Annotated in this window: 57 protein-coding genes and 2 pseudogenes; 25 read left to right on the top strand and 34 right to left on the bottom strand. The window is 68.5% G+C overall.

All coding sequences use genetic code 11. The features are described from left to right. The 5 genes and pseudogenes from N415_RS11765 to N415_RS11785 form a co-directional block, all read right to left on the bottom strand. Positions 1-468 (bottom strand): annotated as a pseudogene (locus N415_RS11765) (heavy-metal-associated domain-containing protein); the annotation flags it as partial. Positions 469-486: 18 nt separating this feature from the next. Then, positions 487-927 carry a hypothetical protein gene (locus tag N415_RS11770; protein ID WP_068181663.1) on the bottom strand — a complete coding sequence of 147 codons (441 nt, stop codon included), beginning with the start codon at positions 925-927 and terminating at the stop codon, positions 487-489. 176 nt (positions 928-1,103) lie between these two features. Further along, on the bottom strand, positions 1,104-1,910 hold the full coding sequence (locus tag N415_RS11775) for an exodeoxyribonuclease III (RefSeq protein ID WP_193376440.1): 807 nt from the start codon (positions 1,908-1,910) through the stop codon (positions 1,104-1,106). 17 nt (positions 1,911-1,927) lie between these two features. Beyond that, complete coding sequence (locus N415_RS11780; RefSeq protein ID WP_068181372.1) at positions 1,928-2,680, bottom strand: GCN5 family acetyltransferase; 753 nt, start codon at positions 2,678-2,680, stop codon at positions 1,928-1,930. Then, entirely contained in the window at positions 2,680-3,273 is a 594-nt protein-coding gene (locus N415_RS11785; protein WP_068181375.1) for a peptide deformylase, read from the bottom strand. Before N415_RS11785 ends, N415_RS11780 begins: the two co-directional genes overlap by 1 nt. Before the next feature lie 204 nt (positions 3,274-3,477). On the opposite strand from N415_RS11785, the gene N415_RS11790 reads away from it, so the two are divergent. From N415_RS11790 to N415_RS11815, 6 genes are read left to right on the top strand one after another with little or no spacing between them, the layout of a single operon-like run. Next, complete coding sequence (locus tag N415_RS11790; protein WP_066931013.1) at positions 3,478-3,786, top strand: DUF3263 domain-containing protein; 309 nt, start codon at positions 3,478-3,480, stop codon at positions 3,784-3,786. 19 nt (positions 3,787-3,805) lie between these two features. Beyond that, positions 3,806-4,279 (top strand): LytR C-terminal domain-containing protein, encoded by a 474-nt coding sequence (locus tag N415_RS11795; protein WP_068111424.1) that lies wholly within the window; start codon positions 3,806-3,808, stop codon positions 4,277-4,279. A gap of 46 nt (positions 4,280-4,325) precedes the next feature. After that, entirely contained in the window at positions 4,326-5,033 is a 708-nt protein-coding gene (locus N415_RS11800; RefSeq protein ID WP_068181378.1) for a superoxide dismutase family protein, read from the top strand. Beyond that, positions 5,023-6,153, top strand: coding sequence for a glutamate--cysteine ligase (locus tag N415_RS11805; RefSeq protein ID WP_081665202.1), 1,131 nt, complete (start codon positions 5,023-5,025; stop codon positions 6,151-6,153). Before N415_RS11800 ends, N415_RS11805 begins: the two co-directional genes overlap by 11 nt. Positions 6,154-6,157: 4 nt before the next feature. Further along, entirely contained in the window at positions 6,158-6,808 is a 651-nt protein-coding gene (locus tag N415_RS11810; RefSeq protein WP_068181383.1) for an LON peptidase substrate-binding domain-containing protein, read from the top strand. An 11-nt stretch (positions 6,809-6,819) separates the two neighbouring features. Next, positions 6,820-7,638 carry an enoyl-CoA hydratase-related protein gene (locus N415_RS11815; protein ID WP_068181387.1) on the top strand — a complete coding sequence of 273 codons (819 nt, stop codon included), beginning with the start codon at positions 6,820-6,822 and terminating at the stop codon, positions 7,636-7,638. A gap of 5 nt (positions 7,639-7,643) precedes the next feature. On the opposite strand, the gene N415_RS11820 is transcribed toward N415_RS11815, so the two are convergent. The 6 genes from N415_RS11820 to N415_RS11845 form a co-directional block, all read right to left on the bottom strand. Beyond that, positions 7,644-8,216 carry a TetR/AcrR family transcriptional regulator gene (locus N415_RS11820; RefSeq protein ID WP_068181390.1) on the bottom strand — a complete coding sequence of 191 codons (573 nt, stop codon included), beginning with the start codon at positions 8,214-8,216 and terminating at the stop codon, positions 7,644-7,646. After that, the gene (locus N415_RS11825) at positions 8,213-9,145 is read right to left on the bottom strand and encodes an SDR family NAD(P)-dependent oxidoreductase (protein WP_068181668.1); all 933 of its coding nucleotides are present in this window, start codon (positions 9,143-9,145) and stop codon (positions 8,213-8,215) included. The genes N415_RS11820 and N415_RS11825 overlap by 4 nt, the downstream gene beginning before the upstream one ends. Next, on the bottom strand, positions 9,142-10,593 hold the full coding sequence (locus N415_RS11830) for an acyl-CoA reductase (RefSeq protein ID WP_081665203.1): 1,452 nt from the start codon (positions 10,591-10,593) through the stop codon (positions 9,142-9,144). Before N415_RS11830 ends, N415_RS11825 begins: the two co-directional genes overlap by 4 nt. After that, positions 10,590-12,026 (bottom strand): hypothetical protein, encoded by a 1,437-nt coding sequence (locus tag N415_RS11835; RefSeq protein WP_081665204.1) that lies wholly within the window; start codon positions 12,024-12,026, stop codon positions 10,590-10,592. The genes N415_RS11830 and N415_RS11835 overlap by 4 nt, the downstream gene beginning before the upstream one ends. A 57-nt stretch (positions 12,027-12,083) precedes the next feature. Beyond that, complete coding sequence (locus tag N415_RS11840; RefSeq protein WP_239645509.1) at positions 12,084-13,496, bottom strand: MFS transporter; 1,413 nt, start codon at positions 13,494-13,496, stop codon at positions 12,084-12,086. A gap of 94 nt (positions 13,497-13,590) precedes the next feature. Further along, positions 13,591-14,370, bottom strand: a complete 780-nt coding sequence (locus tag N415_RS11845) for a DUF2867 domain-containing protein (RefSeq protein WP_068181397.1) — start codon at positions 14,368-14,370, stop codon at positions 13,591-13,593. A 21-nt stretch (positions 14,371-14,391) separates the two neighbouring features. Between N415_RS11845 and N415_RS11850 the strand changes: the two genes are divergently transcribed. Continuing rightward, complete coding sequence (locus tag N415_RS11850) at positions 14,392-14,988, top strand: TetR/AcrR family transcriptional regulator (RefSeq protein ID WP_068181399.1); 597 nt, start codon at positions 14,392-14,394, stop codon at positions 14,986-14,988. Here N415_RS11850 and N415_RS11855 read toward each other — a convergent pair. From N415_RS11855 to glp, 4 genes are read right to left on the bottom strand one after another with little or no spacing between them, the layout of a single operon-like run. After that, positions 14,962-17,127, bottom strand: a complete 2,166-nt coding sequence (locus N415_RS11855) for an AAA family ATPase (protein ID WP_068181403.1) — start codon at positions 17,125-17,127, stop codon at positions 14,962-14,964. The genes N415_RS11850 and N415_RS11855 overlap by 27 nt on opposite strands. Then, the gene (pssA, locus tag N415_RS11860) at positions 17,124-17,987 is read right to left on the bottom strand and encodes a CDP-diacylglycerol--serine O-phosphatidyltransferase (protein ID WP_068181407.1); all 864 of its coding nucleotides are present in this window, start codon (positions 17,985-17,987) and stop codon (positions 17,124-17,126) included. Before pssA ends, N415_RS11855 begins: the two co-directional genes overlap by 4 nt. Next, positions 17,984-18,706, bottom strand: a complete 723-nt coding sequence (locus tag N415_RS11865; protein WP_239645511.1) for a phosphatidylserine decarboxylase — start codon at positions 18,704-18,706, stop codon at positions 17,984-17,986. Before N415_RS11865 ends, pssA begins: the two co-directional genes overlap by 4 nt. 17 nt (positions 18,707-18,723) lie before the next feature. Further along, a complete protein-coding gene (gene glp, locus N415_RS11870) occupies positions 18,724-19,929 on the bottom strand; it encodes a gephyrin-like molybdotransferase Glp (protein WP_068181410.1) in 1,206 nt (401 codons plus the stop codon). A 54-nt stretch (positions 19,930-19,983) separates the two neighbouring features. Here glp and N415_RS11875 point away from each other — a divergent pair, with 54 nt between their 5' ends. Together N415_RS11875 and N415_RS11880 are read left to right on the top strand one after the other, a co-directional pair. Beyond that, positions 19,984-20,460 carry a VOC family protein gene (locus N415_RS11875; protein ID WP_068181413.1) on the top strand — a complete coding sequence of 159 codons (477 nt, stop codon included), beginning with the start codon at positions 19,984-19,986 and terminating at the stop codon, positions 20,458-20,460. Continuing rightward, on the top strand, positions 20,460-21,902 hold the full coding sequence (locus N415_RS11880) for an NAD(P)/FAD-dependent oxidoreductase (protein ID WP_068181415.1): 1,443 nt from the start codon (positions 20,460-20,462) through the stop codon (positions 21,900-21,902). The genes N415_RS11875 and N415_RS11880 overlap by 1 nt, the downstream gene beginning before the upstream one ends. A gap of 307 nt (positions 21,903-22,209) precedes the next feature. Here N415_RS11880 and N415_RS11885 read toward each other — a convergent pair whose 3' ends face one another. After that, the gene (locus N415_RS11885; RefSeq protein WP_068139149.1) at positions 22,210-22,704 is read right to left on the bottom strand and encodes a cupin domain-containing protein; all 495 of its coding nucleotides are present in this window, start codon (positions 22,702-22,704) and stop codon (positions 22,210-22,212) included. A 31-nt stretch (positions 22,705-22,735) separates the two neighbouring features. Between N415_RS11885 and N415_RS11890 the strand changes: the two genes are divergently transcribed. Beyond that, entirely contained in the window at positions 22,736-23,437 is a 702-nt protein-coding gene (locus N415_RS11890) for a M24 family metallopeptidase (protein WP_068181417.1), read from the top strand. A gap of 18 nt (positions 23,438-23,455) precedes the next feature. Here N415_RS11890 and N415_RS11895 read toward each other — a convergent pair whose 3' ends face one another. Continuing rightward, the gene (locus N415_RS11895; protein ID WP_068181419.1) at positions 23,456-24,370 is read right to left on the bottom strand and encodes an SDR family NAD(P)-dependent oxidoreductase; all 915 of its coding nucleotides are present in this window, start codon (positions 24,368-24,370) and stop codon (positions 23,456-23,458) included. Between the two features lie 103 nt (positions 24,371-24,473). Here N415_RS11895 and N415_RS11900 point away from each other — a divergent pair, with 103 nt between their 5' ends. The 3 genes from N415_RS11900 to N415_RS11910 all read left to right on the top strand — a co-directional run bounded on the left by N415_RS11900 (position 24,474) and on the right by N415_RS11910 (position 27,814). Beyond that, a complete protein-coding gene (locus tag N415_RS11900; protein WP_068181421.1) occupies positions 24,474-25,040 on the top strand; it encodes a TetR/AcrR family transcriptional regulator in 567 nt (188 codons plus the stop codon). Between the two features lie 164 nt (positions 25,041-25,204). After that, a complete protein-coding gene (groL, locus tag N415_RS11905) occupies positions 25,205-26,830 on the top strand; it encodes a chaperonin GroEL (protein ID WP_068181423.1) in 1,626 nt (541 codons plus the stop codon). A 150-nt stretch (positions 26,831-26,980) separates the two neighbouring features. Further along, positions 26,981-27,814 (top strand): DUF559 domain-containing protein, encoded by an 834-nt coding sequence (locus N415_RS11910; RefSeq protein ID WP_068181425.1) that lies wholly within the window; start codon positions 26,981-26,983, stop codon positions 27,812-27,814. 48 nt (positions 27,815-27,862) lie between these two features. On the opposite strand, the gene N415_RS11915 is transcribed toward N415_RS11910, so the two are convergent. From N415_RS11915 to N415_RS11925, 3 genes are read right to left on the bottom strand one after another with little or no spacing between them, the layout of a single operon-like run. Continuing rightward, positions 27,863-28,261, bottom strand: coding sequence for a hypothetical protein (locus N415_RS11915; RefSeq protein WP_068181427.1), 399 nt, complete (start codon positions 28,259-28,261; stop codon positions 27,863-27,865). 18 nt (positions 28,262-28,279) lie between these two features. Then, entirely contained in the window at positions 28,280-29,671 is a 1,392-nt protein-coding gene (locus tag N415_RS11920) for a PPE family protein (RefSeq protein WP_068181430.1), read from the bottom strand. 38 nt (positions 29,672-29,709) lie between these two features. Beyond that, entirely contained in the window at positions 29,710-31,461 is a 1,752-nt protein-coding gene (locus tag N415_RS11925; protein ID WP_068181434.1) for an amidohydrolase family protein, read from the bottom strand. Between the two features lie 47 nt (positions 31,462-31,508). Here N415_RS11925 and N415_RS11930 point away from each other — a divergent pair, with 47 nt between their 5' ends. Genes N415_RS11930 through N415_RS11940 form a run of 3 tightly spaced genes read left to right on the top strand, consistent with a single transcriptional unit; the run spans position 31,509 to position 33,259 of the window. Continuing rightward, positions 31,509-31,877, top strand: a complete 369-nt coding sequence (locus N415_RS11930) for a VOC family protein (protein ID WP_068181437.1) — start codon at positions 31,509-31,511, stop codon at positions 31,875-31,877. Positions 31,878-31,887: 10 nt separating this feature from the next. Next, positions 31,888-32,403 carry a mycothiol transferase gene (locus tag N415_RS11935; RefSeq protein WP_068181440.1) on the top strand — a complete coding sequence of 172 codons (516 nt, stop codon included), beginning with the start codon at positions 31,888-31,890 and terminating at the stop codon, positions 32,401-32,403. A gap of 10 nt (positions 32,404-32,413) precedes the next feature. Then, complete coding sequence (locus N415_RS11940; RefSeq protein WP_068181443.1) at positions 32,414-33,259, top strand: hypothetical protein; 846 nt, start codon at positions 32,414-32,416, stop codon at positions 33,257-33,259. Here the strand turns inward: N415_RS11940 and N415_RS11945 are convergent. From N415_RS11945 to N415_RS11985, 9 genes are all read right to left on the bottom strand, one after another. Then, positions 33,252-33,950 (bottom strand): anti-sigma factor, encoded by a 699-nt coding sequence (locus N415_RS11945; RefSeq protein WP_068111343.1) that lies wholly within the window; start codon positions 33,948-33,950, stop codon positions 33,252-33,254. The two genes, N415_RS11940 and N415_RS11945, sit on opposite strands and share 8 nt — an antisense overlap. Continuing rightward, positions 33,950-34,507: an ECF RNA polymerase sigma factor SigK gene (gene sigK / locus N415_RS11950; RefSeq protein WP_068181446.1), complete on the bottom strand. Its 558-nt coding sequence runs from the start codon at positions 34,505-34,507 to the stop codon at positions 33,950-33,952. Before sigK ends, N415_RS11945 begins: the two co-directional genes overlap by 1 nt. Positions 34,508-34,651: 144 nt before the next feature. Continuing rightward, positions 34,652-36,334 carry a cytochrome c biogenesis protein DipZ gene (locus N415_RS11955; protein ID WP_068181449.1) on the bottom strand — a complete coding sequence of 561 codons (1,683 nt, stop codon included), beginning with the start codon at positions 36,332-36,334 and terminating at the stop codon, positions 34,652-34,654. A 31-nt stretch (positions 36,335-36,365) separates the two neighbouring features. After that, on the bottom strand, positions 36,366-39,191 hold the full coding sequence (locus N415_RS11960; protein WP_193376441.1) for an RND family transporter: 2,826 nt from the start codon (positions 39,189-39,191) through the stop codon (positions 36,366-36,368). Positions 39,192-39,250: 59 nt separating this feature from the next. Further along, entirely contained in the window at positions 39,251-39,673 is a 423-nt protein-coding gene (locus N415_RS11965; RefSeq protein WP_068111334.1) for an MmpS family protein, read from the bottom strand. Between the two features lie 320 nt (positions 39,674-39,993). Continuing rightward, positions 39,994-40,323, bottom strand: coding sequence for a hypothetical protein (locus N415_RS11970; protein WP_068103170.1), 330 nt, complete (start codon positions 40,321-40,323; stop codon positions 39,994-39,996). Positions 40,324-40,518: 195 nt separating this feature from the next. After that, a complete protein-coding gene (locus tag N415_RS11975) occupies positions 40,519-40,977 on the bottom strand; it encodes a DUF5078 domain-containing protein (RefSeq protein WP_068181455.1) in 459 nt (152 codons plus the stop codon). 66 nt (positions 40,978-41,043) lie between these two features. Next, entirely contained in the window at positions 41,044-41,952 is a 909-nt protein-coding gene (locus N415_RS11980; protein ID WP_068181459.1) for a crotonase/enoyl-CoA hydratase family protein, read from the bottom strand. 8 nt (positions 41,953-41,960) lie between these two features. Further along, on the bottom strand, positions 41,961-42,272 hold the full coding sequence (locus tag N415_RS11985) for a hypothetical protein (protein WP_068103140.1): 312 nt from the start codon (positions 42,270-42,272) through the stop codon (positions 41,961-41,963). A 79-nt stretch (positions 42,273-42,351) separates the two neighbouring features. Between N415_RS11985 and N415_RS11990 the strand changes: the two genes are divergently transcribed. Then, positions 42,352-43,608, top strand: a complete 1,257-nt coding sequence (locus tag N415_RS11990; protein ID WP_068181462.1) for a hypothetical protein — start codon at positions 42,352-42,354, stop codon at positions 43,606-43,608. Here N415_RS11990 and N415_RS11995 read toward each other — a convergent pair. Together N415_RS11995 and N415_RS12000 are read right to left on the bottom strand one after the other, a co-directional pair. Next, positions 43,595-43,837: a hypothetical protein gene (locus N415_RS11995; protein WP_068181465.1), complete on the bottom strand. Its 243-nt coding sequence runs from the start codon at positions 43,835-43,837 to the stop codon at positions 43,595-43,597. The two genes, N415_RS11990 and N415_RS11995, sit on opposite strands and share 14 nt — an antisense overlap. 44 nt (positions 43,838-43,881) lie before the next feature. Next, positions 43,882-45,918: a prolyl oligopeptidase family protein gene (locus N415_RS12000; protein WP_068181469.1), complete on the bottom strand. Its 2,037-nt coding sequence runs from the start codon at positions 45,916-45,918 to the stop codon at positions 43,882-43,884. A 66-nt stretch (positions 45,919-45,984) separates the two neighbouring features. On the opposite strand from N415_RS12000, the gene adh reads away from it, so the two are divergent. The 4 genes and pseudogenes from adh (at position 45,985) to N415_RS12015 (ending at position 48,861) form a co-directional block, all read left to right on the top strand. Then, positions 45,985-47,508: an aldehyde dehydrogenase gene (gene adh / locus N415_RS12005; RefSeq protein ID WP_068181473.1), complete on the top strand. Its 1,524-nt coding sequence runs from the start codon at positions 45,985-45,987 to the stop codon at positions 47,506-47,508. Next, positions 47,508-47,987, top strand: a pseudogene (locus tag N415_RS32665) (DUF779 domain-containing protein); the annotation flags it as partial. The gene adh and the pseudogene N415_RS32665, both read left to right, overlap by 1 nt. 108 nt (positions 47,988-48,095) lie before the next feature. After that, positions 48,096-48,335: a putative holin gene (locus N415_RS32670; protein WP_239645519.1), complete on the top strand. Its 240-nt coding sequence runs from the start codon at positions 48,096-48,098 to the stop codon at positions 48,333-48,335. Continuing rightward, positions 48,328-48,861 (top strand): hypothetical protein, encoded by a 534-nt coding sequence (locus N415_RS12015; protein WP_068181476.1) that lies wholly within the window; start codon positions 48,328-48,330, stop codon positions 48,859-48,861. Before N415_RS32670 ends, N415_RS12015 begins: the two co-directional genes overlap by 8 nt. 18 nt (positions 48,862-48,879) lie before the next feature. Here the strand turns inward: N415_RS12015 and N415_RS12020 are convergent, their stop codons facing one another. Next, the gene (locus N415_RS12020) at positions 48,880-50,886 is read right to left on the bottom strand and encodes a transposase (protein ID WP_239645512.1); all 2,007 of its coding nucleotides are present in this window, start codon (positions 50,884-50,886) and stop codon (positions 48,880-48,882) included. Positions 50,887-50,968: 82 nt separating this feature from the next. Between N415_RS12020 and N415_RS30610 the strand changes: the two genes are divergently transcribed. The 3 genes from N415_RS30610 to N415_RS12035 all read left to right on the top strand — a co-directional run bounded on the left by N415_RS30610 (position 50,969) and on the right by N415_RS12035 (position 53,438). Beyond that, positions 50,969-51,352: a transposase family protein gene (locus tag N415_RS30610; RefSeq protein ID WP_081665207.1), complete on the top strand. Its 384-nt coding sequence runs from the start codon at positions 50,969-50,971 to the stop codon at positions 51,350-51,352. Positions 51,353-51,751: 399 nt separating this feature from the next. Beyond that, positions 51,752-53,146: a dihydrolipoyl dehydrogenase gene (gene lpdA / locus N415_RS12030; RefSeq protein ID WP_068181479.1), complete on the top strand. Its 1,395-nt coding sequence runs from the start codon at positions 51,752-51,754 to the stop codon at positions 53,144-53,146. 31 nt (positions 53,147-53,177) lie between these two features. Then, complete coding sequence (locus N415_RS12035) at positions 53,178-53,438, top strand: hypothetical protein (protein ID WP_068181688.1); 261 nt, start codon at positions 53,178-53,180, stop codon at positions 53,436-53,438. Here N415_RS12035 and N415_RS12040 read toward each other — a convergent pair. Both N415_RS12040 and ramB read right to left on the bottom strand, forming a co-directional pair. Continuing rightward, entirely contained in the window at positions 53,435-53,992 is a 558-nt protein-coding gene (locus tag N415_RS12040) for a carboxymuconolactone decarboxylase family protein (RefSeq protein ID WP_068181482.1), read from the bottom strand. The two genes, N415_RS12035 and N415_RS12040, sit on opposite strands and share 4 nt — an antisense overlap. Further along, on the bottom strand, positions 53,989-55,413 hold the full coding sequence (gene ramB, locus N415_RS12045) for an acetate metabolism transcriptional regulator RamB (RefSeq protein ID WP_068181488.1): 1,425 nt from the start codon (positions 55,411-55,413) through the stop codon (positions 53,989-53,991). The genes N415_RS12040 and ramB overlap by 4 nt, the downstream gene beginning before the upstream one ends. A 162-nt stretch (positions 55,414-55,575) precedes the next feature. Here ramB and N415_RS12050 point away from each other — a divergent pair, with 162 nt between their 5' ends. Next, complete coding sequence (locus N415_RS12050) at positions 55,576-56,370, top strand: acyl-[acyl-carrier-protein] thioesterase (protein WP_068181491.1); 795 nt, start codon at positions 55,576-55,578, stop codon at positions 56,368-56,370. Positions 56,371-56,531 lie beyond the last annotated feature (161 nt).

The following is a 56,531-nucleotide window of genomic DNA, read 5'->3' on the forward strand; positions in this document are numbered from 1 at the left end:
CAGCCCGGCCGCGTTGGCGGCCACGGTCACGGCCCGGGTCGCCGCCACCACGCCGTCGCCCGGCAACGCCGTCGCGGGCGCCTTGTTGGTTGAGCGGCAACGTTTTTCGGCGTCCTCGACAACGCGGCACAGGTCACGCAGCGAAATGTCCGGATCGCCGAGGGTGACGACGACGCGGGACAGGGGGTGGTTCAGGCTGGCCGACGTGACCCCGGGGTGATCGCCCAGGCCGCCGAGCACGGCGCGGCCCAATTCGTCGTCATTCGCGTCTTCGAGGCCGCGCACCTCGATCCAGGCGCGCTGCTCGCCGCGCCAACAGCGCCGGCTCAGCGTTTCGGCGGGAAGGTCACCGGTGAGCGCCCTGGCGCCTTCGCGCAGCGGAATCGCCGCGATGTGAAGGGCCTCTTGTGCCAGTCCCGTGAGAGCCCGCAGCGGCGTCGATTTTGGTAGCGACGTGACAATGCTCAAGGGCTCCCCGGACGATTCTTAGTTGGTGCTGCGCAGCTCGGCGGCACCGGCGCGGCGCCCGGCCGCCTTCTTGGCGGCCGGCTTGGCGGCGGCCTTCTGTGGCGCCGCCTTCTTCGACGGCTCGGAGGGTACCGGCTTGAGGTTGGCCTTCGGCGCGGCGCCGTTCTGGGGCTTGCGATTCATCCTGTGCAACAGGAGCGCCCCGCCCCCGACGGCCAGCAGCACCGGCCACTCGACCAGGCCGGCCAACCCGATCGCGCCGAGCGCCAGCGCGGCCGCGGGCGTCGAGTGACTGCCGCTGTTGAGCCCGCGCTTGATGCCCTCGGCGGCTCCCGTGACACCGCCGACGACTCCGTTGACGGCGGCCCCGCCCACGGCTCCGGCGGCCGCCGTAGTCGCGTCCGCGGCGCGTCCCACCGTCTTGCCCACGTTGCGTACTGCCCCGCCGACGACACCCATGATCACTCCCTGGTAGCTCATCGCTCTCACTGGGAACCGCGTGGCAACCCGTATACCCGTTGAACGCGAGGTTAACAGCAACAACGAAATAGTTCTCTGCATCTATAGGGCGAAAGCCTGCCACGTTACAAACGCGCGTACAACGAGCAACTTCTTAAACCGGGCTCACATGGAGCTTAAAGCCGGCTCACATCGACCAGCACCGGCGCGTGATCGCTCGGGGCCTTGCCCTTGCGCTCGTCACGGGCGATCTGGGCGCCGGTGACGCGGCCGGCCAACGCCGGTGACGCGAGGATGAAATCGATGCGCATGCCCCGGTTCTTCGGGAACCGCAGCTGGGTGTAGTCCCAGTAGGTGTAGACGCCGGGGCCGGGGGTGAAAGGCCTTACCACGTCGGTGAATTGCGCGTCGACGATGGCGTCGAACGCGCGGCGCTCGGGCTCGGAGACGTGGGTCGCGCCGGCATAGTATTCGGTGCTCCACACGTCCTCGTCCGTCGGGGCGATGTTCCAGTCGCCGACCAGCGCGATCGGTGCCGCGGGATCGTCGCGCAGCCAGCCCGCCGCCGTATCCCGCAGCGCGGCAAGCCAATTCAGCTTGTAGGTGTAGTGCGGGTCGCCGACGGCGCGGCCGTTGGGCACGTACAGGCTCCACACCCGCACCCCGGCGCAGGTGGCGCCCAGCGCGCGGGCCTCCGCCGTGGCGGCCACCTCCGGCTTGGACGTCCAGGTGGGCTGGCCCTCGAAGCCGATCGTGACGTCGTCGAGGCCGACGCGTGAGGCGATGGCCACGCCGTTCCATTGGTTGAAGCCGACGTGTGCGACCTCGTAGCCCAGTTCGAAGAACGGCAGGGTGGGGAACTGGCCGTCGGCGCACTTGGTTTCCTGCATGGCGAGCACGTCGACGTCGGCGCGGGCCAGCCAGTCGAGGACGCGGTCGAGGCGCGTGCGAATCGAATTCACGTTCCAGGTGGCCAAGCGAATCGCGCCGTCGGGCATGGCTAGACGGTATCGATCGCCCGGATGTAGCGGCGGCGGTGGTGTAGCCGGAAGCCGAGTGCCGCGGCCAGGGCGAGGTTGGCGGCGTCGTCGTCGCCGACTTGCAGGCAGCCGCGGGCCGCCCCTTGGCCGGCGCCCCAGGCCAACAGCGTCTCGCACTCGGGAGGCGCCGGGCCGTCGGCGGCCAGGCACAGCCACCGGGTGCCGTCGGGCGCTTCGGTGACCGCGGCGCGCCAGCCCCCGTTGCGCCGTTGTCCCGGCGTGACGCCCGAGAGGTCGCGCACCAGGATCTGTTCGGTGCGTTCGCTCGCCACCCCGGTTGGGATCGGGAGCAAGCGGTCGGGGATGGCCAGCCGCGGTGTCAGGTGTCGCCGCCGATACCAGTCGACGATCGCCGGGACGGCGGTCATTTGGGCCGAGATATCAAGTGGTAAAGCCGAATTGGCGAAGGACCCGGGGCCGGTGCGCAGCAGCCAGCCGTCGACCCAGGCCTGTTCGGCGCCGGGCCACGCCGCGGCGGCCGCGTGCTCGACCGCCCGGATGTCGGAGGTGCGCACCGGCGCGTCGGTCAGCGCGCGGAGTGCGACGACGTCGGTGGGCGCGAACTGCACCACCGCGCCGGTTTTCGTCCGCACCCGCACCAGCGGATCGACGGCCAGCAGGTGTCCGACCGCGTCGGTCAGCGGCGGGACGGATCCGGCGGGGAGCCGATAGCGAACCGTCACCCGCGTTCCCAGGTCCGGCCACGAGACCATCAGTGACCGAACGGGTCCGGCCCCTCGCCGGGCAGCCACGACAGTCCCGGAACGCCCCAACCGTGCGACTTCACGGCGCGTTTCGCGGCGCGCGCGTGCCGGCCGATGAGGCGGTCCAGGTACAGGAAGCCGTCCAGGTGCCCGGTTTCGTGTTGCAGCATCCGCGCGAACAGGCCGGTGCCCTCGATGGCGATCGGGCTGCCGTCGGCGTCGAGCCCGGTCACCCGCGCCCACTTCGCCCGGCCGGTGGGGAACGACTCGCCCGGAACCGACAGGCAGCCCTCGTCGTCGTCGCCCGGGTCGGGCATGGTCTCGGGAATCTCGGAGGTCTCCAGGACCGGGTTGATGACGACGCCGCGCCGGCGGTCGGTCAGCCCGCGGTCCTCGGAGCAGTCGTAGACGAAGAGCCGCAGACCGTATCCGATCTGGTTGGCGGCGAGCCCGACGCCGTGCGCGGCGTCCATGGTGTCGTACATGGTGGCGATCAGCTCGGGCAGCTCGGGCGGCAGCGAACCGTCGGCGGCGACGGCCACCGGCGTCGTCGGGGCGTGCAGGACCGGGTCTCCGACGATGCGTATGGGTACGACTGCCATGATCGGTCAGCTTATTCGTGGGCCACTGCCGCGATGAGTGGAGCCGGGCAATCACAGCGAATCGGCCGACTCGCGGGTCTGGATTACGGCTTGAGGGTTCGCGGCGTGGTTCAATATTCGCGCGAAACATGCCCTTGAAACGCCTACGTAAGTCAAGTCATTCGAGCACGTTGAGAATCGCCGGAAGGTCCAGGGGAAGCGGATATGGACAGCGCCATGGCGCGGGCAAATCGATCGGGGGACGACGCTGAAATCGCCGATGGCCTCACCCGTCGCGAGCACGACATCCTGGCGTTCGAGCGCCAATGGTGGAAGTACGCCGGGGTGAAAGAGGACGCCATCAAGGAGCTGTTCTCGATGTCGGCGACGCGTTACTACCAGGTGCTCAACGCGCTGGTCGATCGGCCCGAGGCGCTCGCCGCCGACCCGATGCTGGTGAAGCGGCTGCGGCGGCTACGCGCCAGCCGGCAGAAGGCGCGGGCCGCGCGCCGCCTCGGCTTCGAGGTGACCTAACTCGCTACAGTGGGGCACGATGAAAGAGCGCGTGCCCGACTCCACGGGCCTTCCCCTTCGGGCCATGGTGATGGTGCTGTTGTTCCTGGGCGTCATCTTCCTGCTGCTCGGGTGGCAGGCGCTCAGTTCCTCCGGCAAGTCCGATGACGAGTCGGCCTCGGCGGCGTCCAGCGTCACCAGCACCACCACCTCGTCGGCCGCCACCAGCAGCGCCCCCGCGAACCAGGCCGAGGTGCACGTCTACAACATCTCGTCCAAAGAGGGTGTCGCCGCAAAGACCAAGGATCAGCTCACGTCCGCCGGGTTCAAGGTGACCGACGTCGGAAACCTGACGATCCCCGACGTCACGGCGACGACGGTGTATTACACCGACGCCGAGGGCGAGCACGCCACCGCGGACGCGGTGGGCCAGAAGCTGGGAGCGCCCGTCCAGCCGCGGATTCCGGCGCTCAAGGACCAGCCGCCCGGCGTCATCGTCCTGGTGACGGGCTGAGGGACGCTGCTCGGAGATTCGGGGGTGCTCGGGATAGGCTCTCGCTATGCCTAAGCACCGCAACGCCGCCGCCATGCCCGCCCTATTCGCGGTGGGTTGCGTCGCCTTGGTGGGCGCGTGCGCATCGCCCCAGCACGCCTCGTCGGTCCCCGGCACCACTCCGGCGGTGTGGACCGGGTCGAGCGCGTCGACGGCCAGCGCGGGCGCCGAGGGCGATCAGCAACAGCAGCCCGCGGGGCGCAGCATCATCACCCGGCTGAAGGGACCCGACGGGGTCGAGGTGGCGACCGCGAAGTTCGATTTCAGCAACGGCTACGCCACCATCACGATCGCGACGAGCGGCGCCGGCCACCTCGCGCCGGGGTTCCACGGCGTACACATCCACAAGGTCGGCAAGTGCGAGGCCAATTCGACGGCCCCGACCGGCGGCGCGCCCGGCGACTTCCTGTCCGCCGGCGGGCATTTCCAGGCGCCGGGGCATTCCGGGTCACCGGAGAGCGGCGACCTGACCTCGCTGCAGGTCCGCAAGGACGGGGTCGGGATGTTGGTGACGACCACCGACGCCTTCGCCATGGAGGATCTGCTGACCGGCGAGAAGACCGCGATCGTGATCCACGCGGGCGCCGACAATTTCGCCAACATCCCATCCGATCGCTACAACCAGACCAACGGAACGCCGGGCCCCGACCAGATGACGATGACGACCGGTGACGCCGGCAAGCGGGTGGCGTGCGGTGTCATCGGTGCCGGCTAGCAGGTCCCGCGCTCACATCGATTTCGCCCGCTCACCGCGGCCGACCATCGGCGTGGAATGGGAGTTCGCGCTCATCGACGCGCAGACCCGCGACCTGAGCAACGAAGCCCCCGCCGTGATCGCCGAGATCGGCCAAAACCCGCGCGTGCACAAGGAATTGCTGCGCAACACCGTCGAGGTGGTCAGCGGCATCTGTGAATGTGCCGCGGAGGCGATGCAGGACCTGCGCGACACCTTGGGCCCGGCCCGCAAGATCGTCCGCGACCGCGGCATGGAGCTGTTCTGCGCGGGTACCCACCCGTTCGCCAAGTGGTCCGCGCAGAAGCTCACCGACGCGCCGCGCTACGCCGAGCTGATCAAGCGCACCCAGTGGTGGGGCCGGCAGATGCTGATCTGGGGAGTGCATGTGCACGTGGGGATCTCGTCGGCCAACAAGGTGATGCCGATCATGACGTCGCTGCTCAACTACTACCCGCACCTGCTGGCGCTGTCGGCGTCGTCGCCGTGGTGGGCCGGGGAGGACACCGGGTACGCAAGCAATCGCGCGATGATGTTCCAGCAGCTGCCGACGGCCGGTTTGCCGTTCCACTTTCAGACCTGGGCCGAGTTCGAAGGCTTCGTCTACGACCAGAAGAAGACCGGCATCATCGACCACATGGACGAAATCCGTTGGGACATCAGGCCTTCGCCGCACCTGGGCACGCTCGAGGTGCGGGTGTGCGACGGCGTGCCCAACCTGCGCGAGCTCGGCGCGCTGGTCGCGTTGACGCACTGTCTGGTGGTGGACCTGGACCGCCGGCTGGACGCCGGCGACTCGTTGCCGATCATGCCGCCGTGGCACGTCCAGGAGAACAAGTGGCGCGCGGCGCGATACGGCCTGGACGCGGTGATCATCCTGGACGCCGAGAGCAACGAGCGGCTGGTGACCGAGGACCTCGACGACGTGCTGACCCGGCTGGAACCGATCGCGAAGTCGCTGCATTGCGCCGACGAACTGGCCGCGGTCTCCGACATTTGCCAAGGCGGGGCTTCATACCAGCGGCAGCGGCGGGTGGCCGAGGAGCACGACGGCGACCTGCGCGCGGTCGTCGACGCGCTGGTGGCCGAGCTGGACATTTAGCATCATGGCGGATCCCGAAACCCTTGAGCTGGCGATGTTTCCGCTGGAGTCGGCGCTGCTGCCCGACCAGGAGCTGCCGTTGCGCATCTTCGAGCCCCGGTACGGCGCGTTGGTGCGGCACTGCCTCGACCGCGACGAACCGTTCGGCGTCGTGCTGATCGCGCAGGGCCGCGAGGTGGGCGGCGGCGACGCGCGCTGTGACGTCGGGGTCCTGTCGCGCATCGACGAGCACGCCGACCTCGGCGCCGGCCGGTACGCGCTGCGCTGCCGGACCGGTGAGCGGATCCGGGTGCGCCAGTGGCTGCCCGACGACCCGTATCCGCGCGCGATCGTGACGCGCTGGCCCGACGAACCGGGCGACCCGGTGTCCGGCGCGCAGCTGCGCGACCTCGAGGATCGGGTGATCGCCCTGTTCGAACGGATCGCGGAGGCCCGCGACGCCCGGCTGCCGGGCCGCGAGGTGCTGCTGGGCTACCGGGAGGGCGACGCCGCCGACGCCGGACAACGCCTGCTCGCGTTGGCATCTCGCATCCCGATCGGCGCCGCCGACCGCTATGCCGTGCTGTCGGCGCCGTCGGCCGCCGATCGCTTCACCGCGCTCAGCGAGGCCGTGGACGCGCTTGCCGACATGGTGGAGTTCCAGCTGTCCGAGTAGGGGGCAAGGCGATGAGCGCCGACATGACGATCGACATCGACCAGGGCGTGGCGGTGCTGACGCTGAACCGCCCCGAACATCTCAACGCCTACACCGCCGAAATGGGCGCCCTGCTGAGCCGGGCCTATCGCGACTGCGACGCCGACGACGACGTCCGCGCCATCGTGTTGACCGGTGCGGGCAGGGCGTTTTGCGTCGGCGCGGATTTTTCGGGCAACATCTCGCCGTTCGACGCCCCGTCGGACCGCGACGCGTTCTCGGCGTCACCGATCGACCCGGCCGCCTTCGAGTTGCGCAAGCCGGTGATCGCCGCGCTCAACGGTCACGCGATCGGGATCGGCCTGACGATCGCGCTGCAGGCTGACATCCGCCTGGTCGCCGAGGACGCCAAATACGGTGTGGTGCAGGTGCGCCGGGGCGTGATACCCGACTGCATGTCGCACTGGACGCTGGCGCACCTGGCCACCCTGGGGGTGGCCGCCGAGGTGCTGCTCACCGGGCGCACCTTCACGGGCGCCGAGGCGGTGGCGCTGGGCGTCGCGAACCGGGCGCTGCCGTCCGAGCGGGTGCTCGAGTCCGCGGTGGAGATGGCCCGCGACATCGCGGCACACGTGGCGCCGATGTCCGCGGCGTTGTGCAAGCGGCTGCTGTGGGACAGCGCCGTCCACAACTACAGCCCGCGGCAGGTCGCGTCGCTGGAAACCCAGCTGCACCACCGCGTGATGGGCACCGCCGACGCCCGCGAGGGGGTCACCGCGTTCCTGGATCGGCGGCCGCCGCGGTTCAGCTCGCGGCTGTCGGCCGACTGGGCGCCGTTGCCGGAGCCGTGAGCGCGTCAGACGCTCAGCAATTCGGCTAGCGCGACACCGAGGTTGTGCAGGTTGGTCTCCAACGAATACGTCCGGTCAACCGTCCAGTTGAGGATGCCCCCGCACAGCGCGCCAACGAGTATGTCGGCCAACGTTTCTGCGTCGTGTCGCGGATTGACCTCTCCGCGTGCGACGCCCTCCTTGATCAGCTCGACGAAGGTGTCGTGCAGATTGAAACCACGCTGGATGCCGTAGCCGCTGGTGGCCATCATCTCCCCGATCAGCTCGCGGTACGTGTCGCCCGATCCGACCAGCGTGGTGGCGATGTCGTCGAACACGCCGGCCAGGCGCGCCGGGATGGGTTGATCGCCGCGGTCGAACACAACGTCGTGCAGGTTGAGCAGCCGCCGCTCCGCCAGCGCCCGGATCATGTCCTGACGGGTCGCGAAGTGGTTGAAGAACGTTCGATTGGCGACGTCGGCGCTCTCGCAGATTTCCTCGATGGTCGTGGCCGCACCGCCCTTCCGCAGGAACAGCTCGAAGGCGGCCGAGAGGATTTTGTCCCGCACCTCGAGCTTTCGCCGCTGGTGTCTGTTCACGTTCTGTCACACAACTTCTCGGAGAGGATCCACCAGTCCGCCGCGCGCTGTTCGTCGCGCGCGTGGGGCGCGACCGCGTCGCTGACCCCGCAGTCTTCCAGGTACAGCGCCCCCTTGTCCGCCAGGTCCGGGCTGACCGCGGCCCACACCTGGGTCGCCGCGCCCTGTCCGGGCGTGGCGAGCTCCAGCGAGCCGTCGCTCGGTTCGCCGCGGGCGGCGGCGCGCGCGGCGACCATCGTTCGCAGCTCGGAAAAGTCTGCGCGGGACATGTACCGCGCCAGGGAGGTGGCCACGGTGCCGGGGTGGACGGCGTAGGCGCGGATGCCAGACTCGCGGAGGCGTCGGTCCGCTTCGATCGCATGAAGGATGTTCGCCGTCTTGGACGCGCCGTAGGCGACGAACTTGTCGTACTGCCTGCTCTCCCAGTGGGGGTCGTCGAAGTCGACGTCGCCCATGACGTGGCCGCCGGAGGACAGGATGACGATTCGCGCGCCCTCGGCGGCGGCCAGTTGCGGCACCAGCAGCCGGGTGAGTTCGAAATGCCCGAAATGGTTTGTGCCGATCTGCGTTTCGAATCCGTCGCGGGTCCGGCCGAACGGCGTGAACATGACCCCGGCGTTGTTCATCAAGACGTCTATGACCGGCGCGATATCGCGGATGGCGCGCGCCGCCGCGCGGACACTGGCCACCGACGTGAGGTCGAGCTCCACCGCCGGGGTCCGGGCGTCGGGCACCTGGTTCGCTATCCACTGGGAAGTCTGCGCCAAGGCATCGCGGTTGCGGGCGGCCAGGACGACGTGCGCGCCGGCGGCGGCGAGCGCGCGCGCCGACTCGCGGCCCAACCCCGAGGACGCGCCGGTGACGACGCACGTCTTGCCCGACAGGTCGATTCCGTCGACGACCTGCATGGCCGTCGGGCGTTCCGTCATGCCGGTGCCAACCGCCACAGCGGAATGACCACGTCCGGGTCGCATTCCTCGTCGACGATCCATTTGCACATCCGCCGGATCGGCTCGAGGGCGTCCTGCGGCGCGGCGACCGCGACGCTGCAGGCGTAGCCCAGGCTGGTCAGCCGCTGCGCGCCGAACAGCGGCAACGTGTTTCGCAGCCGACGCTTGAGGGACTCCGGGTAGATGCCGATCGTCTGCGTATAGGAGTTCACCGCCGCCGTGACCTGGTCGATGTTGTCCACCGGGACGATGTTAGCCACCCGCCCGGACAGCATCGGCGAGTAGTCCACGGGCTGATCGAACTGCGAGACGACGATGGCGCCCTCGCGCCGCTCGCCGCCGATGACGCGGTAGAAATCGTCGGCCATGCGCGAGGACTCCAAGTGATCCAGCAGCTCGCGGCTCGGATACCGCGGCGGGGTGCTGACAACCGCGGGCAACGCCACCAGCTCGCGGTAGACCAATTCGCCGAACCGGTTGGCGTTGGCCAGCCCCTCGGCATCCGTCCCGCTGAGCACGTAGATGACCCGGGCGTTGGCGCAGCCTTCCTGGTTGGCGACGCCGATGTCTGTCGCGGCGCGGCGGGCCACCTCGCGCATGGTGTGTTCGTCGGTGAACGCCTCGCGTCCGATGATGGTGGCGCTGCGCTTCGGGTCGAGAGCGATGAGCTCCAAACCGGGCTGAATGTAACGGGTTACGTGCTTGACCGACGCCAATCCTCCCCACGCCACGATCTTTTCGATGTGATGCGGTTGGTAGAGGGCCTCTTCGACGGCCACGTCGCCGCCCTTCCAATACCCCACCGCCAGGTGCCGGGTGATCGGGTGATTCGGCGCGACGTCGGCCAGGGTGATCGCGATCGCGGTCAGCGGATCGTTGGACGGCGCCTTGACGATCACGTCGGACCGGGTGATCACCGAACGCAGGATCGTCACGGCCGAGACCAGCCCGCCGTTGCCCGCCGGGATGTGCAGGACGCGGGAGCCGAAGGCCCGCACGCGCAGTTCGCGGCCGTCGCGCAGTTTGTGCGGGACCCATCCGTTGAGGTAGTCCAGCCCGACCTGGCTGTCGGCGATTTCGGCGACGTTATCGCGGGAAAAGAGTGGCCGCAGAACGCGATAGCTGTTCTGCAGCATGTCCGCCGGCAACACGTTGGCCACCAGCGATGCTTCGTACGCCTCCTGCAGGTGGGCATTGGACTCGAAGTCAAGGGCGTCGCCCAGCGCCTGGAGCACGTCGAGGATCTCGTCGAAGCCGACCTCGTAGAGGTCGGTCATTTCCGCGGGGCTTTTGAGCGGGAGCTGCTCGACGTACTTGCGCATGTCAGGTGCCTGAAACTGCGCGGCACCGAGGCGGGTGTCGAAGCCAACGAGGTCGTCGGTGATGACCCGTCCGCGCAAGAACAGCGGGACGGTGTAGGCGATCACAGGTCCACGCCCTTCATGAAGTTGACCGCCTCGTCGTGCACCTCTTGTGTTGCGGCGCAGGTGATCCGGTCGTCTTCGATCTCATTCTTTTCGCTGTAGCGCATGATGTCCTTCTCGAACGCGACGCTCGCCTGCCCGCAGGGGCATCGCAGGTCCCAGTCGATCGTCACCTCGTCGCCGGAGATGACGCCGCCCCAGTGCGCGCGCAGCAGGATGTCGTAAACGGCCGCGCGGCCGGTCTGCACCCCGGTGCGGGGGAGCGGCTCGCTGGTGTCTGGATCGAGGACGAACGGGATGACCCAGGGTGCGACGTGATAGCGGCCCTCGCCGCAGCCCCAGTGAAACGTGCTCGACTCGGAGAAGCCGTAACCCACCTGGATCCGGTCGACCCCGAGGAAGTCCTTGATGACTTCCATGAAATCGTCAGGCAGCGCAACGCCTTTCATGCCGCCGCCCGTGAGAATCGCCGAGTCGGGCGCGAAAACATTGCGTACCCCGCGCTCCAGACCGGCCCTGGCGATGTCGTACATCAGGTGGAAGGTACTGGTCATGAACACCCGTTTGCCGTGCAGCTGTTCGGTAATGCGGGCGAAGAACGCCTCCATGTCCTGGGCCTGGCGCGCCTGCAAGGCGATGAACTCGTCCTTGCGGGCGGCAAGTGCGGGGTCGATCTCGAGCCGGTCGAGCTCGCCGCGGGACGCGGCCGCCCGCATCTTGGACGCCAGGAACATCAGGTCGGTGTCCACCGCGAAGGGATACAGGGCGTGGAATCTGCTTTCGTCGCCGCCGGTGAAGCCACGCTTGATCATGTTGGCGATGCGCAGATGACCGAGCTTGCCGTTGGCGAAGTTGGGCCACACCACGTCCACCACCGGGTTGAGTTCTGTTTCGGTGGGTTCTCGGCCGAAGGTTTGGAAAAGGCAGATCTTCCACAGCGCCATGCCCTCCCGGGCGCCGCGCTTGTCCTTGGGCAGGATCGAGATGGTGCCGGTGGTGCCGCTGGAGGTGATGACCTCAAGCGGGGTCTGCGCGTCGAGTCGGTCGATCCAGTCGTCGATCCCGGCGCAGCCCGCGGTGTCCACGCCGGACAGGTCGTAGCTGGTCAGCTTGTCCAGCCACTTGGTCATCAGGTCGAAGCGCTTCTTGTCGACAAGCGCGGCCGGGTAGGACTTGAAGGCTGTGTGCGAAAAGAACAGCGGCACAACGTCATTGAATTCGTCAAGCGCCGTGATGCCGAGCCGGTCGGCCAGTTTGCGCAGCATCTCGATGGAGTCGTAGTGCTCCCGGAAGCGGACGCCCATCGCCTGGCGTTGCAACTCTTCCAGCTCGGGGCGCCCGATGCTGTGCATTCGGGTGTAGGACTGGCCGAAGAACCCGATCGGGTCGTTCATGAATTGGTCGACCGCTTGGGCGGTGGTTCCGGTGGCTGTCACCCGATCACGTTAACGCGAAGATGCAGTTATAAGCAAGATTGCAGATTACTGCAAAATCTAGCTCGATGCCAGCTGCGGCTGACCGGCGGGGGCGGCCTCCCGCGGCTCGGCCGCTGCGTGCCCGTTTCGGATGGCGAGGCCGCCGACGGCGGCGCCGACGAAGAACAGCGCCGCGCTGACGACCATGAGCCGGGCGAAGCTGGCGTCGGTGAGCCTGTTGGCCGTGATCACTCCCACGCAGGCCACCGCGATCAGCGCGGAGGTACGCCCCGTCGCGTTCTGGATCGCGGCGGCGATTCCGCTGTGCGCGGACTTGACGGCGGACAAATTGACCACGGTCAGCGGGGTGACGGCAAGGACCATGCCGACGGCCAGCACGATCCGGCCCGGCAACACGTCGGTGAGGGCGTGCAATCCGTGGGCGGTGGGGCGAATGAGCAGCAGCCCGAGCCCGGCCAGCGCGGGACCCGCCATCAGGAAGATGCGCGGTCCGATCCAGGCGGCCATGCCGCCGACGCCGCGGGCGAACAGCAACGACATGATCGGGCTGGGCAGCGTGATCAGGCCCGAGGCGGTGGCCGAATACCCCGCGACCTCCTGCAGGTACAGCGCGATCGCCAACGAACCCATCGTGATGCCGCCGTAGACGAACGCGGTGACCAGGTTGGCCCCGGCGAAGTTGCGGGCGGCGAACAGGCTCAGCGGCACCATCGGGTGGGGCGTGCGGCGCTGCCACGCCACGAACGCCAGCAGTGCCGCGATGCCCACCGCCAGCGCCGCCCTGACCAGTGCGTCGGCCCAGCCCCGCCGGCCCTGTTCGATCAGCGCGTACACCGTGGCGGCCAGCCCGACCGCTGACAGTGCGGCGCCGACGAGGTCGAGGGGCGCGCGTCCGGACGGTCCGGGAATCCCGCGCAGCCAGTACGTCAACGCAAAACCGACGGCCACGGGGACCGCGGACAAGACGTAGATCCAGCGCCAGCCCAGAAAGTCCACGGCCAGCCCGCCGAGCAGCGGCCCCACCGCGAAGGCGGTTCCGGTCCAGGCCGTCCACGATCCGATCGCGGCGGGCCGGTCGGCGGGCTCGAACGTCGAGTTGATCAGGGCCAGCGAGCCCGGCACCAGAAACGCGCCGCCCAATCCCTGGACGAGGCGCCCGGCGATCAGCATCGACGGGGTGCCCGCGGTCGCCGCCATCACCGAGCCGACCCCGAAAGCCGCCAGCGCGAAGCGCATCACCCGGATCCGCCCGAACAGGTCGGAGATGGCACCGCCGGGCAGGACCATGGCCGCCACGGCCAGCAGGTAGCCGTCCACCACCCACTGTTGGGTGCACATGCCCCCGCCGACGTCGCGTCCCATGGCCGGCAGGGCCAGGTTCACGACGGTGCCATCGAGGAACACGACCGCCGAGACCATGATCGCCACCGTCATGACCCGCGCCGTCGGGGCGACATCAGGGAACTTCACGAAACCGGTCCTGCTCTTCTCGGTGAGGTTGTCGGATGCCTGTTTGTAGGCATCCGGGTTACACCAAGTCGGACGAACGAACGCGCCAAACGGTTCAGGTGTGTGCCGCAACGCGTTTCACTAGCCCCGGCGCCACGGCCCGGTGCAGCGGGCCGACCGCGGCCCACACCGCTCGTGCGGCGAGGCGGTTGTAATGCACGCCGGTGATGAGCATCACCCGGCCGTCCCGGCGCCGCAGCGTCAACCGGCCGCGGATGAGCGGCCCGCCCGACGTCAGCACGATCTCCTCGCGATCCGAACGCGTGATCGGCCAGCCGATGATGTGGTCCGGCGAAGAGTACGGGCCCAGGCGAAGTCTCAGCACGTGGCGGTGGATCCACAGCACGAGGTTCCCGCCAGCTCCCGGCCTGCGGCCCACCGCGTCGCGGAGCGTCTCTTCGGCGGTGCGTGAATCGCCTTGCGGGATAGGGGCCTCGAACACGTCGGCATAGTCGGCCTCGGTCCCGCCGAGCGCCGCCGCCGCAACGCGTTTCAGCACGCTGCGCACCACGATTCGGTGTGCGCCCGTTCCGATGACGAGCGCGCGATAGGCCTTGCCGTGGATGCCGGGGAAGGCCGCCCAGGTCGCGGAGCGCACCCGGGTGCCGGGTGCCACGTCGTCCAACTCGAACACCCACCGGTAGATCGCGAACGGGTGGCGGCCCTTGAGCGCGAACAGCTCCGGGCGCCGCGCCTCGTCCAAAACGAAGCCCGTCGGCACGGTCGACGGGTCGAGCGGGTCGCGGCACATCACCCGCAGCAGCGCCGACCACGTGTCGGCGCGATTCGCGGGCACGGTTATGGCATGCTCATCAATATAGGGTAATCGTTCCATATAGAAGGAATGTACTAGATCATGGCGCCTCCGCGGAAGCATGAAACCGATGTGATCCTCGACGCAGCCCGGGCGCTGGTGCTCGACGGGGGACCGAGGGCGGCGAGCGTCGCGGCGATCTCCGAGGCGAGCGGCGCGCCCGCCGGCACGCTGTATCACCGGTTCGGCAATCGCGACGGCATCCTGACGGCGGCGTGGCTGCGGGCGCTCGAACGTTTCCAGGCGCGGGCGCTGGCCGCCGAGGGCGAGACGGCCATCGACACGGCGGTGGCGATGGCCGTGACCGCCGTCGGCTTCGCCCGCGAGCTCCCCGAGGACGCCCGGCTGTTGTTGACGATCCGGCCCACCGACCTGCTCGACGACGAGCCCGACGCGGCGTTTCGGGAGACGCTCGCCGCGATGAATGCGCCCTTGACCGAACGGCTTTCGGCCCTGGCGAAGCAACTGTACGGAAGACGCGACCGGCGATCGGTCGACGCCGTGGCGCGCGCGGTGGCCGACCTGCCGTACGCCGTCGTGCGCCGCCACGCACACGACGAGCCGATGCCGCCCTGGCTGGAGGCCGACGTCGCGGCGTCGGCCCGCGCGGTGTTAGAGCGTTTTGCCGAACGCGCGTAGGGACTCCACCTGCGCGGGGTCCAGCGACGGGCGGACGGTCTTGCGGGCGGCGTCGAGGTCGGCGGCCGTCACGTCGGAGGCGTCCAGGGAGCGTCGCATGGCGGTCAGCGCGGCCTCCCGCAGCAGCGCGACGCAGTCGGCGGCGCTGTAGCCGTCGAGCGAGGCGGCCACCGCGTCGAGGTCGACGTCGTCGCTCAGCGGGATGGATTTGCCTGCGGTGCGCAGGATTTCGCCGCGGGCGGCGGCGTCGGGCGGTTCGACGAATACCAGCCGCTCCAGCCGGCCCGGGCGCAGTAGCGCCGGATCGATGAGGTCGGGCCGGTTGGTGGCGCCCAGCACGACGACGTCGCGCAGCGGGTCGATGCCGTCGAGTTCGGTCAGCAGCGCGGCCACCACCCGGTCGGTGACGCCGGAGTCGAAGCTCTGCCCGCGCCGCGGCGCCAGCGCGTCCACCTCGTCGAGGAACACCAGTGACGGCGCCGAATCGCGGGCCCTCCGAAAGAGTTCCCGCACCGCCTTTTCCGAGCTGCCCACCCACTTGTCCATCAGCTCGGAGCCCTTGACCGCGTGCACGGACAGCTGTCCCGTGCTGGCCAGGGCGCGGACGATGAACGTCTTGCCGCAGCCGGGCGGGCCGTACAGCAGCACGCCGCGCGGGGGATCGACGCCGAGGCGGGCGAAGGTGTCGGGATGCTGCAGCGGCCACAACACCGCTTCGGTCAGGGCTTGGCGGGCCTCGGCCATGTCGCCGACGTCGTCGAGCGTGACGTTACCGACGGTCAATTCCTCAGTGGCCGAGCGGGACAGCGGCCGGATGACGGTCAGCGCCCCGACGAGGTCGTCCTGATTCAGCTTCGGTGGCTGCCCGTCGGCGCTGGCCCGCGACGCCGCCCGCAGTGCGGCCTCACGCACCAGCGCGGCGAGGTCGGCGACGACGAAACCCGGTGTCCGCCCGGCGATCTCGTCGAGATCGAGATCGCCGGTGGGCACCGGTTTGAGCAGCGCCTCCAGCAGCGCCTTGCGGGTCGCGGCGTCGGGCAGCGGCAGGCCCAGCTCCCGGTCGCACAGGTCGGGGGCGCGCAGCCGGGCGTCGAGCTGGTCCGGGTGGGCGGAGGTGGCGATCAGCGCGACGCCCCCGGTGGCGACGGCGGCGCGCAGCTCGCCGAGGATGAGGGCGGCCACCGGCTCGGCGGTGGCCGGCAGCAGCGCGTCGACGTCGGCGATCAGCAGCACGCCGCCGCCGTCGCGAACCTTCTTCACCGCCGCGGCAACGGTTTTCAGCCGGTCGTCGGCGGCCAGCGCGCCCACCTCCGGGCCGTCGAGCTCGACCAGTCGGCGGCCGTCGCACACCGCGCGCACCAGCGTCACCTTGCCCACGCCGGCCGGGCCCGAAACCAGCACACCGAGGTTGGTGCCCGCGCCCAGGCTCTTGAGCAGGTGTGGCTCGTCGAGCGAGAGCTTGAGCCACTCGGCGAGTTTGGCGGCCTGCGGCTGCGAACCCTTGAGCTCCTCGACGAGGATCTCCGGGGTGCCGGTGGGAAGCTGCTCGTGCGGGCCCCCGGCGGCCGGGACCCCGGTTCCCCAGCTGACCAACGAGTTCGGCTGCACGCTGACCGGCCCCTCCGGGTCGACCTCGGTGACCGTCAACAGCTCCGAGGTCCAGCTGATCCCGACGGCCGAGGCCAGCGCCCGGGTGGCGGCCGACGTCGACGTCCCGGGACCCAGGTCGCGCGGCAGCAGTGACACGGCGTCGCCGACGGTCATCACCTTGCCCAGCAACGCCTGTCGCAGCGTGACCGGCGTGATCGAGGTGGTGGCCATCGACGAGCCGGACAGCGTCACCGACCGCGCGCCGTAGACGGTGACCGCGCTGACGATCACCGCGGTGCCCTCGCGCAGCCCGGCGTTGGACAGCGTCACGTCGTCGAGCAGCACGATGCCGACCGGGGTGTCCGGGCCCGCCAGCCCGACGACGGCCGCCGTCGTCCGTGATCCGGTCAGCGACACCGCATCCCACTCCCGGATGCCAAGGGCGGCAACGGCATTGGGGTGGATGCGGACGACGCCGCGGCGGGAGTCGACGGCGGAGGTGTTCAGCCTGGCGGTGAGCGTGAGCTGACTGCCGGAGGCCGGGATCATCGCAGGCGCCCGCCCGGCTTGCGCAGCCCCAGCCGCGTCATCGACCGGCGGCTCGGCTGCGCCCGGCGGTCCGCGCGCCGCACCGCGCGGCGTTCCTTGGGCTTGTCGTCCCACACCTCGGGGTGTTTGGCCAGCCAGCTCTTGGTGCGCACCGCGAACGGCACGTGGCACAGGTAGGCGATGATGATCACCCAGATCAGGATGTAGGGCTGCAGCACCGCGGCCGCCGCGACGGCCGCGAGCACCGCCAGCAGGGGAACCGCCCAGTTCGGTGGAATCGCCACGGTGTGCAGCTTCTTCATCGGGATCGCGCTGACCATCAGCATCGATGTCCCGGTGATCCAGACCGCGAGGAACCACACCGACGTCCACCAGCCCTCGCCGAACTGCAACTTGAGGGCGATGGTGCCGATCATGGAGACCGCGCCCGCCGGCGCGGGCATCCCGACGAAGAATTCATGCTGGTAGGCGTGCTGGGTTTCGTCGTCCTGCTGCGCGTTGTACCGGGCCAGTCGTAGCACCACGCACACCGCGTACAGCAGCACCACCGCCCAGCCGACCGGCCACTTCGACAGCAACATCACGTAGACCACCAGGGCGGGTGTCACCCCGAAGTTCACCGCGTCGGCCAGGGAGTCGATCTCGGCGCCGAGCCGCGACTGGGCGCCCAGGATGCGGGCGACCCGTCCGTCCAGCGCGTCCAGGATCGCCGCCGCGGCGATCAGCGCCATCGCGGGAATCGGCTTGCCGTCGAGGGCGAACTTGATCGACGTCATGCCCGCGCAGATGGACAGCACCGTCATCGCGCTGGGCAACAGTTGCAGGCTCGCGGTTCGCCGATCCCGGCGCTTGTCCGTCATCGCAGTTCGGCCAGGACGGTCTCGCCGGCCACCGCGCGCTGGCCCACCTTCACCAGCGGCTCCGTCCCGGGCGGGAGGTAGGTGTCCAGCCGGGAGCCGAATCGGATCAGGCCGTAGGTGTCGCCCATCGACAGCTTGTCCCCGGCGCGGGCCTTGCAGATGATGCGGCGCGCGAGCAGTCCCGCGACCTGGACGGCCACCACGTCGGCGCCGGTGTCGGTGCGGATGCGCAGGCTGGTGCGCTCGTTTTCGGTGCTCGCCGCGGGCAGGTCGGCCGACCCGAACCGGCCCGGCCGGTGCTGCACGTCGATCACCTCGCCGCTCACCGGGGCCCGCTGCACGTGGGCGTCCAGCAGCGACAGGAAGATGCTGACCCGCGGCAGCGGCGCGTCGCCCATGCCGAGCTCGGCCGGCGGGGCCGCCGCGTCGATCACGCAGATCTCGCCGTCGGCGGGGGCGACGACGGCGCCGGGCCGCGAGGGCGGCACCCGCGGGGGGTGGCGGAAGAATCCGGCGCAGGCGCCGGCGGCCAGCAGGCCCGCCCGGCGCAGCCAGCGGTGGTTGCGCCCGACCAGCGCCACGCCCAGGCCGGCGGCGATGAACGGCCGCCCGGCCGGGTGCACCGGCGGAATGGCGGAACGCACCAACTCGAGGGCGTGCTGGGGGCTGAAGGCCGGATCCTCGGCGGTCGGGCCGACGGTGTGGGGGCGTCTTGCCACGGCGGCCATCTTACGGACTACGTCAGGTCCCAGACCGCCAGCTCGGTCCCCTCGGACACCTCGACGACATCCTCCGGGATGTCCAGCAGCCCGTTCGCCGATGCCAGCCACCGCAAGTGGTGGGAGGCCGGCGGCCCGTAGCTGATGACGGTCCCCGCTTCGCTGTCGAGGATCGCCCGCCGGAACTGACGTTTGCCCCGCGGCGAGGTCAGCGATTCGGCGAGGACCGCGGGCCGGTGCGGCCGCTCGGGGTCGGGCAGGCCCATCGCGCGGCGCAGCGCGGGGCGGATGAACACCTCGAAAGACACCAGCGCGCTGACCGGGTTGCCCGGCAGCGTGACGATCGTCGTGCCGGCCACCCGCCCGATGCCCTGCGGCATGCCCGGCTGCATCGCCACCTTGACGAACTCCACCCCCTGGTCGCCGTCGCGCCCGAACGCGTCCTTGACCACCTCGTAGGCGCCGGCGCTGACGCCGCCGCTGGTGATGATCAGGTCACAGTCGCCCGCGTAGCGATCGAGGATCGAACTGAACTGTGCGACATCGTCTTCGGCGGTCGCGACGGCGATCACCTCGGCGCCGGCCTCGCGCACGGCCCCGGCCAGCATGATCGAATTGGACTCGTAGATCTGTCCCGGCCGCAGCGGCGCCCCCGGCGCCACCAGCTCGGAACCCGTCGACATCACCAGAACACGTTGGCGCGGAACCACTTTGAGATCCGCCATGCCCAGCGCCGACGCCAGGCCGAGCACCGCCGGCGTGACGACCTGTCCCCGGCGCAGCACGGTGGTGCCGGGCGCGACGTCCTCACCGGCCCGCCGGATGTGCGCCCCCTCCGGACGCGGCGCCCGGATCGCCACCGCCTGCACGCCGCCGTCGGTGTCCTCGACCGGCACCACGGCCGTCGCCCCGGCCGGCACCGGCGCGCCCGTCATGATGCGGTGCGCCGTTTTGGGTTGCAGCACCAGCTCGTCGATGCGCCCGGCCGGAATGTCCTCGGCGACTTCCAACACCACCGGGTGCTCGGGCGTGGCGCCCGCGACGTCCTCGGCGCGCACCGCGTATCCGTCCATCGCGGAGTTGTCGAAGACCGGCAGCGCCAGCGACGCGACCACGTCGTCGGCCAGCACCAGCCCCTGGGCCTCGGCCAGCCCGACCGCGACCGCTGGGCGGGCGCGGATCATCTCCGCTACGACTCGCTGATGCTCCTCGACAGACCGCACCCGGCCATTATCCAAGGCGCCAAAAAAGCGGCTTCCGGACGTAAGGTTGAGAACGTGATTACCGGGTTGGCCCACACCGGGGTGTGCGTGCCCGACTGCGAGGCCGCGGTGGCGTTCTACCGCGACGTATTGGGCCTGCGTGTGCTCTCGCCGCCGTACGTCATGAGCGGTAACGCCATTCGCGAGGACATGGGCGAGCTGGTCGGTGACCCGAGCATGAAGGCGGCCATCGTCGGGTTTCCCGGCGACGGCGACCGGGTGCTCGAGGTCATCGAATACCTCAACGTCGACGGCCTGCATGCCGAGCGGGCCCTGACCGATCACGGCCTTTCGCACGTGGGCCTGATCTGCGAGGACCTCGACGCCACCCGCGCCGAGCTGGAGGGCAAGGGGGTGCGCTTCCTGGTCAGCGGGATCGCCGACGTCGCCCGGGTGCGCACCACCTGGTTCGTCGACCCCTGGGGCGTGGTGTTCATCCTGGTGGAAAAAAGCCGGCCCGAGCGACCGTACTTCGCGCAATACGGGGCGTGATGCCCCGAAAAATCACAGTCGGGATCATCGGCGCGGGTGCCGGCGGCATCGCGATGGGCATCCAGCTGGCCGACGGCGGCTACGACTTCACCATCTTCGACCGCGCTGACGGGTTCGGCGGGACCTGGCGGCACAACACGTTTCCGGGCGCGGCCTGCGACGTGCCCTCGCACCTGTACTCGTATTCGTTCGCGCCCAACCCGCGGTGGAGCAAGACCTACGCCAACCAGCCCGAGATCCTGGCCTACCTGGAGAAGGTCGCCGCCGACCACGGGCTGGCCTCGCATTTGCGCCCCCGCACCGAGATCACCACGGTGCGCTGGTCCGACCGGGAGCGGCGCTGGACGCTCGGCACCGAGGACGGCGCCGAACACCACTTCGACGTCGTGGTCAGTGCCGTCGGGATGCTCGACGTGCCCAACATCCCCGACATCCCCGGCGCGCGACGCTTCCGCGGGCGCCAATTCCATTCGGCGCGTTGGGATCACAGCAAGCCGACGGCCGGGGAGCGGGTCGCGTCCATCGGAACGGGCGCCAGCGCCATCCAATATGTGCCCGCGATCGCGCGAGACACCGCGCACCTCACCGTGTTTCAGCGGACACCGATCTGGATCGCGCCGCGGTTCGACTTCCCGTTCACCCCCGAGCAGCACGCGGAGTTCGAGCGCCACCCGGAGACGGCGCGAAAGCTGCGCGACGAGGCCTTCGACGCCTACGAGTCATCCGACTTCGACGTCGACGCCGCGCAGACGCGCGAGGCGACCGAGCTGGCCCGCAGCTATCTGATGCGCAAGGTCGCCGACCCTGAGCTGCGCGCGAAGCTGACGCCCGACTACCCCGTCGGCTGCAAGCGGCCGTTGATGTCGCGCGATTGGTACCCGACGTTCGCCCTACCCAACGTCAGCCTGGAGACGACGGCCATCGCCGAGCTGACCGAGCGCGGGGTACGCACCGTCGACGGCGTCGAGCACCGCGTCGACACGGTCATCTACGGCACCGGGTTCAAGGCGGCCGACTACCTGGCGAGCATCGACGTGTACGGGTCGGGCGGTCGCCACCTGCGCGACGAGTGGAGCGGGGGCGCGGAGGCCTACCTCGGCACGCTGATCGCCGGGTATCCGAACTTCTTCACGCTGTACGGCCCGAATACCAACGGCGTCAACTCGATCCTGTACATCCACGAGGCGCAGACGACGTTCGTCCGCCACATCCTCGACGTCATGGGTGATCGCGGCGCGCGCACGATCGAGGTCACGCCCGCGGCGCAGCGGCGCTACAACGACGAGATCCAGGCCGCCATGGTCGGCAAGGTCTGGCTTGCCTGCACCAACTACTTCCGGCACCCCAGCGGCAAGGTCGTCACCCAGTTGCCCTACAGCGGCCGGACGTTCTTCGAGCGGACCCGCGAGCTGGTCGACGGCGATTACCGATTCGCCTGTTAGCGGCCGGCGCGTCCCGGTGGCGGTGGATCCTGCGCACCCCGCGCTCGCCCCGGTGCCGGGCCGGCGCTCCAATTCCGGGCTGCCGCAAGGTATTTGGCGCCGGCGATGCCGGCCGGCTGCCCTGCCTTAGCCGTTTGACCCGCTCCGCTGCCCTGATCGGGGCGCTGCGCGCCATCTCGATCTTGGTCCGCGCCCACGCCGCTTCCCGCTTCGACTGCGGCTTCTTAGCCTGCACGGCCAAACCCTACGTCGCAGCCGGGGCCCGCATCGCGGCCCGGCACCGAATGTTCGCCCACCATTAACCCGGCTACTGCACCCAGTAGTTGTCGTGGCGGATGAACCACTCCCGGCGTTCGTCGTCGGTCATGTCGGCCAACGCCGCGAAGCCCTCGAAATAGGCCTCGCGCGGCGCGCCGGGCGCGAACAACATCAGGACCGAGGCCGGCGCGTCGGCCTCGTTGCGGAAACCGTGGACGCCGCCGGGCGGGACGTAGAGGAAGTCGCCCTGGTGACCGTCGACCCACTCGTTGCCGTCGAAGAGCTTCATCGTCCCGGACAGGACGAAGAACGCCTCGGACATCGCGCGGTGATAGTGCGCCGGGGGCCCACCGCCGGCCGGCGCGATGTCGACCCGGTACAGGCCGTAGTCGCCGTCGGTGGCCTGCTGGTTGGCCAGGTAGTGGTACTTGGTCCCGAAGGTCTCGTAGTCCGGCGGCGAGTCGGCTCGCCTGAGCCAGGCACTGATCTCCGGTTCGTCCTTGGTGTAGCGCGGCGGCGGGTACGGGGGCACGACGAGGGACACGTTTTCCAGCTTGCCAGTTAGCATCGCCGGTGTGGAGGGGCGGACCGACGACGAACAACGGCGCGTGGAACGGCTTCTCGACGCCCAGACGAAGGCATCGCAACTGTTCGACGAGATCGAACGCCGCACGATGATCCGCCCGGGCGTCGGCGAACGCGAGTTGTCCGACGACATCGCCCGCCTCGCCGAGGACATGCTCGGCGTGACCCGGCACTGGCATCGCCGGATCGTGCGGGCCGGCGTGAACACGTTGCAGCCCTTCAAGGAACACCCGCCGGACCGCGCGATCGCCGAGGACGACATCGTCTTCCTCGACCTGGGACCGATCTTCGAGGAGTGGGAGGCCGACTTCGGGCGCACGTTCGTGTTGGGCGACGATCCGCACAAGACGGCCGTCCGCGATGCGCTGCCCCGGGTGTGGGACGCCGGGCGTCGCTATTTCGACGACCACCCGGACGTCACCGGCGCCCAGTTGTTCGACTACGTCGTCGGGGCGGCCCACGCGGAGGGCTTCGAGTGGGGCAGCCACATCGCGGGCCATCTGCTGGGGGAGTTCCCGCACAAGAAGATCGCCGGCGACGCGGTCGAGTGGTACATCAAGCCCGGCTCGGACAAGCCGATGCGGCGCACGGACCCGACCGGTCGCCGTTGCCACTGGATCCTCGAAATCCATCTGGTCGATCGGGTCCGCGGCTTCGGCGGTTTCTACGAGCAGCTGCTCGATCTGCCCTGAACCGGCCGGGCCGGCCCGTCAGTCGAACGGATAGACCACCCCGGTGAGCTCCTCGGAGACGGCCCACAGCCGCCGCTGGGTGTCGACGTCGTGCGACTTCGCGCTGGAGCCCACCAGCTTGGGGTAGCCGCGCGTCTCGCCGAAACCGTCGGGCCCGTAGTACTGGCCGCCGAGCACGCCGGGGTCGGTAGCGGCGCGCAGCGTCGGGAGCGCGCCCATGGCCGCGTCCTGCGCAATCACGTTGAAGAACACGTTGACGAGCGGCCGGAGCACCGGGGGCGTGTAGCGGCCCAGCTCGGTGTTGGACCCTCCGGGGTGGGCGGCGGCGGCGATCGTCGTGCCATGTGGGGCGAGCCGGCGCTGCAACTCGTAGGTGAACAGCAGGTTTGCCAGCTTGGCCTGTCCGTACGCCGCCACGCGGTTGTACCGGCGCTCCCACTGCAGGTCGTCGAAGTGGATGTCGGCGAGGATGCGATGGCCCACGCTGCTGACGGTCACGACCCGGGAGCCGGCGACGGGCAGCAGCCGGTCCAGCAGCAGGCCGGTGAGCGCAAAGTGGCCGAGGTGGTTGGTGCCGAACTGCATCTCGAAGCCGTCTTTGGTGGTTTCCTTCGGCGTGTACATGACGCCGGCGTTGTTGATCAGCAGGTCGATGCGGTCGTGGGCGGAACGCAGCTGCTCGGCCGCGGCGCGGACCGATTCCAGGGACGTCAGGTCGAGTTCCTGCAGCGCGACGTCGGCGTGCGGGCTCTTGGCGGTGATCCGGGCCGCGGCGTCCTTGCCCTTGTCCAGGTTGCGCACCGCCAGCACCACGTGGGCGCCGTGGTCGGCGAGGGCCAGGGCGGTCTCGTAGCCCAGCCCGGTGTTCGCTCCCGTGATGACGGCGACGCGGCCGGTCTGGTCTGGAATGTCCGCGGCGGTCCACTTGGCCATGGGAATGCTCCTAAACTAGTAAGGTAAACGGGGCGAGCGCTCCGGTTGTTCTTCACTATACGGAACGCGCGCCCCGCTTTGTCAACCGTTGTGAGGTGAACTTATGGCACAACCCGTCCGGCCGCTGCGCGCCGACGCGGCGCGTAACCGGGCGCGCGTGCTTGAGGTCGCCTACGACACCTTCGCGGCCGAGGGGCTGTCGGTGCCGATCGACGAGATCGCCCGGCGTGCCGGGGTCGGGGCCGGCACGGTCTACCGGCACTTCCCGACCAAGGAGTCGCTGTTTCTGGCCGTGATCGAAGACCGGATGCAGCGCCTCGTCGACGACGGGCGCGCCCTGCTGGAGTCCGAGGGGCCGGGGGAAGCGCTCTTCACCTTCCTGCGCTCCATGGTGCTGCAGTGGGGCGCGGCGGACCGCGGCCTGGCCGACGCGCTGGCCGGCTATGGAATCGACATCGCCTGCGCCGCCCCCGAGGCCGAGGACGCGTTCAAGGCGATGCTCGGCGAGCTGCTGCGTGCCGCGCAGCAAGCGGGCACCGCGCGGCGCGACGTCGACATGCGGGATCTGAAGGCGATCCTGGTCGGCTGCCAGGCGATGGAGGCGTACGACTCGGCGCTGGCCGGGCGGGTGACCGACGTCGTCGTCGACGGTTTACGCGCGCAGCGATAACGCCGGGGCGTTCTTGCACTCGGCATAGGCGAGTGCTAAGAATGACGTTGGCACTCGCGACCGGTGAGTGCTAGGTCGGGACGGTGAGACCAGCTTGGTCGTCCGTCGCGGGCACTGCACCCGGCCAGGACGTGTCATCCCCTATCCGGAGGAATCACTTCGCAATGGCCAAGACAATTGCGTACGACGAAGAGGCCCGTCGCGGCCTCGAGCGAGGCCTGAACAGCCTTGCCGACGCGGTAAAGGTGACGCTGGGGCCCAAGGGTCGCAACGTCGTCCTGGAGAAGAAGTGGGGTGCCCCCACGATCACCAACGATGGTGTGTCCATCGCCAAGGAGATCGAGCTGGAGGACCCGTACGAGAAGATCGGCGCCGAGCTGGTCAAGGAAGTTGCCAAGAAGACCGACGACGTCGCCGGTGACGGCACGACGACGGCCACGGTGCTGGCCCAGGCCCTGGTGAAAGAGGGCCTGCGCAACGTCGCGGCGGGCGCCAACCCGCTCGGCCTCAAGCGCGGCATCGAGAAGGCCGTCGAGAAGATCACCGAGACGCTGCTGAAGTCGGCCAAGGACGTCGAGACCAAGGAGCAGATCGCGGCCACCGCGGCCATCTCCGCGGGCGACCAGTCGATCGGCGACCTGATCGCCGAGGCGATGGACAAGGTCGGCAACGAGGGCGTCATCACCGTCGAGGAGTCCAACACCTTCGGCCTGCAGCTCGAGCTCACCGAGGGCATGCGGTTCGACAAGGGCTACATCTCGGGCTACTTCGTCACCGACGCCGAGCGTCAGGAAGCGGTCCTGGAGGACCCCTACATCCTGCTGGTCAGCTCCAAGGTGTCGACCGTCAAGGACCTGCTGCCGCTGCTGGAGAAGGTCATCCAGGGCGGTAAGCCGCTGCTGATCATCGCCGAGGACGTCGAGGGCGAGGCTCTCTCCACCCTCGTCGTCAACAAGATCCGCGGCACCTTCAAGTCGGTGGCCGTCAAGGCTCCCGGCTTCGGTGACCGGCGCAAGGCGATGCTGCAGGACATGGCCATCCTCACCGGTGGTCAGGTCATCAGCGAAGAGGTCGGCCTGTCCCTCGAGACCGCCGACATCTCGCTGCTGGGCAAGGCCCGCAAGGTGGTCATCACCAAGGACGAGACCACCATCGTCGAGGGCGCCGGTGACCCGGACGCCATCGCCGGCCGGGTGGCCCAGATCCGCACCGAGATCGAGAACAGCGACTCCGACTACGACCGCGAGAAGCTGCAGGAGCGCCTGGCCAAGCTGGCCGGCGGTGTTGCGGTGATCAAGGCCGGCGCCGCCACCGAGGTGGAGCTCAAGGAGCGCAAGCACCGCATCGAGGACGCGGTCCGCAACGCGAAGGCGGCCGTCGAGGAGGGCATCGTCGCCGGTGGCGGCGTGGCCCTGCTGCAGGCGGCACCGGCCCTGGACGAGCTCCAGCTCAAGGGCGACGAGGCGACCGGCGCCAACATCGTCAAGGTGGCGTTGGAGGCTCCGCTGAAGCAGATCGCCTTCAACTCCGGGCTGGAGCCCGGCGTGGTCGCCGAGAAGGTCCGCAACTCGAAGGCCGGCACCGGCTTGAACGCCGCCACCGGCGAGTACGAGGACCTGCTCAAGGCCGGCGTCGCCGACCCGGTGAAGGTGACCCGTTCGGCGCTGCAGAACGCGGCGTCCATCGCGGGGCTGTTCCTGACGACCGAGGCCGTCGTGGCCGACAAGCCGGAGAAGGCGGCCGCTCCCGCGGGCGACCCGACCGGCGGCATGGGCGGCATGGACTTCTAGTAAGTCAACGAAAAAGCCCGGTTCCCCTATGGGGGCCGGGCTTTTTCGTGTCCGCGAGTGTGAGGGATAAATACGTTCTGACAACGATTTCATCCACAGGACCCACACCAGACGCATACGCAGGCCGGCCAGGGCGGCGAATATGCCGGCATGGACCCGTTTTTAGGCAGCGACGCGCTTCGGCGTGGCGCCGTCACCCGCAACCAGTTGCGCACTCGATACCGGGCGGTTTTCCGGGATGTGTATATCGCGAAAGGAACTGAACTGACGGCGGCCGTCAAAGCGCGCGCGGCGTGGCTGTCGACGGGCGCGACGCTGGGCGGGCTCTCGGCCGCCGCCGTGTATGGAACGAAGTGGCTAGACGCGGCGGCGCCAGCGGAAATCGTGCGCGTCAACCGTCATAATCAGCCCGGGATGGTCGTCCACAGCTACCGTCTCGCCGGCGACGAGATGCAAACGGTCTGGGGAATGCCCGCGACGACGCCGGCTCGCACGGCCTTCGACATCGGTCGCACCCGGCCCGTCGCCACGGCCGTGCCGATCCTCGACGCGTTGCTCAATGCGACGGGTATCAAGCCCGAAGACGTAGTCGCTTTTCTCGACCGCCACCCGAAAGCCAAAGGCAGTCGCCGGCTGCGAACCGCGTTGGAGTTGGCCGACGGCGGTGCGGAGTCGCCACAGGAGACGAGACTTCGGCTGCTGCTGGTAGATGCCGGACTTCCGAAGCCGGAGACGCAGATCGAGTTTCCGAATCTGCGCATTCGCGTCGACATGGGATGGCGCGAGTGGAAGGTGGCCGTCGAGTACGACGGCATCCAGCATTTTGCGGACCGATACCAGCGGTCGTGGGATATCGAGCGGATCGCCATGCTAGAAGCGGCCGGGTGGACTGTGGTCAGAGTCAGTGCCGAGATGTTGTCGCGGCCCAAGGCGCTTGTGGAGCGCGTGAAGAACAAGCTGCGCGAGCGTGGGGCCTATGGATGAATTCGAGGCAGTTTCCGTACCTAGGGCCCACAGTCGGTGCCATACAAGTCAGGCCGGCAGCGAGAACACCACGCAGTCGTGCAGGCAGCCCTTGGCGACGCTGGGGGCGTCGGCCTCGCGGTGCAGCAGCGCACGCTCCGGCACGACGCCCAGGCGGACCGTGTCGTCGTCCGACTCGGTCACCTCGGCGCTGCCGTCGACGATCAACGAGTAGCCCCCGGGCTCGCGCGGGGGCCAGAGCAGGGTGACGTCGCGGCGGTGTGCCAGGTTGGTGCGCGTGCGGCCGCCGATGAGCCCGACGTCGAGGACAGCGCCGTCATGCAGCCGCGGCTCGACCGTCACGGTGTGCACGCGATAGTCCTCGCCGACGGTGATCAGATAGGCGAACGGGAAGTCTGGGAGCGCCGCGGCCAGCCGCTTGACGTCGACCTTTTTCTTCGTGCGCATGGCTTCGAGGATAGGCCGCTAGTCGGTTAGGAGCGGTTCCCTGGTCCCGGGGTCGGGGGCGTCGGGACCGCGCTCGCCTTTGTTGAAGAACCCGGAGCTGGGGATGTTGGACTCCCGGCCGGTCAGGGTCCGCACACCCGGGTCGGCGTTGCCGGCGGTGAAGAAGCCCGACGGGGCGGTCGCCCCCGTCGTGGTCCGCAGGGCCGGCGGGGTTGGGGTGGGGCCACCCGCCGCGCTGACAGAGGAATTCGCGTGGCCGGCTTCGATGCCGCTGGCGAGGGCGCTGGCGTCGGCCGGCGCCGCGAAGCTCGCGTTGCTCAGCAGGCTCGATCCGGCGGCCGGGGCCAGGCCGCCCGTTGACGCGGTGACCGAGTTGAGCAGGCCCGAGCTGAGGTTGGCCGCGCTGACGCCGCCCGTCATGTAGTGGCTGGAGTTGATCGCCTCCGCGCTGCCCAGCCCGTTCTCCTGGAAGAAACCGGTGTTGGCGGTGCCGGTGTTCAAAACGCCGGCATTGACCGACCCGGAATTCAGGAAGCCGGTATTCGAGACGCCCGAATTCCCGATGCCTAAGTTGCCGCTGCCGGAGTTGAAAAAGCCGATGTTGCCGGTGCCCGAGTTGAACAACCCGATGTTGCCGCTGCCCGAGTTGAAGCCGCCGAAGCCGATCTGATTGCTCCCGGTCAGCCCGATCCCGAAGTCGTTGCTACCGCTGTTGCCGAAGCCGAAGTTGTTATTTCCGAGGTTGCCCAAACCGAAGTTGTTGTTACCCGAATTTCCGGAACCGACATTCAGGCTGCCGCTGTTTCCAAAACCGATGTTCGAATTGCCCATCGTTATGGGGCCGAAACTCATTCGGCCGTTGGCGAAGCTGAAACCGAGCTTCTGCAGGACCTGCTGCCAGGGCGCCAATTGCGCGACGGCCGAGGACGCGTCGGCGTGATAGCCGAACATCGCGGCGACGTCGGTTGCCCACATCGCCTCGTAGGCCGCCTCGGTGTCCATGATCGCCGGGATGTTGAAACCGAACCAATCCGTGGCCGCCAAGGCCTGCACCAGGGCGCGGTTGGCCGCCACCACCGCGGGCTGCACCGTGGCCGCCACCGCCGTCTCGAACGCGGCCGCAATGGCCGCGGCCTGGCTCGATGCCGCCTCGGCCTGCGCGGCCGCCGCGCTGAGCCAGCTCACATACTGCGTCGCCACGGTCATCATTGCGGCCGCCGACGCGCCCTGCCACGAACCGTTGGCCAGATCGTTTGTCACCGAGAAGAATGACGAAGCCGAAGACGCCAGATCCTCGGCCAACCCATCCCATGCGGCGGCCGCAGCAAGCAGCGGCGCCGCCCCGGGACCGGCGAAGATAAGTGCCGAGTTGATTTCTGGCGGCAACCACGCAAAATGCGGGCTTGTCACTAACCCAACTTAACCGGGAAGGGCCGCCCTTCGTGGCGTTATCGACCAGGTACCGGAATAGGCTTTCGGCCCCGGACCAACTTGCCTGGCCGCGCGGCGGTCGGAACGCCATTTTCGGCAATTATTTCACCGGAAACCACCGTTGTCACATATCCTTCAGCGGTCTGGTCCAGTCTCCGGCCCCCGGCGGGTAGGTCGTGCCGGATCACGGGTTTGTGCAGCCGCAGGGCGGCGTGATCGATGACGTTGAGGTCGGCCTTGTAGCCGACGGCAATCCGGCCGCGGTCGCCCAGCCCGGCGACGCGGGCCGGCACGGAGGTCAGCTCGCGGACGGCCTCCGGCACCGTGAACCGCCCGGACTTGCGGTCGCGGGCCCAGTGGGCCAGGAAGTACGTCGTGTAGCTGGCGTCGCAGATCATCCCGTAGTGCGCGCCGCCGTCGCCGAGTCCGAGCACGACGTCGTCGCGGTGCAGCAGCTCGCCGACGGTGTCGAGCGAGTTGCCCTGCAGGTTGCTGGTCGCGACCAGCAGCATCGCACGGCCGTCGTCGTCGAGCAGCCGGTCGTAGGCCTCCTCCATCGGGTCCACCCCGCGGGCGCGGGCGCGGGCCCCGACGCTGGTCGACGGGTCGGGCTCGTAGTCGGGGTTGTCGCCCAGCGGGAAGATCCAGTCCCACATCTGGGCCACGTACAGGATGGGGTGGCCGACGCCGGGCTTGTCGGCCAGGATGCGGGCGCGGACCTCCGGCTTGCGCATCTCGGCGACCCGCTCGGCCAGCGGCAGGTGCGCGATCTCGCGGTAGCTGGGATAGAGCACGAACGGGTTGGCGGACAGTTGCAGCCCGATGATCAACCCGATCGGGCGGGGCAGCAGCTGCGCGGTGACCTGCGGCTCGTCCCCGGCCGTCCTCGAGTTGGCCTTCTCGATCATGGTGATGGCGTCCGGCCACGTCGGGTCGCCCGCGTTGGCGACGACGAGGGTGAACGTGACCGGCAGCCCGACGTCCTCGGCCACGTCGAACACCGTCTGCAGGACGGGCTGATAGCCGCCGGCCGGGATGTCCGGCACGAACTGGAGCAGGCCGCCGCCGCCGTCGACCACGCCTCGGGCGATCTCTTCGATCTCCTCGCGGGCGGCGTCGTAACTCGGTATGGGCGAACCGCTTTCGGTCTTGTGGATCGTCAGCCGCGACGACGCGAAGCCCAGCGCGCCGACCTCGATCGCCTCCTTGGCCAGCGCCCGCATCTTGGCCAGGTCTTCGGCGGTGGCCGGCTCGCGGTCGGCGCCGCGCTGGCCCATCACGTACACCCGCAGCGGCGAGTGCGGCAGATAGGCGGCTACGTCGATATCGCGCTTGCCCGCGTCCAGCGCGTCCATGTACTCGGGGAAGGTCTCCCAGTTCCACGGCAGGCCGTCGGTCATGACGACGCCGGGAATGTCCTCGACCCCGGCCATCACGTCGACGAGCACGTCGTGGTCCTCGCGGCGGCACGGCGCGAACCCGACCCCGCAGTTGCCCATCACCACCGTGGTCACCCCGTGCGCCGACGACGGCGTCAGCCGCTCCGACCAGATGGACTGGCCGTCGTAGTGGGTGTGCAGGTCGACGAAGCCGGGCGTGACCAGCAGGCCGGTGGCGTCGATCTCCCGCGTGGCGCCATCCCCGTTCACGGACCCGACGGCTCCCACCTTCTTGATGATGCCGCCCTCTACCGCCACGTCGCCGACGTACGGCTCACCGCCCAGCCCGTCGACGATGCTGCCGTTGCGGATGATCAGGTCGTAGGTCATCTAAATAATCTACGACCGCGCCGGTGGGTCGTGCCAGGATCTCTTCCGTGATCGATCACGTCGGAATCAATTGCGCCGATTATCGGAAATCGCAGGATTTTTACGACAGCGTGCTGGGAGTGCTCGGGTTCTCGCGGCAAATGGATTTCGGCCGGGCCATCGGATATGGCCGCGACGGCAAGCCCACGTTCTGGATTTCCGACGGGGCGGGGATGGGTCCGGCTCGGGAGGTGCACCTGGCCTTCGCCGCCGCCGACGAGGACGCGGTGCGCGCCTTTCACCGGGCGGCCGTGGAACGAGGCGCCGAGTCGTTGCACGAGCCGCGGCTGTGGCCCGAATACCACCCCGGCTATTTCGGCGCTTTCGTGCGTGATCCCGACGGCAACAACGTCGAGGCGGTCTGGCACGGCGCGTAGTGTCGGCCGTATGGGAGCTGAAAGCGACGCCGCCACACAGGAACTGCTTCGCGACGCGTTCACCCGGTTGATTGAGCACGTCGACGAGCTCGTCGACGGGCTGACCGACGAGGTGGCCGACTACCGGCCGACGCCGAACGCCAACAGCATCGCCTGGCTGATCTGGCACAGCGCGCGGGTGCAGGACATTCAGCTGGCCCACGTGGCCGCCGTCGAGCAAGTGTGGACCCGCGACGGCTGGGTGGACCGCTTGGGGCTGGACCTGCCGCGCAACGACACCGGCTACGGGCACGGCCCCGACGAGGTGGCGAAGGTCAAGGCGCCGGCAGAGCTGCTGGCCGGCTACTACCACGCGGTGCACAAGCTGACCCTCGAATACATTGCCAGCGTGACCGCCGGCGAGCTGTCCCGCGTCGTCGACACCAATTGGGACCCGCCGGTGACGGCCAGCGCCCGGCTGGTGAGCATCATCGACGACTGCGCCCAGCACCTCGGGCAGGCCGCCTATGTGCGGGGCATTCAGTAGGTTCTAGGGCGTGCGATTCGCCGCGACCGTGCTGCTGTGGCTGGCCGCCACGCTCGTCCTGGCAGTAGCGATCCCGGCGTCGTGGGCGCAGCGCAACCTCGTCAGCGAGGACGGCTACGCCGCGCTGGCGCAGCGCGCGGCCGGCGATCCCGCCCTGCAGTCGGCGATGGCGGCCGAGCTCACCACCCGGGCGATGGCGCTGATCGCGGCGCACGGCGGGGGACGTTATCCCGTGGACGGCTCGGAGGTGCACGACGTCGCCGCAGCCTTCACGGCCGGGCCGGGGTTCCCGCCGCTGTTCGCCCGCGCGAACCGGGCGGCACACCGCTACCTGTTCACCGCCGACGGGTCCGCGGAATGGGCCATCGACGTGGCCCCGATGCTCAACGACGCCGCTATGCAGCAGGTGCTGGCCCGGCACCACGTGACCGTGCCGGCGAACCTGACGGTGCCGCTCACGGAGTCGATGCCGTCGTCGGTGCGGCCGGGGCGGCTGAGCGCGCTGGCGAGGTGGGGGCCGTGGATCAGCGCCGGCGCGGCGGCCCTGAGCGGTCTGTGTGCGCTCCTGACGCTGGCCGCCGCGCGCGGCCGGGGCAAGGCGCTGACCAGCCTGGGCGTCTCGGCGCTGCTTGTCGGTGGGGCGGGCTGGGCCTGCATCGAGGCGAGCGGCCGCTACGTCAACGACGCGCTCAACCGCACCACCGGTAACGTCCGCCAGATCGCCGAGGTGATGGTCGCCCATGCCGAGGCCGGCCTGCGCGGCTGGCTCGACCTGACCTTGGTCGCCGGGGTAGCGCTGGTCGCCGCTGGGGTGCTCGCGGCGGTTCTGGGCGGGCTGCGGAAAAGCCCTAGCTGAGCGGCAGCTCGGCCAGGATCGGGGTGGTCGGCTGCGGCGATCCCTTGCCGGGCTCGACGGTGAACGCGAGCTCGGTGGAGGCGCCGATGTTGGTGAGCGTGTCTTTGGTCGACGGCGACACGGCGGCCGCGTCCATCGTTCCGGCCGAGGTCGGGCCGTTGGCCCCGATCAGCCACATCTGATAGACGGTGCCGGGGGACGGGGGCGGCACGTTGTTCATCACCAGCAGCGCCGCGTTGCGGTCACGGGAGAACATCACCGTCGCGGTCCCGTTGGCCAGGGGACGCGAGACCGTCTGGACGTCCGGGGCTGACATGATCTGTTCGGCGACCGTGGGCTTCGCCGGGGGGCGCATCAGCACGCCGGCGCCGAACGCCGCGGCGCCCACCACGACCGCCGCCGCGGCGGAAGCCAACACGGCTCTGCGCCAAGGTATTTGGCGGACATTGTTCGGCTTTACGGCCGACAGCGTGGCGTCCCGCAGCTGCGCCGGCGGTTCGCTCGCGGTGGCCGCCGACACGACCGCCATCGTCTCGCGGACGGCACGGACCTCGTCATCGAAGGCCGCCGCCACCGACGACGGCGCCGCGGCGCGCAGGCGCTCGATCTCGGCGCGCTCCGCGTCCGACACCGCGTGCAGGGCATACGGCGTGGCCAGCTCGAGGAGTTCGAATTCGGTCGGTTCGGTCATCATGCCACGTCCAGGCAGTTACGCAGGCCGCGCAGCGCGTCGCGGATGCGCGATTTGATCGTCGACAAGTTGGCGGCCAGCCGCTGCGACACCTCGCTGTACGTCAGCCCCTGGTAGTAGGCCAGCTCGATGCACTGTCGCTGCGCGTCGCTCAACGCGTCGAGGCATTGGGCCACCCGGCGACGCTCGTCACCGGAAATCGCCGAGTCAGCCACTGGATCCTGCGCGGCACCTGCCGCGCTTTCGACATTGGCCGCGCCATAGCGGGATTCGCGCCTGCTGCCGGCCTGTTCGGCGCGCACCCGGTCCACGGCCCGCCGGTGTGCCATGGTCAGCAGCCACGCCAGGGCCGAACCTTTGGCCGGGTCGTACTGCGACGCCGAGCGCCACACCTCGAGATAGACCTCCTGGGTGGTTTCTTCGCTGTAGCCGGGATCACGCACCACCCGCGTCACCAGTCCATACACCCGGGCCTTGGTGAGGTCGTAGATCGTGGCGAAGGCGGCGCTGTCCCCGCGCGCGACCTGGCGCAGCAAGGTGTCGAGCTCGTTGCTCATCGATCGGTAGCCTAGCGTCCGTCATCGGTGCGCCTATGCCGGTGGCGGGTAAAGAAATACGCCGTCCGTTCCCGGTATTCCGGCAGCACGTGCACCAGGCTGATCCACACCGGTGATTCGGAGCCGCCACCGGAGTGGATGGGCTCAACCGAATGTGAACGAAAACACTTGCAGGCCTTTGCCGACCTGCATGTCGAGCTGGTCGCGGTGCGCGGTGTCATCGGAGGCGATCTGGTGCAGGGTGGGCGGCCCGCCGATCGTTGTCACGGTGGTCCTGCCGCCCCGGGTCACCGTGATCGTGCCGGTGCCGCCGACGACGACGTAGACGCTTTTGCCGGTGTAGTTCAGCCGGATGGCGGCGTCATCGCTGTCCGCGGTGGCGCCCTGGTCGTCCAGTGTCCAGCGCCCGCGCAGCGCGAACCGGTCGTCGGGCAAGGTCGCCGGGTACGCGAACGTGGCGGTGCCCGGCTTGTATTCGCCGGCGCCGCCGTAGTTGACGGCCTTGCCGGCGCCCAGATAGGTCTCCGGCGTGAGCCTGCCGTGCGGGGTGTCGTCCACCGGGTTCGTCGCGGCGGGCAACTTGACGTCCGGGTTGGCGGCGACCAGCAAGTCGCGGATGAGCTGTTCGGTCGTGTCGTAGTCGCCCTCGCCGAACTTGGTGTGGCGGATCGCGCCGTTGGCGTCGATGAGGTACTCGGCCGGCCAATACAGGTTCTGGTAGCCGTTCCAGGTCGAGTAGTCGTTGTCCAGCGCAACGGGATAGGTGATGTGCAACGCGGCGGCGCCGCTGGCCACGTTGGCGGGAACCTGTTCGAACGCGTACTCGGGGGTGTGCACGCCGATGACGACCAAACCGTCGTCGCGATAGCGGTTGTACCAGCCCACCGCGTGCGGGATGGCGCGCTGGCAGTTGATGCAGGAGTAGGCCCAGAAGTCGATCAGGACGACCTTGCCGCGCAGCGAGGCCAGGTCGATCGGCGCGCCGCCCGGGGTGTTGAGCCACCCGGTGATCCCGGTGAGGGCGGGGGCCGGGCCGCACTGCTGCAGTTGGTTGGAACCATCAACGCAGTCGGCCAGCTGGCCGGACACCGCGCCGCCCAGCTGGTGGCGAATCTGGTTGGCCCCGATGCCTTTTTGCATCGCGGTCGTGTAGTCGGGGACGGCGCGCTGCAGCGTGGCGGGCAGGTTGAAGACCAGCGCCGCGGCCAGCACGATCATCGTGATTCCGCCGGCGACCCGGATCACGTGTTGCCGGCGGCGGAATGCCGAGACTCGCTCGGTGAGGCGCCGCCCGGCCAGCGCGAAAACCAGCAGTGGCAGCGCGGTGCCGATCGCGAACGCCGCCGTCAACACCAGCACCGGCGGGCCGATGGAGGCGGTGCCGCCCGCGACGACGATCGCGGCCAGCACCGGTCCCGCGCACGGCACATACAGCGCGCCCAACGTCAGACCCAACCCGAAACCGTTGCCGCTCAAGCGCTTCGGGCCGAGCTGGGGCAGCGGGATGCGGGCGAACGGGCGCTCGATCAGGTGCGCCAGCGGCGGGAAGATCAAGCCGAGGCCGATGAGCGTCAGCGTCACCAGCGCCGCCCAGCGGATCGCGTCCTGCGGCAGGTGCAGCGCCGACAGCAGGGCCGAGCCGGCCAGGGTGACCACGCTGAAGCTGCAGACCAGCCCGGCGATCACCAGGTACGGCCGGGCCGCCGGGGCGGCGTCACGTGAGCTGCCGGCCCCCGAGAAGAACACCACCGGAAGCACCGGCAGGATGCACGGCGAGACGCCGGTGATCAGGCCGCCGAGGAATCCGATCAACGCGACTGTGGGCATGGTTGTTATTCGGAGCCGCGGCAGTTACGGATCAGTCGCTGTAGGCCAGGGAGCGGTCCGGCGGGTGGGGCTGCACCGGCTGCGACGGAACCCGCAGGGGCCGCGAGCGCACCCGCATCGGCCACCAGAACCAGCGTCCCAGCAGCGCGGCGATGGACGGGGTCATGAACGCGCGGATGATCAGCGTGTCGAACATCAGGCCCAGCCCGATCGTGGTGCCCACCTGCCCGACGATCCGCACGTCGCTGACGACCATGGACGCCATCGTGAACGCGAACACCAGGCCCGCGTTGGTCACCACCTTGCCGGTGCCGCCCATTGACCGGATGATGCCGGTGTTCAGGCCGGCATGAATTTCCTGCTTGAACCGGGAGACCAACAACAGGTTGTAGTCGGAGCCCACGGCCAACAAGACGATCACCGACATGGCCAGCACCATCCAGTGCAGATCGATGCCGAGGATGTGCTGCCAGACGAGCACCGACAGGCCAAACGAAGCGCCCAGCGAAACCGCCACCGTGCCAACGATGACCGCGGCGGCGACCAGCGCGCGGGTCAGGATCAACATGATGATGAAAATCAGGCACAGCGACGAGACTCCGGCGATCACCAGGTCCCACTTGGCGCCCTCGGCGATGTCCTTGAAGACGGCCCCCGTGCCGGCCACGTAGATCTTCGCGTCCTCCAGCGGGGTGCCCTTGAGCGACTCCTCGGCCGCGGTGCGGATCTTGTCAATGCTGGCGATGCCCTCGGCCGACGCGGGATCGCCGCGATGCAGGATGATCATGCGCGCCGCGCGCCCGTCGGGGGACAGGAAATTCTTCATGGCGCGCTGAAAGTCTTTGTTCTTGAACACTTCCGGCGGCAGATAGAACGAGTCGTCGTTCTTGGAGGCGTCGAAGGCGTGGCCCATCGCCGTCGCGTTGTCGCTCATCTCGTTCATCTGGTCGAAGATCCCGGACATGGTGCTGTGCATGTCCAGCATCATGGTCCGCATGTTCACCATGGTCTGGATCATCGGCGGGAACTGGGCGACCATCTGCGGCATCAGCCGGTCCAGATCCTTGATGTCACCGACCAACGTGTTGAGTTTCTCGTCGATCTGGTCCAGGCCGTCGAGCGCGTCGAATATCGAGCGAATCGACCAGCAGATCGGGATGTCGAAACAGTGCCTCTCCCAATAGAAGTAGCTGCGGATCGGCCGCCAGAAGTCGTCGAAGTCCGAGATACGGTCCCGCAGCTCGTTGGTGATCTGCTGCATCTGTTCGGTGTCGCCGACCATGCGGTGTGTGGTGCCGACGAGCTGCGTCATCAAGTCGTACATCCGCTGCATGTTGGCGATCGTCTTGGTCATCTCGTCGGCCTGCTTGACCATGTTGTCCATCTGATCGCGCTGGTATTTCATGGTCTGCGTCTGAGCGGCGTTCTGCATGCTCATCTGGAACGGGATCGACGTGTGGTCCATCGTCGTCCCGTCCGGCCGGGTGATCGCCTGGACGCGGGAGATTCCCGGGACCCGAAAGATGCCCTTTGCCAACCGGTCCAGGACCAGGAAGTCGGTCGGGTTACGCATGTCGTGGTTGGCCTGGATCATCAAGATCTCCGGCTTCATCCGGGCCTGGGAGAAGTGGCGGTCCGCCGCCGTCAGCCCCGCGTTGGCGGGGATGGTGCTGGGCAGGTACTCGCGGTCGTTGTAGTTGGCCCGGTAGCCGGGCAGCGTCAGCAGGCCGACCAGGGCGACCGCACACGTGACGGCGAGGATCGGAAGCGGCCAGCGGACCACCGCGGTGCCGACCCGGCGCCAGCCACGGACCCCGAGCTTGCGCTTGGGGTCGAAGACGCCGAACCGGCTGCCGACGGTGAGGATCGCGGGGCCCAGCGTGAGCGCGACCAGCACCGCGAGCAGCATGCCCACCGCGCACGGAATACCGAGGGTCTGGAAGTACGGCATCCGCGCGAAGCTGAGGCAGAACATCGCGCCGGCGATCGTCAGGCCGGAGCCCAGGATGACGTGAGCCGTCCCCCGGTACATGGTGTAGAAGGCCGATTCCTTGTCTTCGCCGGCGTGGCGGGCCTCCTGATACCGGCCGACGATGAAGATGCCGTAGTCCGTCCCGGCCGCGATCGCCAGCGAGGTGAGCAGGCTGACCGCGAAGGTGGAAAGCCCGATGAGCCCGAAGTGCCCTATCACCGCGACGGCTCCGCGCGCCGCGGTCAATTCGAAGCCCACCGTGATCAGCAACAGGATCACGGTGAGGATCGACCGGTAGACGAACAGCAACACGATGAGGATCACCGCGACCGTCGTCAGCGTGATCCTGACCATGGACTTGTCGCCGCTGTGGTGCAGGTCCGCGGCCATCGCCGAGACCCCGGTGACGTACGCCTTGACCCCGGGCGGTGCGGGCACGCTGTTCACGATGTTGCGGACGGACTCGACGGATTCGTTGGCCAGCGGCTCGCCCTGATTACCGGCGAGGTTGACCTGAACGGTCACGGCCTTGCCGTCGTTGCTCTGCGCGCCCGCCGCCGTGAGCGGATCGCCCCAGAAGTCCTGGATGCTCAGCACGTGCGCCTTGTCCTCGCGCAGCTTGCGGATCACGGTGTCGTAGTACCGGTGGGCGTCGTCGCCGAGGGGCTGGTTGCCCTCCAGCACGATCATCGCCGAGCTGTCGGTCTCGCCCTCGTTGAACGCATGGCCGATCTGCTTCATCGCCACGAATGACGGTGCGTCCTTTGGGCTCAACGACACCGACCGCTCCTGCCCGACCACTTCCAGCGACGGGACGAACAGGCTGAGGACGATGGCCACGCCCACCCAGAACAGGATGATGGGCACCGCGAGGGTGTGAATCATCCGCGCGAGGAACGGCCGCTCGGGGTGGGCGTCGCGCGCGAATTCGGCGAATCGACTGGTCACGCGGACTTCACCACGCAGAAGGTGAAGGCATGGACGCCGTTGGAGATGCGCTCGGCCTTGACCACGTCGTCCACCGTGATGCGGCAGCCGATGCTGTCGCTATCGCCCCGCGCCGTGAGGTTTCCCATCATGGCCGCTTTGTCGGTGGTGACGCGCAGCGTCCACGGCAACGGTGCGCCGTCGATGCGTTGCGGGTCGGCGTTCACGTCGAAATAGCTGATGTCGGCGAGGGTTCCGGGCGGCCCGAAGACCTCGTAGACAATTCGTTTCGGGTTGAACGGCTTGGGATTCTGCAGGTTGCTGTCGGCATACGATTCGCGCTTTTCCGAGCCGAAGTAGCCGTGGACCCGATACACGATGAAGCCACCGACCATGACGACCGCCAGGATGACCAGTGGAATCCACGTTCGGGACAGCACCTTGAAAATTGGAATCCCTTTCAGCGGTCGGTAGTTCTGCGTGCGGTCCGTCGCCGCCGAACGTGGCAACCACGGATCGCCGCGCTGCGCCCGTCCGCCGATCCCGGTAGGAAAACAGCCAAGGCTTACCTAAGTAAATCACGGCCAGGTGTGTCGCCCGCCCTGGGACCGTTGACTCCTTCCCCTCGCGCCCTGGAGTGTAACGCATATCACGTGCGTAACCCGAAATCGTCTGCGAGCTGTGACCTGGGACAGCCTCAGGGATCTAGCCGGCAGGCACCGCCGCGGTCACAATCGTTGGTACGGTGCCGATTTCGCGCTCAGGCGTAGGTGCGGAGCTGCACCATCTTGCGCATCACGTCGCTCAGCTTGTGCACCGGCGCGCCACAGGTCAGGCAGTAGCCGCCCGGGCAGCGGTTAATCCGGTCGACCTGCGCCAACACCTGGGTCTTGAGGCGGCGCAGGCAGCCGATGCACAGGATCTCGACGATGTTGCCGGATGGGTCGAGGTTCGGCCGGTTGCATTGGTCCACGGCGTGCCGGTAGACGATGTGCGTCGCGCGGTTGGTGCAGCCGCCCTCGGATTGGCACGTGATGTCCTGCCAGTCGAGGGTCGCCAGCGCGTCCGACTGCGGATCTACCGCGCTCATCGCGTCCCCACGGGGCCGCGGCATCCCGGCATGAGCATCATGTCAGTCCTGTAGAAGGTGGTCGAGCGGACCGGTATCCCCAATTGCACGGAATGCCAGTCAAGAACTATTGATTTGTCCCCTAAAGCGGGGAAATAAACGATTCCCGACAGTCGCCGATCTTAAACCGGCTCGTGAATAAAGACCAGAGTGGATCTAGGACCAGTTCCACACCGACATGTCGCCGGGCGGGTATTGGTTGCACACGTCGGTGGCCTTGGCGACGACGCCCTTGTTGTTGAAGAAGATCTTCATGTGATTGACCCAGGCGAAGGTCAGCGGATCGCCGTTGTAGAAGTTTTCCGAATAAGTCCTGCGGTCCGCCGGCGACAGCGAGTAAAACCAGTGCGCCTTATCGATCGTCGCCTGCTGAAGGTTGGCGTGGTTGTTGAAGTCGATCATGTACCGCTGGTAGTACACCGGGCTGGTGTCCCGGACGGCGGCCAGGTACTGCTCGGCGTCGCAGGTGGTCTCGATCTGCCTGCGCGGGACGGGGAAGTCTTCCGTGGAGTCGGCCGCGGCCGTCTTCGGGAAGGTCGCAGCCGCGATGCTCATGGCTACCAGGAAAGCAACAAAAACGACGCCTGCGCGCAGGCCGGAACTCAGCCGAGACATAGTCGTTACGTTAGCACTTTCTCCAGCCGCGATGGGGCGCCCGGGGCAAATTCGTAGTTGAGCTCACTATCCATCGCGATCAGGCACGATGACGTTGCGGGGATCGGGCCGCAGCTCCGGCGGGGCCTGGCTGTAATCGCCGAACGGGCCGTCGCGGCGCTCGACCGCCGCGCGCACGCCCTGGGTCTGGGCCGTCTCGATGAAGTCGAGCGCTTCGGGGGTGTTGCGCATCAGGCCGTCGAGGATGCCGCCCAGCAGCTGGGTCGAGGCCAGGCCCATGTTCTCGTAGGCCTGGTTGACGATCAGTTTCTGCGCCCGCAACTGCGACAACGGGATTCGCGCCAGCTCGGCGGCGATCTCGGCGACGCGCGCCTCGAGCCGCTCGAACGGCACCGCCTCGTTGATCAGCTCGACCTCGGCGGCCTGGACGCCCGTCAGCGGCCGCCCGGTCAGCGCGTGCCACTTGACCTTGGCCAGGCTCAGCCGGTACAGCCAGATGCCGGTCAGATACGCGCCCCACATCCGGCTGTACGGGGTGCCGATCACGGCGTCCTCGCTGGCGATCACGATGTCGGCGCACAGCGCGTAGTCGCTGCCCCCGCCGACGCACCAGCCGTGCACCTGCGCGATCACCGGTTTGGTTGCCCGCCAGATGGCCATGAACTTCTGATGCGGTCCGGTCTCGCGGGCCGTGATCACTGCGAAGTCCTTGCCGGGGTCCCACTTGCCGTCGGTCATCATGGCGTCCCCCCACCGCTGGAAGCCGTCGCCGAAGTCGTAGCCGGCGCAGAACGCGCGGCCGGCGCCCCGCAACACGATGACCTTGACGCCCTGGTCCCGCTCGGCCAGCCCGATGGCGGCCTCGATCTCGTCGGGCATGGGCGGAACGATCGCGTTGAGGTGCTCGGGGCGGTTCAGCGTGATGGTGGCGACCGGGCCGGCCGTCGCGTACAGCAGGGTCTCGAAGGCGGGCATGGCTTCCTTTAGGGGTCGGGCTGCCGGTTTTCCGGCGACGACGCGTAGATGCGGCCGCCGATCTTCAGATAGGGCGTCGTCAGGTAGGCCGAGAAGGCGACGACGGCGGAGAAGATGGCCGCCACGACGACGGCGTTGGGCCAGAGCTTGCCCACCCCGGCCGCGAACGAGACGATCCCGATAATCGAGGTGGCCCAGTAGAACCGCCGGCCCGGGCGGCGTTCTTTGATGAACCGGTAGCGCGCTTGCGCCGCCCCGGCCACGACGAAGATCAAACCGGTAGCCAGCAGGGTGAGTTCGATGCGTTCGGTGGCTGCCACGCGACGATCCTATGGCCGCTAGCATGTCCACCAGGTGGGGGTATCGGAAGGTCTGCCGAGGCTGATCGGGCAGTGCGCAATGGGCAAGGTTATCCCGGCGGTGGCCGCGGCCGTGATAGCGCTGGCCCCGCTCGGCGTCCCGGCCGCCACAACCGGTGTGGCACAGGCGGCGCCGTGCGCCGGCGATGGGTCGAACCCGGTGTCCTGCCAGAACTGCCTGTCTTACGTGGAGATGTACCACACCGCGAACGTCTGCTACAGCGCCGCGCCGCCCCGCACCGCCCAGCCGCCCCCGACCCGGGTGCCGGTGCCCGAGCCGGAGCCTGTTCCGCTGGAGCCGGCGCCGCCGGTGCAGCCGCCCCGCGCCGTTCCGCCGAGCCCGACGTCCCCCACCCCGATTCCGGTGCAGACCTCGAAACTGCCGCCCAGTGCGCGAGGAAGCGCCCCGGAGGTGGCACCGCCGAAGGGACTGGACGTGCCGCCGAACGAGGTCGCGGACGCCAAGGCCGCTCCGGCGACGCGCATCAACCCCGCCAGGCCACTCGAGCCGCCGAGCCAGGTGTACGACTTCAATCAGCAGGTGCGCAACGTGGTCGACGCGCATAACGGCAACGTCGACGTGGTGAAGGCGGACAACCAGGAACTGGTGCGCCCCCGGCACTGGGAGTACGTCGACTACGACGACAATCACCGTCCGGCCCTGTTCAACCCGCTCAGCGAGGCGATGACGTTCCGCTACTTCTACGACGGCGCCTATCGGGAGGCGTTCGTGCCGGCCGGGGGCCGCATCGTGCTCGACGCCGCCGCCGCCGGCGTGTTCCCGTTCACCGGGGTCGGTTACAGCCACGTGGTGGCGGGCAGCTTTTACGGCGGGGCTTGGATACCGCCACCGGACTCGAGCGGGCCGCCGCCGCCGAACTACAACCCACCGGCGCCCCCGGAGGTGTACGAACACGTCGCCGCCAATATCGCCGCGGACAACCAGACCGTCGAAGTCGGTCAGGTCGTGGTCCTGGGGCACGACGCCGGCCAACCCGCGGGCAGCCAGGACACCTTTCTGCTCGACGACTCCACCCTGGCCTGGGGTCAGGTGAACGATCCCAGCAACCCCGCCCAGATCAGGGTCACCAAGACTCAGTCGCTACCGGCCGCGGGGCCGACCGACAACGGCAGCTATCTCGCGGCGCTGGCCGCCCTCAAGCAGCCCGCCCCGCACTCCGAACCCTGGTGGCCTTCGGCGCTGCGGTACGGCGGGCTCGCGATCGCCGTGGTCGTGGTCGCCTGGCTGATCGGGCGCCGCAACCGGAGCGAGGATGAGGCCGCTACGGATGATTGACGCAGAACGCCACGCACATGGCGTCGACGGGAATGGACACCCAGTGCGCCTGCCCGTCGGGCTGTGGCTCGCAGTAGATCGGGCCGGGGACCCCCCAGACCTTCGCTCCCGCCGGCGAGCACGGCTTACCGAGGTCGGTGTCGGCGTGCGCGGGGCCGGCTCCGAGGACGATCGCGATCGGGGCGATCGCCGTCACTGTCGCCAAGCCGATGAACCTCAGTGCTGCCATGATCCACGCCTTCCTCGACAACATTAGTTAGATCGCCTTCGAGCTTAACCGTTGCTCAGCATCCGCCACAGGAAGGAGAAGCTGAGCGCGGACTTGAAGGCGACCTGCTCGTTGTCGGCCGCGCCGGCATGCCCGCCCTCGATGTTCTCGTAGTAGGCGACGTGGTGGCCGGCGGCCTCGAGCGCGGCCGTCATCTTGCGGGCGTGGCCCGGATGCACCCGGTCGTCGCGGGTGGACGTGGTCATCAGCACGGGCGGATAGTCGCGGGTGTCCGAAATGTTTTGGTACGGGGAGTACTCGGAGATGAACTCCCAGTCCTCGGGATTGTCCGGGTCGCCGTATTCGGCCATCCACGACGCCCCGGCGAGCAGCAGGTGGTAGCGCTTCATGTCCAGCAGCGGCACGTCGCACACCAGCGCGCCGAACTTCTCCGGGTATTGGGTCAGCATGATGCCCATCAGCAGGCCCCCGTTGCTGCCGCCTCGGGCGCCCAGCTGCCCGACCGTGGTGATGCCGCGGTCCACCAAATCGGTTGCCACCGCGGCGAAGTCTTCTGCGACCTTGTGCCGGTTCTCGCGCATCGCCTGCGTGTGCCAGCCTGGCCCGTACTCGCCGCCGCCGCGGATGTTGGCCAAGGCGTAGGTGCCCCCGCGGGCCAGCCACAGCCGGCCCAGCACGCCGCTGTAGGCAGGCGTGTTGGCGGTTTCGAATCCGCCGTATCCGCTCAGCAGCGTGGGCCCGGGGCCGTCTGAGCCCGCGCGCCGCACGACGAAGTACGGGATGGACGTGCCGTCCTTGGACGCGACGAAATGCTGTGACACCGAAAGGCTTTCGGCATCGAAGAACGCCGGGGCAGATTTGATCGGCTCGAGCGGCGAGTCGGCGGTACCCCGCATCAGGCGCGACGGTGTGACGAATCCGCTGGAATCGAGGAAGAACTCGTCGCCCTTGTCGTCGGCGGCGACGACGACGGTATTGGTCGCGGGCGGGATGCCCGCGACCGGCTCGCGGCGCCACTCGGGCGGCGTGACGATCTCCACCCGGCTGGCGACGTCGGCCAGCGTGACCATCAGCAGGCGGTCCTTCGTCCACGCGTAGTGGTTCAGGGCGGTGTGCTCGTCGGGCTCGAACACCACGGCCAATTCCGCTGTGCCCGACAGGAATTCGTCGTAGTCGGCGGCCAGCAGCGAACCCGCGGCGTATGTGGCGTCGCCGAGGTACCAGTCGCTGCGCAGCTCGATCAGGATCCACTCGCGGTGCATCGACAGGCCCGCGTCGGTGGGCGCGTCGATGCGGATCAACTCCGTGCCGCGCAGCTCGTAGACCTCTTCGTTCCAGAAGTCGAGCGCCCGCCCCAGGAAGGTGCGCTCGAAGCCCGGCGTCCGATCCACCGAGGCGGAAACGCGGACGTCGGAGCGGGCTCCCTCGAAGACGGTCTCCGCGGCCTCCAGCGGGGTGCCGCGCCGCCAGCGCTTGATCACACGTGGGTAGCCGGACTCGGTGAGCGAATCGGCGCCGAAGTCGGTGCCGAGCAGCACGGTGTCCGGGTCCGCCCAGGCGATCTGCGACTTGGCCTCCGGCAGTTCGAAACCGCCGGGAACGAATTCGCGTGTGAGCATGTCGAATTCGCGCACGATCGACGCGTCCGAGCCGCCGCGGGACAGGCCGACCAGCGCCCGGCTGTGGTCGGGTTCGATGACACCGGCGCCCGCCCACACCCACTTCGTGTCATCGAGGCGGCCCAACTCGTCGACATCGATGAGCACGTCCCACTCTGGGGCGGTGGTGCGGTAGCTGTCCAACGTGGTGCGGCGCCACAGCCCGCGCGGGTTGGCGGCGTCGCGCCAGAAGTTGTAGAGGTATTCGCCGCGGCGGACCACATACGGAATGCGGGCATCGGTGTCGAGCACCTCGAGGGCCTCGCCGCGCATCCGCTCGAACTCTTCGTCGCAGAACTCGGCGAGGGTGGGCTCGTTGCGTGCGCGGACCCACGTCAGCGCGTCGTCGCCGGTGACGTCCTCGAGCCAGAGGTAGGGGTCTTGCGAGCTCGGGTCGGGGGCGGCGGCGCCTTCGGATGTCATGGCAGCCATTCTGGCCCCGGCGGTAGTGTGAGGTGTGTTACACACGGTCCAACAAGGAGCGGACAGATGACTGTTTTCGCACGTCCGGGCGATGCCGGCGCGTTGATGTCGTACGAATCCCGGTACGAGAACTTCATCGGGGGCCAGTGGGTGGCCCCCGCGGGCGGCCGCTATTTCGAAAACCCCACGCCGGTCACCGGCCAGACCTTCTGCGAGGTCGCCCGATCCGACGAAGCCGACATCGACAAGGCGCTGGACGCCGCGCACGCCGCGGCCCCGGCGTGGGGCAAGACAGCGCCCGCCGAGCGGGCGGCGATCCTGAACAAGATCGCCGACCGCATCGAGGAGAACACCGCCGCGCTGGCGGTGGCCGAAGTTTGGGACAACGGCAAACCGGTCCGCGAGGCGCTGGCCGCCGACATCCCGCTGGCGGCCGACCATTTCCGGTATTTCGCCGCGGCCCTGCGCGCGCAGGAGGGTTCGCTCTCGCAGATCGACGACGACACCGTCGCCTACCACTTCCACGAGCCGCTCGGGGTGGTGGGACAGATCATTCCGTGGAACTTCCCCATCCTGATGGCCGCCTGGAAGATGGCGCCGGCGCTGGCGGCCGGCAACGCGGTGGTGCTCAAACCCGCTGAGCAGACACCGGTTTCGGTGCTCTACCTGATGTCGCTGATCGGCGACCTGTTGCCGGCGGGGGTGCTCAACGTGGTCAACGGCTTCGGCGCCGAGGCCGGCAAGCCGCTGGCGTCGAGCAACCGGATCGCCAAGGTCGCGTTCACCGGCGAGACCACCACCGGGCGGCTGATCATGCAGTACGCCTCGCAGAACCTGATCCCGGTCACCCTGGAGCTCGGCGGCAAGAGCCCCAACATCTTCTTCAACGATGTCATGGCCCAAGGTGACGACTTCCAGGACAAGGCGCTGGAGGGCTTCACGATGTTCGCCCTCAACCAGGGCGAGGTGTGCACCTGCCCGTCGCGCAGCCTGATCCAGGCCGACATCTACGACGAGTTCCTCGAGCTCGCCGCGATCCGCACCAAGGCGGTCCGGCAGGGCGACCCGCTGGACAGCGAGACGATGCTGGGTTCGCAGGCGTCGAACGACCAGATGGAAAAGATCCTGTCCTACATCGAAATCGGCAAAAACGAAGGCGCGCGGGTCATTTGCGGCGGCGAGCGCGCCGAGCTGGGCGGCGACCTGGCCGGCGGCTACTACATGCAGCCGACGATCTTCGCCGGCAACAACAAGATGCGGATCTTCCAGGAGGAGATCTTCGGGCCGGTGGTGGCGGTGACGTCGTTCACCGACTACGACGACGCGATCTCGATCGCCAACGACACCCTCTACGGCCTGGGCGCCGGCGTGTGGAGCCGCGACGGCAACACCGCCTACCGCGCCGGACGCGACATCCAGGCGGGCCGGGTGTGGGTGAACTGCTACCACGCCTACCCGGCGCACGCCGCGTTCGGCGGTTACAAGCAGTCCGGCATCGGCCGGGAGAACCACAAGATGATGCTCGACCACTACCAGCAGACCAAGAACATGCTGGTGTCCTACTCCGAAAAGGCGCAGGGATTCTTCTGATGCGCGCCGACGACGATGCAGAGCGCAGCGATGAGGAGGAGCGGCGCCATGATGCCGTGGGTGCCGTGATCACCGCCGCGGCCGCGGACCTGCTGGCCCGGCTGCAGGAGCGGCACGGCCCGGTGATGTTCCACCAGTCCGGCGGCTGCTGCGACGGGTCGTCGCCGATGTGCTACCCGCGCGGGGATTTCCTGGTCGGCGACCGCGACGTGCTGCTCGGCGTGCTCGACGTCGGGGACGGGGTGCCGGTGTGGATCTCGGGCCCGCAGTACCAGACCTGGAAGCACACCCAACTGGTCATCGACGTCGTCCCGGGACGCGGCGGCGGGTTCAGCCTCGAGGCGCCCGAGGGCGTGCGGTTCTTGTCGCGCGGGCGCGTCTTCACCGACGAAGAGCAGGCCGAGCTGGCGGCCGAATCCGTCATCACCGGCGCCGCCTACGAGCGTGGCGAACGCCCGTCGGCGCGCGGCCCGGTGGTGACGCCCGATCAAGCGGCCGCGCCGGGACGTGCAGCCCTCCCACTCGATGACGGCGCTACCCTCGTCAGCGTGATCCCGCTCCCGCGTCCCTGGCAGCTGGCCGGCGCCATGTTGATCGGCTGTGCCGTCGGGTTTTTGGCCGGGGTCGCGCTCACCGTGCTGGTGCACGCGAGGATCCGGCCCGACGTCGTCATCGCGCTGGTGGTCGGGGTCCCCGCCGTGTTCGGGTTGCTGACGGTCCTGTTCTCCGGGCGCCGCTGGGTGACCGCGCTCGGCGCGTTCATCCTGTCGCTCGGGCCGGGTTGGTTCGGCGTGCTCGTCGCCCTGCGGGTGACCTGCGGTGGCTGACGAGGAGGACACGGGCACCCAGTCATGGGTCCCGGACTTTTCCGACGACGACGACACCGGCCCGCGGCTGGCGGCCGAGTCACTCCCGGAGGAAAAGGAGGGCTCCGCCGACGAGGGCGCCGCCGACGAGGTCCCCGCCGAGGAGGAGGCCGGGGCCGAAGCCGGCGGGCTGCCGGTGCAACCGGTCGCCGTGCCCGGTCGCTACCAGTACCTGCGGTGGTGGCACCTGGTTCTGGTCCTCTTCGGCGGGTGGATCGTGGCGGGCGTGGTCGGGCTCGGGCTCTTCTATTGGTGGTACCACTCAATCGACAAGACGCCCGCGGTGTTCACGGTCCTGGTGTACGTCGTGGCGTGCGCGGTGGGCGGCGTGCTGCTGGCCATGGCGGAGGGCAGGGCGCTGATCTCCGCGCTGTCGCTCGCGGTGATGTCGGGGCCGTTCGCGTCCGTCGCCGCCGCGGCGCCCCTATACGGCTACTACTACTGCGCCCATACGGGCCACTGCCTGATCGGCGTCATCCCGTACTAAGAGTTGACCCATATTGGGTCATGCGGCACCAATCAGCTTGGGGGCTGGTTGTTTTCGGCTGGTCCCGCGACGTCCGGGCTTGGAGTCTGGTCTGTTCGGGGGTGGGCCGGGTGCTGCTTGCTCAGCAGAGGCCACCACCGGGTGATGGCTGCCGGTCCTGGCCGAGCCAGCACCATTTGATGGTGGTCGTGGCTGGTGCCGGTTGACTGAGCCCTCCCACTCTTGCTGGGAGGCAAGCCACACCCGTTGCAGGGTGTTGGCAAGCGTGTAGTCGACGCGCGCGGTGCGCGGATCATCGGGATCGGCGAGCTCGACGCATGCCGCCAGGATCGCCGAGGTGACGTCGCGGTCGGCCTGCAATCCGCATTCGGGGCAGTGGTGAGTGCGCTGTGCGAGCGTCTTGGGCACTCGATGACCGCATAAGCAGTGCTGGGACAGTGCGGTGCTGCGGGTACTGGCACGGTACAGTCTGCCGCCGGCGGCTTGGCATTCGCGTTCGAGGGCGGCCACCAGCATGCCGGGGCTAAACAACTGAATACGCTTGCCCCACAACCTGGCCCAGGTCGAGATCCGGCAGTCTTCCACGGTGATCGCGTTGCCGTGGGCGGCAACGATCCGCGCGGAAACCTGCTCGGCGCGGGCCTGTTTGGCCTGACTGGCGGTGCGGGACTCGCTGGTGCGATCGCTGCGGGTGCGCTGATAGCGGCGGGAGAGCGTGTCGTGGCGGTAGGCACGCAGTGGCACCCCATCGGCGCGGGCAGCCCTCGGCCCGCCGGGGTTGGTGATCTGGCGTGCCGCCAACCCGGCCGCCGCTCGACGGGCCGCTCGCTTGTGCTGCCGCTGCGATGGGCCGTACTGATTGGGGTTGCTGTTACGCCGCGACCGATCCAACGCCTTGTGCCGTGCCCGGGCCTTCTTGGCCGCCCGCGCCGCGGCCTTCTGTTGTTCAGGTGTGCAGTCGATCCGATCGATGACCAGTTGCGCGGGACACTGGCTTGGGAACGAGGCGACCGCCAGGTTGGACACGTTGGCATCCACCCCGGCCCGCCGGCCGGCCGGAATCTCGGCGCGGCGGGCTCGGGTGGCCGGGGACTGATACCCGCTTTGATGGACCAGTAGGTGCGCGTAGTAGCGCCAGCCGCCAGGGGCCCGACGATCGGCGACGCGGACCAGGTCGATCTTGTGCCACACATCCGGATCGGCCAGGAAATGGGCCAGATGCGCCCACCGGCCCGCCCCTTGCGGTAGCCGCACAGGTAGCACGAGATCTCCGGCGGGCAGCCCGGTGAATACCACCGCCAGAACACCATCGTGATCCCACCAGGAGCCGCTGGCCGGCCGCCTCGGTGGCGCCAGCCGAGCGGGCTGGCCCAGGACCGAGGTGCCCGCCACCCGACCGGTCGCCGCGGTCGCCGTGCTCACTGCAGCAGGCAGCCCTGGGTGCCGATATTCGCCCAGGTGCCCATCCAAGGTGCCGACCAGCCGGTAGGTTTCCCACGTCGGCCGACTCTTGGTGTGGGACCGGGCCCGGCCGGGAATGCGGGTGAACTCCCACCACGACCCCACCCGCGGCGGGCCGTGCCGGCGTCCCGAGGCGTGGGCAAACAGATGCCGATCCACCGTTTCCCACACTTCGTCAGCCACGTGCAACCCGATGGCTTTGGTCAGGTGATCCCGCATCCATCCGCTGTCCTCAATATGGCGCTTGGCCGCGGCCTCAAGACCTTTGCGCGTCAATCCCAGCCGCTCGCGCACCGCGTTCGGATCACGGGCCCGTTCTTGGCGGGCCGCCCGATACACCTGACACCGCGCTTGGGCGTCGCGCTGCAGCGCGCGGCGCAGCCGAAACACCGCCTCCCAGTGCCGGTCCACCCGCCGCCGCACCACCGGGTCGCTGACGTCGAGTTCCAGGCGGATCACCGACACCGGCCCGCGGTATGTGAAGTTGGGGGCCTTCGACTTGCCGCGCCGCCGCGGAATCATCTCATCGCTGATAGCGGTGGGGCTGGCTGCCATGTGCGTCATGAAACCATCACCCACTGACACCGACACGCTGCGACACCGATGGCGAAACCTGCTGCCGCTCACCGGGCTAACCTGCGCCTAGGTGCAGCCGCTGTACGCCATGGCCGCACAGCGGCTGCCGCCACTTCTCGGACGGCCCTCGGCCCTGCCGTTGGCGGTGCGGGTGCTGCTGGTGCTCGCCCATCTGCGCACAAACCTGACCACCCGCGCGCTGGCGGCGCTGTTTTACACCAGCCAATCCAGGGTGGACCGCGTCATCCATTACCTGGTGCGGTGCTGCCCGCGCGTTACAGCCCATTCCGACCGGCGGCACCGGGCCGTGGATCATCACGGCCCTCTCATCCCGGTGCACGATCAGTCGATCACCGCCGTCAGTAAGAACTACCGCCGCAGCGTCAACCACCCAGATCATCATCTGTGCTCACCGGCGCCGCGTGCTGGTAGCCAGTCACTGCTGGCCCGGTAACCGCAACGACGGTCAGCACAGCATTGACCTCCTCGGTGGCAACCGGGCAGTGCTCAACTCCACGGGGAACAACGAACAGTTGTCCCGCCCCACCACGACGTCTCGATCACGCAGCCGGATCGTCAGCTAAACGTGCTAAGACCAGGAACAGTTCGTCGGTGTCTTCGTGGCTATGCCAGACCAACCCGCCATCAAGTTTGACAACCTTGATTTCGTAATCGCTCAGGCGCGCAACCATTTTCGGTGACCAGAGCCCGGAGAAACAACGATAACTCCTCGGTGAGGCCCACGACGTTATTCGTCACGACACAAGCATGACCCGCTACCCACAGCGTTCAAATCGCCATCGAGCGCCCACCACGATTACAGGTCACCTTTTAGGCCGTTAGGGTAGGGCTCGTGACCCACTATGACGTCGTCGTCCTCGGAGCCGGTCCGGGCGGATATGTCGCAGCCATCCGCGCCGCACAGCTCGGCCTGAACACCGCCATCGTCGAGCCGAAGTACTGGGGCGGTGTCTGCCTCAACGTCGGCTGCATCCCGTCCAAGGCGTTGCTGCGCAACGCCGAACTGGCGCACATCTTCACCAAAGAGGCCCAGGCCTTCGGCATCAGCGGCGACGCGACGTTCGACTACGGCGTCGCCTTCGACCGCAGCCGCAAGGTGGCCGAGGGCCGCGTCGCCGGGGTGCACTTTTTGATGAAGAAGAACAAGATCACCGAGATCCACGGGTACGGCCGCTTCACCGACCCCCACACGCTGTCCGTCGACCTCAACGACGGTGGGAACGAGACGGTCACGTTCGACAACGTCATCATCGCCACCGGCAGCAGCACCCGGCTGGTGCCCGGCACCTCGCTGTCGGAAAACGTGGTCACCTACGAGGAACTGATCCTGACGCGGGAGCTGCCGGAGTCGATCGTCATCGCCGGGGCCGGGGCAATCGGCATGGAGTTCGGCTACGTGCTGAAGAATTACGGCGTCGACGTCACCATCGTCGAGTTCCTGCCGCGCGCGCTGCCCAACGAGGACGCCGAGGTGTCCAAGGAGATCGAGAAGCAGTTCAAGAAGCTGGGTGTCAAGGTCTTGACCGGGACCAAGGTGGAGGCCATCAACGACGACGGTTCGGTGGTCACCGTCAGCGTCAGCAAGGACGGCAAGTCCGAGGACATCAAGGCCCAAAAGGTACTGCAGGCCATCGGTTTCGCGCCCAACGTCGAGGGCTACGGCCTGGAGGCGGCCGGCGTCGCGCTCACCGACCGCAAGGCGATCGGCATCACCGACTACATGCGCACCAACGTCGAGCACATCTACGCCATCGGCGACGTCACCGGGAAGCTGATGCTGGCCCACGTTGCCGAGGCAATGGGTGTCGTGGCGGCCGAAACCATCGCCGGCGCCGAGACTTTGGCCCTCGGCGACTACCGCATGCTGCCGCGCGCGACCTTCTGCCAGCCGAACGTCGCCAGCTTCGGGCTCACCGAGCAGCAGGCCCGCGACGAAGGCTACGACGTCGTGGTGGCCAAGTTCCCGTTCACCGCCAACGCCAAGGCACACGGGGTGGGCGACCCCAGCGGCTTCGTCAAGCTGGTCGCCGACAGCAAGTACGGCGAGCTGCTGGGCGGACACCTGATCGGCCACGACGTGTCCGAGCTGCTGCCCGAGCTGACGCTGGCCCAGAAATGGGACCTGACCGCCACCGAGCTGGCCCGCAACGTGCACACCCACCCGACCATGTCCGAGGCGCTGCAGGAATGCTTCCACGGCTTGACCGGCCACATGATCAACTTCTGAGCTCGTCGTGACCAGCAGCGACACCACCGCCATGACCGTGGGCGCGATCGGCGGGGTCGCCGCGGGTTATGTCCTGTGGTTGGTGGCCTTTTCGATCGCCGACGACAACGCGGCGGTGGGCCGGTGGGCCCCGACGGTGCTGCTCGGCTCGGCCGTGCTCGCGGTCTGCGCCGTGCTGTGGGCTTTGGTGCAACGCCGGCGCGGCAAGTACGCGTGGTATGGGTTCGGCGTCGGCCTGCCCGTCGCGCCCCTGGCGCTGACGCTGGCCGTGCTGGCCGACGTCTACTTCTAACCGGGCTTGTCCAACGGGATGGCCAGCGCCGACATCGTCGCGGCCAGGCCGTCGTATTGGCTTGCCAGCAAGCAGAATTCGATGAGCTGGCGCCGGTCCAGGTGAGTGGCCAGCTCCCGCCAGGTCGCGTCGCTGACCGTGCGGTCCTTGACGAATTCGTCGGTGGCCGCCAGCAGCGCCTGCTGGCGCACGGTCAGGCGCGCCTCGACCCGGTCCAGGGTCTCGGGCCACGCGAAAATCGCGGCCTGCAGGTCGTCGTCCAGGCCCTGATGGCGGGCCATCCCGCGGTGGTGCTGCAGCTCGTATTCGCAACCGCGCACGTGCGCGACCCGCAGGATCACCAACTCGGTGTCGATCGCCGGCAACCGGCCCCGCAGCAGCCGTCCGCCGTACATCGCCCAGGTCCAGAACAACGCCCGGCGCTGCCCCAGGGTGGTGAACAGGTGCATCTCCGGCACCCCCATCCGGCGCGCGGCCGCCTTCGCCATCACCCAGTTGATCGGCCCCAGCTCGCGGAAGCGTCCCGACGGGATCCGGCCGCTTTGCGCGGTCACGGTTGCTTCACCAGATACGGGGACACGGTGCTGCGGTGCTCGTCGAGGTCCAGCGCGCGGCCCAGCGCCGGGAACGCCCGCTGCGGGCAGTTGTCGCGTTCGCAGACGCGGCAGCCCGCGCCGATCGGTGTGGCCACTGTTCCTGGTCCTCCCGAGACGTCGAGCCCTTCCGAGTAGACGAGCCGGTGCGCGTGGCGGAGCTCGCAGCCGAGCCCGATCGCGAAGGTTTTACCGGGCTGACCATACCGCGCGGCGCGGCGCTCCACGGTGCGGGCCACCCACATGTAGTTGCGGCCGTCGGGCATCTGAGCGATCTGCACCAGGATTTTGCCGGGGTTGGCGAACGTCTCGTAGACGTTCCACAGCGGACAGGTCCCGCCGCTGGACGAGAAGTGAAAACCGGTGGCGGACTGGCGCTTTGACATGTTGCCGGCGCGGTCCACCCGGACGAACGAGAACGGCACCCCGCGCATCGTCGGCCGTTGCAGCGTCGAAAGTCGATGTGCGATGGTCTCGTAACTCACCGAGTAGAACGACGACAGCCGCTCGACGTCGTAGCGGAAGTTCTCGGCGACGTCGTGGAACTGGCGGTAGGGCAGCACCGCGGCAGCCGCGAAGTAGTTGGCCAGCCCCAGCCGTGCCAGCGTGTGCGACTCCTCGCTGGTGAACTTGCCCTCGGCCACCAGGCTGTCGATCAGGTCGCCGAACTCCAGGTAGGCCAATTCGGCGGCCAACTTGAACACCTGCTGACCCGAGGAGAGGTGGTTGCTGATCTCCAGCGTCCTGGTGCCGGGGTCGAAGCGGTGCAGCACGGTGTCGCCCAGGTCGATGCGCCGGGTGATGTGCACCCCGTGTACCTCGGTGAGCCGGCGGGTCAGCTCGCGGGCGAGGTCGCCGTGGTGCAACCGCATCGTGACGGTGAGGTCCTCGGCGGCCGTGTCCAGCTCGTGCAGATAGTTCTGGCGTTGGTAGAAGTAATCGCGCACCTCTTCGTGGGGCATGGTGATCGACCCGCTGCCGCTGCCGTCCGTGTAACGCTCCTCGGTGGCGGCGGCCAGCTGCGCGGTGGTGATCCGGTAGCGCCGGTGCAAGTTGACCACCGCGCGGGCCAGGACCGGATGGGCGTTGACCATCTCGGCGACCTCGGTCGGCTCGACGTCGATGTCCAGGTCGCGGTCCATGGTGACCTCGCGCAGCTCGGCGACCAGCCGGGTGTCGTCCTGGGAGGCGAAGAAGGTCGCGTCGACCCCGAACACCTCGGTGATGCGGAGCAGCACCGCGACGGTCAGCGGGCGAACGTCGTGCTCGATCTGGTTGAGGTAGCTCGGCGAGATCTCCAGCATCTGGGCCAGCGCGGCCTGGGAAAATCCGCGCTCGTTGCGGAGTTGCCGAACGCGGGAGCCGACGAAGGTTTTTGCCACTTAACGAAGAATACCGGCCGATGCGAAGGCGCTGTTAGCAGAGTTGGCACGGAGTCGCTTTCGCGTCGCGATTGGTGTTTTGAAGTTGCGCTTTGGCAGTATTCGCATCGCGGGCCGGGGTTAACCTGGGATACCGATGCGGAGGGAACGGGGAGCACAGCCGTGAGCCTGGACAAGATACTGATGCCGGTGCCGGACGGGCACCCGGATGTATTTGGTCGCGAGTGGCCGCTCCGGGTCGCCGACATCGACCGCACCGGCCGGCTGCGGCTCGACGCCGCCGCCCGGCACATCCAGGACATCGGCCAGGACCAGCTGCGCGAGATGGGCTTCGAGGAGACCCACCCCCTGTGGATCGTGCGGCGCACCATGGTCGACCTGATCCGCCCGATCGAGTTTCAGGACATGTTGCGGTGCCGGCGCTGGTGTTCGGGCACCTCGAACCGATGGTGCGAGATGCGGGTCCGCATCGACGGTCGCAAGGGCGGCCTGATCGAGTCCGAGGCCTTCTGGATCAACATCAACCGGGAAACGCAGATGCCGTCGCGCATCGCCGACGACTTCCTGGCCGGCCTGCACAAGACCACCTCGGTGACCCGCCTGAAGTGGAAGGGCTACCTCAAGCCGGGCAGCCGCGACGACGCGACCGAGATCCACGAGTTCCCCGTCCGGGTGACCGACATCGACCTGTTCGACCACATGAACAACTCGGTGTATTGGAGCGTGATCGAGGATTACCTGGCTTCGCATCCCGAGCTGCTGCGGTGGCCGCTGCGGACCACGATCGAGCACGAGGCGCCGGTCGCGCTGGGCGACAAACTCGAGATCATTTCGCATGTCCACCCGGCCGGTTCGACCGATCAATTCGGTCCGAACCTGGCGGACCGGGCTGTTACAACGCTCACATATGCGGTCGGCGACGAGACAAAAGCCGTCGCCGCGATCTTCGCTTTATAGCGGTACCGTCGGTCCCCTCAATTTGCGTTCTGACCTGCGAAAATATGGTTACTGACCGGTAGCTTCTGAAACGGTTAAGTTTGCGTTCATCTTCGCAAAGTTCGCAAAATTGAGCGATCGTGTTGCCGAAATTGGCAAATGAAACGGGTGGACCTGCACGA

The sequence above is a fragment of the Mycobacterium sp. UM_CSW genome (assembly GCF_000455205.1).
Lineage (GTDB): Bacteria > Actinomycetota > Actinomycetes > Mycobacteriales > Mycobacteriaceae > Mycobacterium.

What these genes read in the sequence shown, in the direction of transcription:
- N415_RS11790 (WP_066931013.1), top strand. Translation starts at nt 3,478, where the DNA reads ATGGACAGCGCCATGGCGCGGGCAAATCGATCGGGGGACGACGCTGAA.
- N415_RS11960 (WP_193376441.1), bottom strand. Translation starts at nt 39,191, where the DNA reads ATGATTCACACCCTCGCGGTGCCCATCATCCTGTTCTGGGTGGGCGTG.
- N415_RS11845 (WP_068181397.1), bottom strand. Translation starts at nt 14,370, where the DNA reads ATGGAACGATTACCCTATATTGATGAGCATGCCATAACCGTGCCCGCG.
- N415_RS11945 (WP_068111343.1), bottom strand. Translation starts at nt 33,950, where the DNA reads ATGACCGAACCGACCGAATTCGAACTCCTCGAGCTGGCCACGCCGTAT.
- N415_RS12020 (WP_239645512.1), bottom strand. Translation starts at nt 50,886, where the DNA reads ATGACGCACATGGCAGCCAGCCCCACCGCTATCAGCGATGAGATGATT.
- N415_RS11990 (WP_068181462.1), top strand. Translation starts at nt 42,352, where the DNA reads ATGGGCAAGGTTATCCCGGCGGTGGCCGCGGCCGTGATAGCGCTGGCC.
- N415_RS11880 (WP_068181415.1), top strand. Translation starts at nt 20,460, where the DNA reads ATGCCCCGAAAAATCACAGTCGGGATCATCGGCGCGGGTGCCGGCGGC.
- N415_RS11770 (WP_068181663.1), bottom strand. Translation starts at nt 927, where the DNA reads ATGGGTGTCGTCGGCGGGGCAGTACGCAACGTGGGCAAGACGGTGGGA.
- N415_RS11895 (WP_068181419.1), bottom strand. Translation starts at nt 24,370, where the DNA reads ATGGCCAAGTGGACCGCCGCGGACATTCCAGACCAGACCGGCCGCGTC.
- N415_RS12035 (WP_068181688.1), top strand. Translation starts at nt 53,178, where the DNA reads ATGACCGTGGGCGCGATCGGCGGGGTCGCCGCGGGTTATGTCCTGTGG.
- N415_RS11955 (WP_068181449.1), bottom strand. Translation starts at nt 36,334, where the DNA reads ATGCCCACAGTCGCGTTGATCGGATTCCTCGGCGGCCTGATCACCGGC.
- pssA (WP_068181407.1), bottom strand. Translation starts at nt 17,987, where the DNA reads ATGACGGACAAGCGCCGGGATCGGCGAACCGCGAGCCTGCAACTGTTG.
- N415_RS11825 (WP_068181668.1), bottom strand. Translation starts at nt 9,145, where the DNA reads ATGACGGAACGCCCGACGGCCATGCAGGTCGTCGACGGAATCGACCTG.
- N415_RS11970 (WP_068103170.1), bottom strand. Translation starts at nt 40,323, where the DNA reads ATGAGCGCGGTAGATCCGCAGTCGGACGCGCTGGCGACCCTCGACTGG.
- N415_RS32670 (WP_239645519.1), top strand. Translation starts at nt 48,096, where the DNA reads ATGTTGATCGGCTGTGCCGTCGGGTTTTTGGCCGGGGTCGCGCTCACC.
- N415_RS11910 (WP_068181425.1), top strand. Translation starts at nt 26,981, where the DNA reads ATGGACCCGTTTTTAGGCAGCGACGCGCTTCGGCGTGGCGCCGTCACC.
- N415_RS11785 (WP_068181375.1), bottom strand. Translation starts at nt 3,273, where the DNA reads ATGGCAGTCGTACCCATACGCATCGTCGGAGACCCGGTCCTGCACGCC.
- N415_RS11975 (WP_068181455.1), bottom strand. Translation starts at nt 40,977, where the DNA reads ATGTCTCGGCTGAGTTCCGGCCTGCGCGCAGGCGTCGTTTTTGTTGCT.
- N415_RS11810 (WP_068181383.1), top strand. Translation starts at nt 6,158, where the DNA reads ATGGCGGATCCCGAAACCCTTGAGCTGGCGATGTTTCCGCTGGAGTCG.
- N415_RS11995 (WP_068181465.1), bottom strand. Translation starts at nt 43,837, where the DNA reads ATGGCAGCACTGAGGTTCATCGGCTTGGCGACAGTGACGGCGATCGCC.
- groL (WP_068181423.1), top strand. Translation starts at nt 25,205, where the DNA reads ATGGCCAAGACAATTGCGTACGACGAAGAGGCCCGTCGCGGCCTCGAG.
- N415_RS11925 (WP_068181434.1), bottom strand. Translation starts at nt 31,461, where the DNA reads ATGACCTACGACCTGATCATCCGCAACGGCAGCATCGTCGACGGGCTG.
- N415_RS11795 (WP_068111424.1), top strand. Translation starts at nt 3,806, where the DNA reads ATGAAAGAGCGCGTGCCCGACTCCACGGGCCTTCCCCTTCGGGCCATG.
- N415_RS11850 (WP_068181399.1), top strand. Translation starts at nt 14,392, where the DNA reads ATGGCGCCTCCGCGGAAGCATGAAACCGATGTGATCCTCGACGCAGCC.
- sigK (WP_068181446.1), bottom strand. Translation starts at nt 34,507, where the DNA reads ATGAGCAACGAGCTCGACACCTTGCTGCGCCAGGTCGCGCGCGGGGAC.
- N415_RS11980 (WP_068181459.1), bottom strand. Translation starts at nt 41,952, where the DNA reads ATGCCCGCCTTCGAGACCCTGCTGTACGCGACGGCCGGCCCGGTCGCC.
- N415_RS11900 (WP_068181421.1), top strand. Translation starts at nt 24,474, where the DNA reads ATGGCACAACCCGTCCGGCCGCTGCGCGCCGACGCGGCGCGTAACCGG.
- adh (WP_068181473.1), top strand. Translation starts at nt 45,985, where the DNA reads ATGACTGTTTTCGCACGTCCGGGCGATGCCGGCGCGTTGATGTCGTAC.
- N415_RS11800 (WP_068181378.1), top strand. Translation starts at nt 4,326, where the DNA reads ATGCCTAAGCACCGCAACGCCGCCGCCATGCCCGCCCTATTCGCGGTG.
- N415_RS12000 (WP_068181469.1), bottom strand. Translation starts at nt 45,918, where the DNA reads ATGACATCCGAAGGCGCCGCCGCCCCCGACCCGAGCTCGCAAGACCCC.
- N415_RS11855 (WP_068181403.1), bottom strand. Translation starts at nt 17,127, where the DNA reads ATGATCCCGGCCTCCGGCAGTCAGCTCACGCTCACCGCCAGGCTGAAC.
- N415_RS11935 (WP_068181440.1), top strand. Translation starts at nt 31,888, where the DNA reads ATGGGAGCTGAAAGCGACGCCGCCACACAGGAACTGCTTCGCGACGCG.
- N415_RS11815 (WP_068181387.1), top strand. Translation starts at nt 6,820, where the DNA reads ATGAGCGCCGACATGACGATCGACATCGACCAGGGCGTGGCGGTGCTG.
- N415_RS11780 (WP_068181372.1), bottom strand. Translation starts at nt 2,680, where the DNA reads ATGGTCTCGTGGCCGGACCTGGGAACGCGGGTGACGGTTCGCTATCGG.
- N415_RS11915 (WP_068181427.1), bottom strand. Translation starts at nt 28,261, where the DNA reads ATGCGCACGAAGAAAAAGGTCGACGTCAAGCGGCTGGCCGCGGCGCTC.